The 57,671-nt window shown below is 65.9% G+C and carries 49 protein-coding genes (1 of these 49 running past the window's edge); 46 read left to right on the forward strand and 3 right to left on the reverse strand.

Annotated elements, in window-relative coordinates; all coding sequences use genetic code 11:
* The 23 genes from VGQ44_21200 to VGQ44_21310 all read left to right on the forward strand — a co-directional run.
* The coding region (locus VGQ44_21200) for an orotidine 5'-phosphate decarboxylase / HUMPS family protein (protein HEV8449355.1) at positions 1 to 337 on the forward strand (337 nt) is incomplete at its 5' end.
* Positions 338 to 497: 160 nt separating this feature from the next.
* Positions 498 to 614 (forward strand): 50S ribosomal protein L36, encoded by a 117-nt coding sequence (gene rpmJ, locus VGQ44_21205; GenBank protein ID HEV8449356.1) that lies wholly within the window; start codon positions 498 to 500, stop codon positions 612 to 614.
* A gap of 2 nt (positions 615 to 616) precedes the next feature.
* On the forward strand, positions 617 to 994 hold the full coding sequence (gene rpsM, locus VGQ44_21210; protein HEV8449357.1) for a 30S ribosomal protein S13: 378 nt from the start codon (positions 617 to 619) through the stop codon (positions 992 to 994).
* 27 nt (positions 995 to 1,021) lie between these two features.
* Positions 1,022 to 1,399: a 30S ribosomal protein S11 gene (gene rpsK, locus VGQ44_21215; protein ID HEV8449358.1), complete on the forward strand. Its 378-nt coding sequence runs from the start codon at positions 1,022 to 1,024 to the stop codon at positions 1,397 to 1,399.
* 3 nt (positions 1,400 to 1,402) lie between these two features.
* Positions 1,403 to 2,038, forward strand: coding sequence for a 30S ribosomal protein S4 (rpsD, locus tag VGQ44_21220; GenBank protein ID HEV8449359.1), 636 nt, complete (start codon positions 1,403 to 1,405; stop codon positions 2,036 to 2,038).
* 135 nt (positions 2,039 to 2,173) lie between these two features.
* Positions 2,174 to 3,247 (forward strand): DNA-directed RNA polymerase subunit alpha, encoded by a 1,074-nt coding sequence (locus VGQ44_21225; protein HEV8449360.1) that lies wholly within the window; start codon positions 2,174 to 2,176, stop codon positions 3,245 to 3,247.
* Positions 3,248 to 3,252: 5 nt separating this feature from the next.
* A complete protein-coding gene (gene rplQ / locus VGQ44_21230) occupies positions 3,253 to 3,621 on the forward strand; it encodes a 50S ribosomal protein L17 (protein ID HEV8449361.1) in 369 nt (122 codons plus the stop codon).
* A gap of 4 nt (positions 3,622 to 3,625) precedes the next feature.
* Positions 3,626 to 3,844: a 50S ribosomal protein L28 gene (rpmB, locus tag VGQ44_21235; GenBank protein HEV8449362.1), complete on the forward strand. Its 219-nt coding sequence runs from the start codon at positions 3,626 to 3,628 to the stop codon at positions 3,842 to 3,844.
* Between the two features lie 158 nt (positions 3,845 to 4,002).
* On the forward strand, positions 4,003 to 4,968 hold the full coding sequence (gene gmd, locus VGQ44_21240) for a GDP-mannose 4,6-dehydratase (protein ID HEV8449363.1): 966 nt from the start codon (positions 4,003 to 4,005) through the stop codon (positions 4,966 to 4,968).
* Positions 4,969 to 5,958 carry a GDP-mannose 4,6-dehydratase gene (locus VGQ44_21245; GenBank protein HEV8449364.1) on the forward strand — a complete coding sequence of 330 codons (990 nt, stop codon included), beginning with the start codon at positions 4,969 to 4,971 and terminating at the stop codon, positions 5,956 to 5,958. It begins immediately after the preceding gene.
* Positions 5,942 to 9,211 (forward strand): carbamoyl-phosphate synthase large subunit, encoded by a 3,270-nt coding sequence (gene carB, locus VGQ44_21250; GenBank protein ID HEV8449365.1) that lies wholly within the window; start codon positions 5,942 to 5,944, stop codon positions 9,209 to 9,211. The genes VGQ44_21245 and carB overlap by 17 nt, the downstream gene beginning before the upstream one ends.
* On the forward strand, positions 9,208 to 9,825 hold the full coding sequence (locus VGQ44_21255) for a DapH/DapD/GlmU-related protein (protein HEV8449366.1): 618 nt from the start codon (positions 9,208 to 9,210) through the stop codon (positions 9,823 to 9,825). The genes carB and VGQ44_21255 overlap by 4 nt, the downstream gene beginning before the upstream one ends.
* Complete coding sequence (locus tag VGQ44_21260; protein HEV8449367.1) at positions 9,822 to 10,904, forward strand: Gfo/Idh/MocA family oxidoreductase; 1,083 nt, start codon at positions 9,822 to 9,824, stop codon at positions 10,902 to 10,904. The genes VGQ44_21255 and VGQ44_21260 overlap by 4 nt, the downstream gene beginning before the upstream one ends.
* Before the next feature lie 69 nt (positions 10,905 to 10,973).
* Positions 10,974 to 12,086 (forward strand): DegT/DnrJ/EryC1/StrS family aminotransferase, encoded by a 1,113-nt coding sequence (locus VGQ44_21265; GenBank protein HEV8449368.1) that lies wholly within the window; start codon positions 10,974 to 10,976, stop codon positions 12,084 to 12,086.
* The gene (locus VGQ44_21270) at positions 12,076 to 13,428 is read left to right on the forward strand and encodes a nucleotide sugar dehydrogenase (protein HEV8449369.1); all 1,353 of its coding nucleotides are present in this window, start codon (positions 12,076 to 12,078) and stop codon (positions 13,426 to 13,428) included. Before VGQ44_21265 ends, VGQ44_21270 begins: the two co-directional genes overlap by 11 nt.
* Before the next feature lie 12 nt (positions 13,429 to 13,440).
* Positions 13,441 to 14,751: a UDP-glucose/GDP-mannose dehydrogenase family protein gene (locus VGQ44_21275; protein ID HEV8449370.1), complete on the forward strand. Its 1,311-nt coding sequence runs from the start codon at positions 13,441 to 13,443 to the stop codon at positions 14,749 to 14,751.
* A gap of 25 nt (positions 14,752 to 14,776) precedes the next feature.
* Positions 14,777 to 15,661, forward strand: a complete 885-nt coding sequence (locus VGQ44_21280) for an NAD-dependent epimerase/dehydratase family protein (protein ID HEV8449371.1) — start codon at positions 14,777 to 14,779, stop codon at positions 15,659 to 15,661.
* Between the two features lie 99 nt (positions 15,662 to 15,760).
* Complete coding sequence (bamD, locus tag VGQ44_21285; protein ID HEV8449372.1) at positions 15,761 to 16,585, forward strand: outer membrane protein assembly factor BamD; 825 nt, start codon at positions 15,761 to 15,763, stop codon at positions 16,583 to 16,585.
* A gap of 3 nt (positions 16,586 to 16,588) precedes the next feature.
* The gene (gene nadD / locus VGQ44_21290; GenBank protein HEV8449373.1) at positions 16,589 to 17,167 is read left to right on the forward strand and encodes a nicotinate-nucleotide adenylyltransferase; all 579 of its coding nucleotides are present in this window, start codon (positions 16,589 to 16,591) and stop codon (positions 17,165 to 17,167) included.
* A gap of 6 nt (positions 17,168 to 17,173) precedes the next feature.
* Positions 17,174 to 20,506 carry a preprotein translocase subunit SecA gene (gene secA, locus VGQ44_21295; protein HEV8449374.1) on the forward strand — a complete coding sequence of 1,111 codons (3,333 nt, stop codon included), beginning with the start codon at positions 17,174 to 17,176 and terminating at the stop codon, positions 20,504 to 20,506.
* 143 nt (positions 20,507 to 20,649) lie between these two features.
* Positions 20,650 to 21,312: a DNA repair protein RadC gene (gene radC / locus VGQ44_21300; protein ID HEV8449375.1), complete on the forward strand. Its 663-nt coding sequence runs from the start codon at positions 20,650 to 20,652 to the stop codon at positions 21,310 to 21,312.
* On the forward strand, positions 21,309 to 23,480 hold the full coding sequence (locus VGQ44_21305) for a bifunctional (p)ppGpp synthetase/guanosine-3',5'-bis(diphosphate) 3'-pyrophosphohydrolase (protein HEV8449376.1): 2,172 nt from the start codon (positions 21,309 to 21,311) through the stop codon (positions 23,478 to 23,480). The genes radC and VGQ44_21305 overlap by 4 nt, the downstream gene beginning before the upstream one ends.
* Before the next feature lie 91 nt (positions 23,481 to 23,571).
* Complete coding sequence (locus VGQ44_21310) at positions 23,572 to 24,387, forward strand: methyltransferase domain-containing protein (protein ID HEV8449377.1); 816 nt, start codon at positions 23,572 to 23,574, stop codon at positions 24,385 to 24,387.
* Here VGQ44_21310 and VGQ44_21315 read toward each other — a convergent pair.
* Genes VGQ44_21315 through VGQ44_21325 form a run of 3 tightly spaced genes read right to left on the reverse strand, consistent with a single transcriptional unit; the run spans position 24,316 to position 31,097 of the window.
* Entirely contained in the window at positions 24,316 to 26,121 is a 1,806-nt protein-coding gene (locus VGQ44_21315) for a glycosyltransferase family 39 protein (GenBank protein HEV8449378.1), read from the reverse strand. The two genes, VGQ44_21310 and VGQ44_21315, sit on opposite strands and share 72 nt — an antisense overlap.
* Complete coding sequence (locus tag VGQ44_21320) at positions 26,118 to 29,051, reverse strand: glycosyltransferase family 39 protein (protein ID HEV8449379.1); 2,934 nt, start codon at positions 29,049 to 29,051, stop codon at positions 26,118 to 26,120. Before VGQ44_21320 ends, VGQ44_21315 begins: the two co-directional genes overlap by 4 nt.
* Before the next feature lie 54 nt (positions 29,052 to 29,105).
* The gene (locus VGQ44_21325; protein HEV8449380.1) at positions 29,106 to 31,097 is read right to left on the reverse strand and encodes a hypothetical protein; all 1,992 of its coding nucleotides are present in this window, start codon (positions 31,095 to 31,097) and stop codon (positions 29,106 to 29,108) included.
* A 169-nt stretch (positions 31,098 to 31,266) separates the two neighbouring features.
* Here VGQ44_21325 and uvrB point away from each other — a divergent pair, with 169 nt between their 5' ends.
* The 23 genes from uvrB to VGQ44_21440 form a co-directional block, all read left to right on the forward strand.
* Positions 31,267 to 33,318 (forward strand): excinuclease ABC subunit UvrB, encoded by a 2,052-nt coding sequence (uvrB, locus tag VGQ44_21330; protein HEV8449381.1) that lies wholly within the window; start codon positions 31,267 to 31,269, stop codon positions 33,316 to 33,318.
* Positions 33,319 to 33,786, forward strand: coding sequence for a tRNA (adenosine(37)-N6)-threonylcarbamoyltransferase complex ATPase subunit type 1 TsaE (gene tsaE / locus VGQ44_21335; protein ID HEV8449382.1), 468 nt, complete (start codon positions 33,319 to 33,321; stop codon positions 33,784 to 33,786).
* Positions 33,783 to 34,445, forward strand: a complete 663-nt coding sequence (tsaB, locus tag VGQ44_21340; GenBank protein HEV8449383.1) for a tRNA (adenosine(37)-N6)-threonylcarbamoyltransferase complex dimerization subunit type 1 TsaB — start codon at positions 33,783 to 33,785, stop codon at positions 34,443 to 34,445. Before tsaE ends, tsaB begins: the two co-directional genes overlap by 4 nt.
* On the forward strand, positions 34,445 to 34,915 hold the full coding sequence (gene rimI, locus VGQ44_21345) for a ribosomal protein S18-alanine N-acetyltransferase (protein ID HEV8449384.1): 471 nt from the start codon (positions 34,445 to 34,447) through the stop codon (positions 34,913 to 34,915). Before tsaB ends, rimI begins: the two co-directional genes overlap by 1 nt.
* Before the next feature lie 110 nt (positions 34,916 to 35,025).
* Entirely contained in the window at positions 35,026 to 35,526 is a 501-nt protein-coding gene (locus VGQ44_21350; protein ID HEV8449385.1) for a single-stranded DNA-binding protein, read from the forward strand.
* Positions 35,527 to 35,784: 258 nt separating this feature from the next.
* Positions 35,785 to 36,975 (forward strand): LysM domain-containing protein, encoded by a 1,191-nt coding sequence (locus VGQ44_21355; GenBank protein HEV8449386.1) that lies wholly within the window; start codon positions 35,785 to 35,787, stop codon positions 36,973 to 36,975.
* 75 nt (positions 36,976 to 37,050) lie between these two features.
* On the forward strand, positions 37,051 to 37,857 hold the full coding sequence (gene ccsA, locus VGQ44_21360; protein HEV8449387.1) for a cytochrome c biogenesis protein CcsA: 807 nt from the start codon (positions 37,051 to 37,053) through the stop codon (positions 37,855 to 37,857).
* The gene (locus tag VGQ44_21365; GenBank protein ID HEV8449388.1) at positions 37,854 to 38,465 is read left to right on the forward strand and encodes a bifunctional precorrin-2 dehydrogenase/sirohydrochlorin ferrochelatase; all 612 of its coding nucleotides are present in this window, start codon (positions 37,854 to 37,856) and stop codon (positions 38,463 to 38,465) included. Before ccsA ends, VGQ44_21365 begins: the two co-directional genes overlap by 4 nt.
* On the forward strand, positions 38,456 to 39,760 hold the full coding sequence (hemA, locus tag VGQ44_21370) for a glutamyl-tRNA reductase (GenBank protein ID HEV8449389.1): 1,305 nt from the start codon (positions 38,456 to 38,458) through the stop codon (positions 39,758 to 39,760). Before VGQ44_21365 ends, hemA begins: the two co-directional genes overlap by 10 nt.
* Complete coding sequence (locus tag VGQ44_21375; protein ID HEV8449390.1) at positions 39,757 to 40,722, forward strand: NAD-dependent epimerase/dehydratase family protein; 966 nt, start codon at positions 39,757 to 39,759, stop codon at positions 40,720 to 40,722. The genes hemA and VGQ44_21375 overlap by 4 nt, the downstream gene beginning before the upstream one ends.
* 4 nt (positions 40,723 to 40,726) lie before the next feature.
* The gene (locus tag VGQ44_21380; protein ID HEV8449391.1) at positions 40,727 to 41,485 is read left to right on the forward strand and encodes a MotA/TolQ/ExbB proton channel family protein; all 759 of its coding nucleotides are present in this window, start codon (positions 40,727 to 40,729) and stop codon (positions 41,483 to 41,485) included.
* 2 nt (positions 41,486 to 41,487) lie between these two features.
* Positions 41,488 to 41,901 carry a biopolymer transporter ExbD gene (locus VGQ44_21385; protein ID HEV8449392.1) on the forward strand — a complete coding sequence of 138 codons (414 nt, stop codon included), beginning with the start codon at positions 41,488 to 41,490 and terminating at the stop codon, positions 41,899 to 41,901.
* A 1-nt stretch (position 41,902) separates the two neighbouring features.
* Positions 41,903 to 42,616 (forward strand): hypothetical protein, encoded by a 714-nt coding sequence (locus VGQ44_21390; GenBank protein HEV8449393.1) that lies wholly within the window; start codon positions 41,903 to 41,905, stop codon positions 42,614 to 42,616.
* A complete protein-coding gene (locus VGQ44_21395) occupies positions 42,613 to 43,935 on the forward strand; it encodes a hypothetical protein (GenBank protein HEV8449394.1) in 1,323 nt (440 codons plus the stop codon). Before VGQ44_21390 ends, VGQ44_21395 begins: the two co-directional genes overlap by 4 nt.
* A gap of 91 nt (positions 43,936 to 44,026) precedes the next feature.
* Positions 44,027 to 44,647 (forward strand): peptidoglycan-associated lipoprotein Pal, encoded by a 621-nt coding sequence (pal, locus tag VGQ44_21400; GenBank protein HEV8449395.1) that lies wholly within the window; start codon positions 44,027 to 44,029, stop codon positions 44,645 to 44,647.
* Positions 44,647 to 45,498, forward strand: coding sequence for a tetratricopeptide repeat protein (locus VGQ44_21405; protein HEV8449396.1), 852 nt, complete (start codon positions 44,647 to 44,649; stop codon positions 45,496 to 45,498). Before pal ends, VGQ44_21405 begins: the two co-directional genes overlap by 1 nt.
* Positions 45,499 to 45,523: 25 nt before the next feature.
* Complete coding sequence (gene tatC / locus VGQ44_21410) at positions 45,524 to 46,315, forward strand: twin-arginine translocase subunit TatC (GenBank protein ID HEV8449397.1); 792 nt, start codon at positions 45,524 to 45,526, stop codon at positions 46,313 to 46,315.
* A complete protein-coding gene (locus VGQ44_21415; GenBank protein ID HEV8449398.1) occupies positions 46,315 to 49,302 on the forward strand; it encodes a putative LPS assembly protein LptD in 2,988 nt (995 codons plus the stop codon). The genes tatC and VGQ44_21415 overlap by 1 nt, the downstream gene beginning before the upstream one ends.
* Before the next feature lie 76 nt (positions 49,303 to 49,378).
* Positions 49,379 to 50,959 carry a histidine ammonia-lyase gene (gene hutH / locus VGQ44_21420; GenBank protein HEV8449399.1) on the forward strand — a complete coding sequence of 527 codons (1,581 nt, stop codon included), beginning with the start codon at positions 49,379 to 49,381 and terminating at the stop codon, positions 50,957 to 50,959.
* 1 nt (position 50,960) lies between these two features.
* A complete protein-coding gene (gene hutU / locus VGQ44_21425) occupies positions 50,961 to 52,652 on the forward strand; it encodes a urocanate hydratase (protein ID HEV8449400.1) in 1,692 nt (563 codons plus the stop codon).
* A gap of 22 nt (positions 52,653 to 52,674) precedes the next feature.
* Positions 52,675 to 53,646 (forward strand): radical SAM protein, encoded by a 972-nt coding sequence (locus VGQ44_21430; protein ID HEV8449401.1) that lies wholly within the window; start codon positions 52,675 to 52,677, stop codon positions 53,644 to 53,646.
* Positions 53,643 to 54,926: an imidazolonepropionase gene (gene hutI, locus VGQ44_21435; GenBank protein ID HEV8449402.1), complete on the forward strand. Its 1,284-nt coding sequence runs from the start codon at positions 53,643 to 53,645 to the stop codon at positions 54,924 to 54,926. Before VGQ44_21430 ends, hutI begins: the two co-directional genes overlap by 4 nt.
* 72 nt (positions 54,927 to 54,998) lie before the next feature.
* Positions 54,999 to 57,671 carry the 5' portion of a tetratricopeptide repeat protein gene (locus VGQ44_21440; GenBank protein HEV8449403.1) on the forward strand. It continues 258 nt past the right edge of the window, so the window shows 2,673 of its 2,931 coding nt (coding positions 1-2,673); its start codon is at positions 54,999 to 55,001; its stop codon lies off the right edge, out of view.

The following is a 57,671-nucleotide window of genomic DNA, read 5'->3' on the forward strand; positions in this document are numbered from 1 at the left end:
GGCCGAAGCCTGGGGGCGGGGCGCGAGCCTCGACGTCGAGGCCGAAGTCCTGCGCCTCGCCGAGGGCGCGGCGGAGGCCGGCATCGACGGAGTGGTGTGTGGCGGCAGCGAGGCCGGCGCGGTTTCCCGGCGCTTCGGCGACCGTTTGTCGATCCTCGTACCTGGGGTCCGAGCCGCCGGGGAAGGTTCGCAGGACCAGGCGCGTGTCGTCACGCCGAGAGAGGCCGCGACCGCTGGAGCGCGGTATGTCGTGGTCGGGAGGATGGTGACTGGAGCCCCCGACCGTCGGCAAGCAATGCGGGCCGTCGCCCTCGAGCTGGGCTCAGGCGTCGCCTGAGACACGGCGATCCGGAGCGGCTGGACACGGTGGGGTGCCCCGGTTGCGTCCGGCTCCGCGTTCTTCCCCTTGATCGAAGTTACGGTCCTATTTACTGTTAAGGTCTGTCCCGAAACGTCTATCTCGACGCACAAGGCGTGCGTCGTTTTTTGGAGCGTCCGTGAAAGTTCGCACCAGCGTGAAGCCGATCTGCGAGCACTGCAAAGTCGTCAAGCGAAACGGCGTGACTCGCATCATCTGCAAGCGCAACCCCAAGCATAAGCAGCGTCAGGGCTAATCATGGCTCGTATTGCTGGCGTCGATCTCCCTCGCGACAAAAAGGTCGAGATCGGTCTCACGTACATCTACGGCATCGGCCGCAAGAACGCCGCCGAGATCATCAAGAAGAGCGGCGTCGATGCGGCACTGCGCGTGCGCGATCTCACCGACGCGGACGTGAACAAGATCCGCGGCGCGATCGAACGCGAGTACAAGGTCGAAGGTGCGCTCCGCACCGAAGTCGCGATGAACATCAAGCGGTTGATGGACATTGGTTCGTACCGCGGCATCCGGCACCGCAAGGGTCTGCCGGTCCGCGGTCAGCGCACGCACACGAACGCGCGCACGAAGAAGGGTCCGCGCCGCGCGATCGCCGGCAAAAAGAAAGTCACCAAGTAATCCCGACACACAGAGACATCCTTTCGTATGGCGACAGGGAAGAAGGCAAAGCGGGTGGTGGAGGCTGAAGGCATCGCGCACGTGAGCGCGACCTTCAACAACACCACCATCACGATCACGGATTCGCACGGGAACGCGGTGTCGTGGGGCTCGTCGGGCAAGGCGGGCTTCAAGGGCTCCAAGAAGAGCACACCGTTCGCGGCGACGGTCGCGGCCGAGCAGTGCGCGCGCGAGGCGTTGACCGCCGGCGTGAAGCGTGTGCACGTCCGCGTGCAGGGTCCGGGCTCCGGACGCGAATCGGCGATCCAGGCGCTCGCGACCGCGGGCCTCCAGGTGAAGTCGATCAAGGACGTGACGCCGATCCCGCACAACGGCTGCCGTCCCCCGAAGCGACGGAGAGTCTGAGCCATGGGTCGCTACACGGGGTCCAGCTGCAAGCAGTGCCGCCGGGAAGGCACGAAGCTCTTCCTGAAGGGCAGCAAGTGCTACACGGAGAAGTGCCCGGTCGAGCGTCGTCCGTACGCGCCTGGCCAGCACGGCCAGAGCACGGCGCGCCGCCGCAAATCGTCGGAGTACTCGAAGCAGCTCCGCGAAAAGCAAAAGATCAAGCGAATCTACGGGCTCAGCGAGCAGCAGTTCCGCAACACGTTCGAGAAGGTCACGACGCTGCCCGGGATCACGGGCCACAACCTTCTCGCGGCACTCGAGAGCCGTCTGGATAACATGATCTACCGCATGGGTTTCGCCGCGAGCCGTAAAGGAGCGCGTCAACTCATTCGGCACCGCCATGTCGAAGTCAACGGCAGGACGGTGGACATTCCCAGCTTTGCCGTGGCGCCCGGACAAGAGGTGCGCATTCGGCAGAAGTCGCGCGAGATCGTGCCTGTCCTTCAGTCGATGGAGCAGTCGTCGCGCGCACCGTCGCTGTCGTGGCTCGCCGTCGATCGCGACACGTTCAGTGGCCGGATGTTGGAGCGCCCACAGCGCCCGAGCATCCCCATCGCGGCGCAGGAGCAACTGGTCGTCGAGCTCTACTCGAAGTAGACCGGACGAGCGCCGCAAGCAGTACCGCAGTACCGAAGCACGGTCGGGACCCTTACTCCCCCTCGAGTCTGCCGCGCGTAAGGGGCGGGGCAGAGCGATGCCGGGCAACCGGCAAGACCACAGGAATGTCATCACATGCCTAACACGATTGATCTCCGCGGGCTCGTTCGCCCGCAGCTCGTTGAGTCCACCAAGCGCGACGACAACCCGAACGTCGCTGAATTCCGTCTCCAGCCGCTGGAGCGCGGGTTCGGCCACACGCTCGGCAACTCGATGCGTCGCATGCTTCTCTCATCGCTCCGCGGCTCTGCCGTCTGGGCGTTCCGCATCGACGGCGTCGTGCATGAGCACCAGACCATCCCGGGTGTCGTCGAGGACGTCCACCAGATCATCGCCAACCTCAAGTCGTTGACGCTGATCCTGGCCGACGACGTCGAAGAAGTCGTCCTCCACATCACGCGGACCGAGGCCGGCCCGGTCACCGCGGGCGACATCAGTGCCTCGGGCGGCGCGCGCATCATCGAACCCGGGCACCACCTGTTCACGCTCCAGGACGACCGCGACCTCAACGTCGACCTGTACGTCAACAAAGGACGCGGCTACATCGAGGCCGACCAGCACCCGGTCGACCGCGGCCTTCCCGTCGATCTCGTTCGCATCGACTCGATCTACAATCCGGTCCGCCGCGCCAACTTCACCGTCGCCGAAACGCGCGTCGGGCAGCGCACGGACTACGATCGCCTCGTCCTCACCGTCGAGACCAACGGCACGATCTCGCCGGAAGAGGCGGTCAGCTACGCCGCCGCGCTGGCGCAAACGCACTTCCAGTACTTCGCGGACTTCGGCACGCACGCGCTCGCCCCGATCGGCTTCGACGGCGATTCGGCGTCGGGCGACGGTGCGCGGCTCGGCAGCCTGCTCCGTACCGCGATCGACGACCTCGAGCTGTCGGTCCGCTCGGTGAACTCGCTCAAGAATTCGAACATCCGGACGCTCGGCGACCTGGTTCGCCAGACCGAGAGCCAGATCCTGCAGGTCAAGAATTTTGGAAAGAAGTCGCTCCAGGAGATCGCCGATCTGCTCGAGCGCGAGAGCCTGAATTTCGGGATGCGGTTCGAGGAAGGCGGTGACGGCAGCGTTCGCGTGCTCGATCAGGGCACGCCGCCGAGCCGGGCCGCCGCCGCCGCGCCTGACGACATGGAGGAGTAAGAGCAATGCGGCATCGCAAAGCGGGGCGGCAGCTTCGCCGAACCAGCGAACAGAAGCTCGCGCTTCTGCGAAACCTCGCGTCGTCGCTCATCGAGCACGGCGCCATCGAGACGACCGAGGCGAAGGCCAAAGAGCTCCGCCCGTTCGTCGAGAAGCTCATCACCAAGGCGCGGTCGGGCACCCTGCACGACCGTCGCCTCGCGGTCCGCCACATTCACAAGCGCGAAACCGCCGACAAGCTGTTCCAGGAAGTCGGTCCGGCGTTCGCCAAGCGAAAGGGCGGCTACACCCGAATTCTCAAGACCGGTCACCGGAAGGGCGACGGCGCTGAGATGGCGCGCATCGAGCTCGTCCCCGCCGCGAAGGAGAGCTAACCCAATGGCCATTCAACGCCACAAGTGCTACACCTGCGGCAAGGGCGTCGCGTTCGGGAACAACGTATCCCACGCGAACAACAAGACGCGCCGCACGTGGAAGCCGAACCTGCAGGTCGTCCGTACGATGGTGGACGGGAAGATTCAGAAGGTGAAGGTCTGCACACGTTGCATCGCCGCCGGCAAGATCAAGCGGGCGCCACGCGGGCAGGCGGTCGCCTAACCCGATGCACCGCCGCGACGACACTCGACGCAAGGAAAGGGGAGCTTTCGAAGCTCCCCTTTTTTTCGATATTGATCGCGGCTGGCGGGTGGGTCCCCTCTCGTCGCACCGGTTCCAGTTTTCCGCACACCGCACCTCGCACTCGTCCCATTAGGCCAATGCCTACCGCACTGATTACCGGGGTCACCGGGCAGGACGGCTCGTACCTCGCCGAGTTTCTGCTCGCGAAGGGGTATCGTGTGGTCGGCGTCGTTCGCCGGAGCTCGACGACGCCGTACGAGCGGATCGGACACCTGGTAGACAAGCTCGAGCTAGTGTCGGCTGACCTCCTCGATCAGACGTCGCTCACCGACGTCGTCGCCGAGCACCATCCGGACGAGATCTACAACCTCGCGGCGCAGTCTTTCGTGCAGACGTCGTGGTCGCAGCCTGTGCTGACGGGCGAGTTCACCGCGCTCGGTGTGACGCGAATGCTCGAGGCGATGAAGAAAGCCGCGCCGACCGCGCGCTTCTACCAGGCCAGTTCCAGCGAGATGTTCGGGAAGGTCGTCGAGTCGCCCCAGCGCGAGACGACGCCGTTCTATCCGCGCAGCCCGTACGGCGTCGCCAAGGTGTACGGGCATTGGATCACCGTGAACTACCGCGAGAGCTTCGGTCTCTACGCCGTGTCCGGAATTCTCTTCAACCACGAGAGCCCGCGGCGCGGCCTGGAGTTCGTGACGCGCAAAGTCACCGACGGAGCCGCGCGCATCAAGCTCGGACTCACGAAAGAGCTGCGCCTCGGCAATCTCGATTCGCGGCGCGACTGGGGGTTCGCCGGCGACTACGTGGACGCCATGTGGCGCATGCTGCAGCAGGACGATCCCGACGACTACGTGATCGGCACCGGCCACACGTGCTCCGTGCGCGACCTTTGCGACGCCGCGTTCGGCGCCGTTGGGCTGGACTACAGGAAGTACGTCGTTCAGGATCCGCGATTCATTCGCCCAGCTGAAGTGGACCTGCTGGTCGCCGATGCGTCGAAGGCGGCGCGACAGTTGGATTGGTCGCCCAAGGTGACGTTCAACGAGCTCGTGCGGATGATGGTGGAGGCGGATCTCAAGCGATACGAGGTGCGCCGTTAGATGCGCGCATTGCTGACCGGCGGAGCCGGCTTCGTCGGTCAATGGCTCGCGCGGTCACTCATGCAGCGTGGTGACGACGTCGATCTGGCGGGGATGGGCGCCTCGTTCGAGGGACCGGCGATTCTCACGGCGGAAGAGCGGCGTGCGGCGCGTTGGTTCGCCGCCGACGTTCGAGACGGCGCGGCGCTGGACGCCGCGATCGAGGCAAGCAGGCCCGACGTCGTGTTTCACCTTGCCGGCGTGAGCTTTCCCCCCGACGCCGACCGATCGCCGACGGCCACGCTCGACGTCAACGTGCTCGGCGCGGTGCGCCTGCTCTCGTCCGTCGTTCGCCGTCGCGCAGCCGGCGCTCTGGATCCCCTGATCCTGATCGTCGGCAGCGGTGTTCAGTACGGCCGTCACGACGACTCCGAGATGCCGCTCGACGAGTCGGCCGAACAGCGGCCGGTCAGCACGTACGGCGCATCGAAGGCAGCTCAAGAGACGATCGCTCTCCAGATTTTCCGCGAGACCGGCGTGCGCGTCGTCTGCGTCCGGAGCTTCAATCACTCCGGCATCGGACACGGCGGCCAGTACTTGCTCCCGTCGCTCGTCGCCCGCGCCCGCGGCGTCGGCGCGGGCGCTGCGCCGGCCGTCGCGTTGGGCAACGACGTCGTGCGCGATTACGTGCACGTCGACGACGTCGTGACCGCGTACCTGTTGCTCGCCGAGCGTGGGCGACCGGGCGAGTCGTACAACGTGGCGAGCGGGCGCGGCGTGAGCGCGCGGCAACTCGCGACCGACGTCTTGCACCGAGCGGGCGTGCGCGCCGACATTTCGACGGACGCGGCGCTCGTGCGCCCAACCGACATCCCGACGCTCATCGGATCGCCCGCGAAGCTGTCGCGCGAGACCGGCTGGGCGCCCCGCAAGACGCACCTCGACATCATCGACGACTTGCTTCGCTCCTCCGGCCCAGGCCCGGTTACCGCACATGCCGCGCAGAACTGACCTGCACCGAATTCTCGTGATCGGCTCCGGGCCGATCATCATCGGGCAAGCCGCCGAATTCGACTATTCGGGTACGCAGGCGACCAAGGCGCTCAAGGAAGAGGGCTACGAGGTCATCCTGATCAACTCCAACCCGGCCACGATCATGACCGATCCCGAGTTCGCGGATCGGACGTACATCGAGCCGGTGACGCCGGAGTTCGTCGAGCTGATCATCGAGAGGGAGCGGCCGGACGCGATCCTGCCGACGATGGGCGGGCAGACGGCGCTCAACGTTTCGATGGCGTTGGCGCAATCCGGCGTGCTGGAGAAATACAATGTCGAACTGATTGGCGCGACGGCCGAAGCGATCGCGATCGCCGAAGACCGGAAGCTCTTCTCCGAGGCCATGCACCGCATCGGCCTCGCCGTCGCGGCGGGCGGCATCGCCGAGAGCTACGACGAGGCGGAGAAGATTGTCGAGAAGACCGGCTTCCCGGCCATCATTCGTCCGTCGTTCACGCTCGGCGGGACGGGCGGCGGCATCGCGTACAACTGGGACGAGTTCGAGCAGATCGTGCGCAACGGTCTCGATCTCTCGCCGACGCACCAGGTGCTCGTCGAGCGCAGCGTGATCGGGTGGAAGGAATTCGAGCTCGAGGTGATGCGCGACCACGAGGACAACGTGGTCATCGTCTGCTCGATCGAGAACCTCGATCCGATGGGCGTGCACACGGGCGACTCGATCACGGTCGCGCCGGCGATGACGCTCACGGACCGCGAGTATCAGGTGATGCGCGACGCGGCAGTCGCGATCATTCGTGAGGTCGGGGTCGACGCGGGCGGCTGCAACATTCAGTTCGCCGTGAACCCGCGCGACGGCGAGATGCTCGTCATCGAGATGAATCCGCGGGTCTCTCGCTCCTCGGCGCTGGCGTCGAAGGCGACGGGATTCCCGATCGCCCGCATCGGCGCCAAACTCGCGGTGGGCTACCGTCTCGACGAGATCCCGAACGACATCACGAAGACGACGCCGGCGTCGTTCGAGCCCGTGCTCGACTACGTCGTGGTGAAGATTCCGCGCTTCGCATTCGAGAAATTCCCGTCGGCGAGCCCGTATCTCACGACGCAGATGAAGTCCGTCGGCGAGGCGATGGCGATCGGGCGCACGTTCAAGGAGGCGTTTCAGAAGGGGCTGCGCGCCCTCGAAACGGGACGCCCGGGCTGGGCGACTGCCGCGAGGCCGCAGGACGACCGCTTGCCCGACGACACCGTCGAGGCGCTCCGCGGCGCGCTTCGCCAACCGACGCCGGAACGAATCTTCCAAGTCAAGCGCGCCTTCGAGCGCGGTCTGACCGTCGACGACGTCTACGAGCTCACGGCGATCGATCCGTGGTTCCTGCACCAATTGTCCGAGCTGATCGACGCCGAGCGCGCGTATGCGTCGCTGGTCGAGGTCACCGAAACCGACATGCGACGCATGAAACGCATGGGCTTCTCGGACCGTCAACTCGCGACGCTGCGCGACGAGACCGAGCGCGAAGCGCGAGAGCGTAGATGGGCGCACGGAGTGCGCCCCGCATATAAGATGGTCGACACGTGCGCCGGCGAGTTTCCGTCCGCGACGCCGTATCTCTACAGCTCGTACGACGAGGAGACCGAAGCGCCCCGATCCGGACGACGCTCGGTCGTGATCCTCGGCAGCGGTCCAAATCGGATCGGGCAGGGCGTCGAGTTCGACTACTGCTGCGTGCGAGCGGTGATCGCGCTGCGGCAGCGCGGGTTCGAGACGATCATGATCAACTCGAACCCCGAGACCGTCTCCACCGACTTCGACACCTCGGACAAGCTCTATTTCGAGCCGCTCACGCTCGAGGACGTGCTGGAGATCGTCGCTCGCGAACAGCCCGAGGGTGTCGTCGTACAACTCGGCGGACAGACGCCGCTCAAGCTGACACGCGACCTCGAGGCGGCCGGTGTGCCGATTCTCGGAACGTCGCCCGACGCGATCGACATCGCCGAGGATCGGCGGCGGTTCGAGAAGATCGCGCGCGAGCTGGGACTCGAGCAACCGGCGAACGGCACGGCGACGAGCGTCGAAGAGGCGCTCGCCGCGGCCGAGTCGATCGGGTATCCCGTGTTGGTTCGGCCGTCGTACGTGCTCGGCGGGCGCGCGATGCAGATCGTCTATGACGCGTCGTCGCTCCAGGAGTACTTCGTAAAGGCGGCGCGCGTGTCGGAGGAACGTCCGGTGCTGATCGACCGGTTTCTCGAGGACGCCTTCGAGTGCGACGTCGACGCGATCTCCGACGGCACGCGCGTCGTGATCGGCGGCATCATGCAGCACATCGAAGACGCCGGGATCCACTCCGGCGACTCGGCGTGCGTGCTGCCGCCGTACCTGGTCGGCGAGACCGACCTGCAGGCGATGCGCGAGCAGACGGTCGCGCTGGCTCAAGCGCTCGGCGTCGTTGGCTTGATCAACGTGCAGTACGCGATCAAGAACCGCGTCGTGTACGTGCTCGAGGTGAATCCGCGAGCGAGCCGCACGATTCCGTTCGTGTCGAAGGCGATCGGCGTTCCATTGGCGTCGCTGGCCGCGCGCGTCATGCTGGGCGAGACGCTCGACGACATCGGGTTCACCGAGGAGATCGTGCCGCCCTACGTTTCGGTGAAAGAGGCCGTGTTCCCGTTCAACAAGTTCGCCGGCACGGATCCCATTCTCGGCCCCGAGATGCGATCCACGGGCGAGGTGATGGGCATCTCCGACTCGTTCGGGTCGGCCTTCGCGAAGTCTCAGCTGGCGGCGTCGAACGGGTTGCCGCTCGAGGGCGTGGTCCTGATCACCGTGATCGACTCCGACAAGCCCACCGTCACGCCGATCGCGCGCCGGTTCCACGAGATGGGCTTCGAGATCATGGCCACCGCGGGGACGGCGGCGTACTTGCGTGCCCGGGGAATCCCGGCGCAGCGCGTGTTCAAGGTCCACGAAGGGCGCCCAAACTGTCTGGACATGATTGTGAATCGAGACGTGCAGTTGCTCGTCAATACCCCTATGGGAAAGCACGCGCAGCTGGACGACTATTTGCTGCGGCAGGCGGCGATCGTGAACCGGGTGTCGTACACAACGACGATGTCCGCCGCGAACGCGGCGTCCGATGCGATCCTGTCGCTTCGGTCGCGACGGCCGCGCGTGCAGTCGCTCCAGGAATGGCAGGCGTCGCTGCCTGACGCGCCGACCACGCCGGGCGTCGCGACGGGAGTGAGCGCGTGACCGATGGGCGGGAGGGCGTGTTCATCCACGAGTCGGCGTACGTGGACGAGGGAGCGGTGGTCGGCGCCGGCACCAAGATCTGGCACTTCTGTCACGTCATGCCCGGTGCCGTGATCGGCGAGCGCTGCAGCCTCGGCCAGAACGTCGTCGTGATGAACGGGACGAAGATGGGACGGAACTGCAAGATCCAAAACAACGTGTCGATCTACGAGGGCGTGGAGCTCGAGGACGACGTGTTCTGCGGCCCGTCGATGGTGTTCACGAATGTGATGAATCCGCGGAGTCACGTTCCGCGGCGCAACGAATATCGCCGGACACTCGTGCGACGGGGCGCGTCGATCGGCGCGAACGCCACGATCGTCTGTGGCGTCACGCTGGGCGAATACGCGTTCGTCGGCGCGGGCGCCGTCGTGACGAAAGACGTACAGCCGTACGCGCTCATGGCCGGAGTCCCGGCGCGGCGCATCGGCTGGATGTGTCAATGCGGAGAGCGCTTGTCCGACCGCGGCGAAGGACGCTGCGCGGCGTGCGGCACGACGTACGAGAGGGCCGGCGACGGAATCCGCGAGATAGCCCGAGGAACACCGGTAGGGGCAGGGGAGAACAGACAATGAGCGGAGACGACCTGTCCAACCGATCGTTCCGCGTCGCGCTGGTCGGCTGCGGGCGAATCAGCAAGACGCACTTCGAGGCGCTGAAGAAGGTCGAGGGGCTCCCGGTGACCGCGGTGTGCGACATCGACGCGACTCGCGCGCAAAGCGCCGGCGAGGCGTTGGGGGTGCCGTGGTACCGCACGCTCGACGAGATGCTCAAGACGTCCGGTCCCGAGATCGACATCGTGTCGATCTGCACGCCGTCCGGTTTGCACGCGGCGCAGGGCGCGGTGGTCGCGCGCGCGGGCAAGCACGTCGTGAGCGAGAAGCCAATGGCGTTGTCGCTCGCGCAGGCGGACAGCCTCATGCGCGCGTGCGAGGCGGCGGGCGTGCAGTTGTTCGTCATCAAACAGAATCGCCTCAACCCTCCGGTCCAGCTCCTCAAGCGCGCGATCGACAAGGAGCGGTTCGGACGGATCTATCTCGCGAACGTGACGGTGCGCTGGCAGCGGCCGCAGGAGTACTACGACGCCGAGCCGTGGCGCGGTACCTGGGAATTCGACGGCGGCGCGATCATGAACCAGGCGTCCCACTACGTGGACCTGATTCAGTGGCTCGTCGGCCCGGTCGAGAGCGTGATGGCGAAGACCGCGACGCAGGCGCGGCGCATCGAAGCCGAAGACTCCGGCGTCGCCATCCTCAAGTTCCGCTCGGGAGCGCTGGGCGTCATCGAAGTGAACGTCCTCACCTACCCGAAGAACCTCGAAGGATCGATCACTATCCTCGGGGAGCGAGGGTCGGTGAAGATCGGCGGAACCGCGGTGAACAAGATCGTCCATTGGGACTTCGCCGATGCCGATCCGGACGACGCGTTGGTCGAGTCGGCGAACACGAATCCGCCGAACGTGTACGGATTCGGCCACGAAGGGTACTACCGCAATGTGCTCGCGGTGCTGCGCGGCGAAGCACGGCCGGAGACCGACGGGCGGGCGGGGCGCAAATCGCTCGAGTTGATCCTGGGGATCTACGAATCCGACCGCATGATGCGCGAGGTGCTGATCCCCCGGCGCGACGAGAGCTCGGGGGGGGGCATTCGTTGACTCGCGTCTTCGGCCCCGTGATCCTTCAAGTCTGTCCCTGATACACTCGAACATTTCACGATGGAAGTCATGCCGGTTCCTTTGCTGGATTTGCGGGCGCAGCACGAGACGATTCGCGCGGAGATCGCACAGGCCATCGCGGGCATCGTCGAATCGCAGCTCTTCATTCTGGGTTCGCCCGTCGAGCGGCTGGAGCGCGAGGTCGCCGCACTGTCGCATACGAAGTACGCCGTCGGTTGCGCGAGCGGCACCGACGCGCTTTTGCTGGCCTTGCGCGCGCTGGACGTAGGTCCCGGCGACGAGGTCGTCACGACGCCGTTCACGTTCTTCGCCACCGCGGGCACGATCCACAACGTCGGCGGCCGAGCCGTGTTCGTGGACATCGATCCCGACACCTTCAACATGCTGCCGGAAGCCGCGGCGGCCGCGCGGACCTCGCGCACGAAAGCGGTCGTACCCGTCGACCTGTTCGGTCAGATGGCGCCGATCGAGCGCGTGATGACGGCGATGCGCGGCGTGCCGGTGATCGAGGACGCGGCGCAGACGATCGGCGCCCGCCGCTCGATCGACGGCGAATGGCGCATGGCCGGTGAAGTCGCCACGATCGGCACGTTCAGCTTCTTCCCGTCGAAGAACCTCGGCGCCTTCGGCGACGGCGGGATGATGGTGACGCAGGACGAAGCGATCGCCACGCGCCTCAAGCGTCTGCGCATGCACGGCGGCGCGAAGATGTATTTCCACGACGAGGTCGGTTTCAATAGCCGTCTCGACGCGCTGCAAGCCGCCATTCTGAGCGCCAAGCTGCCGCACCTCGAGGCGTGGAGCGACAAGCGGCGGAGCAACGCCGCGTATTACGATGAAGCGCTCCGAGGCGTCGACGGCGTCGTCACGCCGGTCGTCGATCCGGCCAACGAGTCGATCTTCAACCAGTACACGATTCGCGCCGACCGCCGGGACGCGCTTCAGAGCTTTCTCAAGGACCGCGGCATCGGCAACGCGATCTACTATCCGCTGCCGCTGCACCTGCAGCCGTGCTTCGAGTACCTCGGCTACAAAAAGGGCGCATGCCCTGAATCCGAGCGCGCGGCGAACGAGGTGCTGTCGCTCCCGATCTACCCCGAGCTGACGCGCGCGCAGCTAGACGAGGTCGTCTCCACGATCCGAGCGTTCTATGGCCGCTGAGCGGACCACGAAGGACACGGTGCTCGCCAAGATCCAGGACCGCAGCGCCGTCGTCGGCGTGATCGGCTTGGGATACGTCGGGCTGCCGCTGGCCGTCGAATTCGCCAAGGCCGGCTTCCGCGTGATCGGCTACGACGTCAGCGAACGAGTCGTCGGCCTTCTCACGCGCGGCGAATCGCACATCCAGGACGTCGCCGCCGCGGACGTCGCCGCGCTCGTGAAGAGCGGCAAGTTCCAAGCGACGACCGACGAGGCCCGCCTCGGCGAATCGGACGCGATTTCGATCGCCGTCCCGACGCCGTTGAGCAAGACGCGCGATCCCGACATGAGCTACGTGATTTCGGCCGCCGAAGCGGCCACGCGGCAGGCTCGCAAGGGAACGCTCGTCGTGCTCGAGAGCACGACCTATCCGGGCACGACGCGCGAGATCCTCATGCCGGCGCTCGAGGCCAGAGGGTTCGTCGTCGGCAAGGACGTCTTCGTCGCGTTCAGTCCCGAGCGCGTGGATCCGGGAAATCCCGTCTATCAGACGAAGAATACGCCGAAAGTCGTCGGCGGCATCACGCCGAACTGTACCGAATTGGCGATGGCGCTCTATACGAGCTGCATCGATCGCACGGTGCGCGTGTCGTCGCCGGAGGCCGCGGAGCTTACCAAGCTCCTCGAGAACACGTTCCGCTCGGTGAACATCGGCCTCGTGAACGAGATGGCGATCGTCTGCGACAAGCTGGGCGTGGACGTGTGGGAGGTCATCGAGGCCGCGGCCACGAAGCCTTTCGGGTTCATGAAATTCACGCCGGGGCCGGGGATCGGCGGGCACTGCATTCCGCTCGACCCGCACTACCTCGCCTGGAAGATGCGCACGCTGAACTACAAGACGCGCTTCATCGACCTGGCGAGCGAGATCAACAGCCAGATGCCGGCGTTCGTCGTCGAGAAGGTGTCGCAGGCGCTCAACGTCGACCGCAAGCCGGTCAACGGCAGCCGCGTGCTGGTGCTCGGCGTCGCGTACAAGCGCGACATCGACGACGTTCGCGAGAGTCCGGCGCTCGACGTGATCCGCTTGCTCGAAGAGCACGGTGCCACCGTCGAGTTTCACGACCCGCACATCGACAGCGTCCGCGAGGACGGCCACGTTCGCAAAGGCGTTCCGTTGACGAAGGACCGGCTGGCGGCCGCCGACGCCGTCGTCATCGTGACCGACCACCGGGACGTCGACTACCAGATGGTCATGGACAACGCGTCGCTGATCGTCGATTCGCGCAACGTCACGGCGAATCTCAACTCGTCGAAGGCCCGCGTGGTTTCGCTTTCGGCGCGCTCCAACGGGACCGACCACTGAGGACGGGCTGACATGAATATCGCGGTGGTCGGCACGGGGTACGTCGGTCTCGTCGTCGGCGCTTGCCTCGCCGAAACCGGCAATCAGGTCACGGGTGCCGACGTCGACGAGGCCAAGATCGACGGGCTCCTCAAGAACGTCTTGCCGATCTACGAGCCGGGGCTCGACCACCTCGTCGCGCGCAATCAGTCGGCGCGGCGATTGGCGTTCACGACCGATGTGGCCTCGGCGATCGCCGGCGCCGAAGTCGTGTTCATCGCCGTGGGCACGCCGCCCGACGAGGACGGATCCGCCGACCTGCGATACGTGCTCAACGTCGCCGAGACGATCGGCAGGAGCATGGCGCGCGAAACCGTGGTCGTCACGAAATCCACGGTGCCCGTCGGAACGGCGGCGAAGGTTTCCGACGCCGTCGGCCGACACGCCCGTTTTCCGTTTCACGTCGTCAGCAATCCCGAGTTCCTCAAGGAAGGCGCGGCCGTCGACGACTTCATGAAGCCGGACCGCGTCGTGCTCGGCGCGGAAACGGATCACGCGCGCAGCGTGATGGCCGAATTGTACGCGCCGTTCGTGCGTACCGGGCGGCCGATCATCTTCATGGACCTGCCGTCGGCGGAGATGACGAAGTACGCCGCGAACGCGATGCTCGCAACGCGCATCTCGTTCATGAACGACATCGCCGAGCTCTGCGAGCGCGTCGGGGCAAACGTCGACGTGGTGCGAAAGGGCATCGGCAGCGACGAGCGGATCGGATCGGCCTTCCTGTTCCCGGGTCCGGGGTACGGCGGCTCGTGCTTCCCCAAGGACGTGAAGGCGCTCGTGAAGACCGCCCGCGACCAGGCGACGTGCCTGCGCATTCTCGAGGCGGTCGAGGCCGTGAACCAGGACCAGAAGCACCGCATGTTCGAGAAGCTGACGACGGCGCTCGGCGGCGACGTCTCGGGCGCGCGCATCGCCGTATGGGGACTGGCCTTCAAGCCGAACACCGACGACATGCGCGAGGCGCCGGCACTCACGCTGATCGAAGAGCTTCTCGCCGCCGGAGCGACGGTCGCCGCCCACGACCCCGTCGCGATGGACGAAGCCGCGCGCCGGCTCGGCTCGCGCGTCGAGTTCGCGACGTCGGGCTATCAGGCGGCGACGGGCGCCGACGCGCTCGCCGTCGTGACCGATTGGAACGAGTACCGCCATCCGGATTTCGCCCGCATCAAGCAGGTGCTGAAGCAGCCGATCATCGTCGACGGGCGAAACCTGTATCCGCTCCACCGCATGACGGAACTCGGCTTCAAGTACTACTCGATCGGGCGCCGGGCGATCGCGTGAATCGCCTCGGCGCCGCGCGAACGCCATGACCGCGCGGACGATTCTCGTTACGGGCGGCGCGGGTCACGTGGGCTCGCACGTGGTCGAGTTGCTCGTCGGCGATCCGGAGAATCGGATCATTTCGCTCGACAACTACTCGACGGGCCGCCGGGAGAACCACGTCGTCGGCGCCGAGTATCGCGAGGGGCACACGAAGGAGATCGCGCGTGTGGTGCCCGAGACACCGGACGTCGTCTATCATCTCGGCGAGTACGCGCGCATCGCGCCGAGCTTCGACGACGTCGCGACGGTCTACGACTACAACATCGTCGGCACGTTCGCGGTCGCGGAGTTTTGTCGGCAGCGAGGTGTGGGCAAGCTCGTCTACTCGGCCTCGAGCACCAAGTTCGCCATCGAGGGCGACGGGCGGCATCAGAACCCGTATTCGTTCACGAAGGCCACCAACGTCGACCTCATCAACGACTATGGTCGATGGTTCGACCTCGACTACGCCATTTGCTATTTCTACAACGCGTTCGGCCCGCGTGAAGTCGGCACCGGCCGATACGCGACGCTGATCGCGAAATTCCAGGAGCTTCACCGAGCGGGAAAGCCGCTCGAGGTCGTTGCGCCTGGAACCCAGCGCCGAGCGTTCACCTTCGTGCGCGACCTGGCGCGAGGCATCGTCATGGTCGGCGAGCAGGGACACGGCGACGGTTACGCGCTGAGGGCGGCCAATTCGTACAGTGTCCTCGACATCGCCAAGGCCTTCGGCGGACCGATCACCATGGTCGAGGGGTACCCAGGCCGCCACGACGTCACCGATGACCCGACGCGGGCGCGCGACGAGCTTGGCTGGGAGGCGACCGTGGACGTCATGGAGTGGATCCGGGAGTTCACGGGCGGCCGCCAAGCAGCTCGCAGCGTGTAGGGCCCGGTGCACGCCCGCACGGGGCTTGCCGGTTATCTTTGACGGTTCGCGTAAGTTCGCGTCCGAACCGATGCCACATTCCCGGGGTACGATCCGGATATGCACCGATTCCCTCGCAGACTCGTCGCGGCGCTGGTCGTATTGGGCGGCGTCGTGGCGTGCCGGCCGGAATTTCAACTCAAGAACTTCACGAGCAACGAGGCGCTCTACACCGCCTCGTTGAATGCGTACAATCGGCATCATTGGGACGACGCAGTCGCCGGCTTCGAGAAGCTGACGACGGATCTGCCGCCCCGCGATACGCTGTTGCCCCGGTCGTACTGGTATCTCGCGTCGGCGCACGATCACATGGACGAGCACCTGCTCGCCGCGCAGAGCTACGACCGTCTCGTCCAGACGTTTCCGGAAGACTCGCTGGCCGACGACGCCGCCCTGGAAACCGCGCGCTCGTACCGCCGAATGTGGCGGAAGCCTCAGCTCGACCCGACGTATGGTGAGACGGCGTTGGCGTCATACAACACGCTCATCGGGCTCTACCCGTCCTCTCCGCTCGTGACGGTCGCGCAAAAGGAGATCGCCGAGCTCGAGAATTGGTTCGCGATCAAGGACTATGATGCCGGGATGTACTACATCCGCCGCAAAGACCCGTACTCGGCGATCATCTACCTCAAGGACATCCTCACGAAGTTCGCGAACACGCCGAAGGCCTACGACGCCGCGCTTCGCTTGGTGGAAGTGTACAAGGACGTGAAATACAAGGACGACGCGAGCGACATGTGCACCCAGGTGCGGCAGCGGTATCCGAAAGACCAACGCGCCCTGGACATATGCAAAGGAATTCCGGACACGCCCGCGGCGAGGGCCGATTCGGGGCAGACAGCGGCCGTGAAGCCCCCGCCACCATCGGCGCCAACTGGGCGCTGACCGGTGCGGATCGGACTCCTTGGGGGGAGTTTCGATCCCCCGCACAACGGCCATCTGCTGGCCGCCGGCGATGTCTACGACGCTCTCTCGCTCGACCGCTTGGTGTTCATTCCCGCGGCGTCTCAGCCTCTCAAGGCCGGGCTCACCGAGGCGAGCGCGGCGCAACGTTTGGCCATGACGCGCCGACTCGTTGAGGGGGACCCGCGCTTCGAGGTCGATTCGATCGAGATCGATCGCGGCGGGTTATCTTACACGGTTGACACGCTGGCGGCCCTGGGCGGACGGTGGCCCGGAGCGGAGTTGTTCTGGCTCGTCGGGGCCGACGTCACGCACTCGTTCGCCAAGTGGCGAGCGCCGGAGCGTGTCGCGGCGCTCGCGACGATCGTCGTGATGGTCCGGGCTGGGGACGCGGCCAATCTGACGGCGATCCCGGGGGGGGGCGCGTTGAAGTCGCTGGAAACGCGGCGGATCGACATCTCGTCCACCGAGGTGCGACGTCGCGTGCGGGAAGGAAAGTCGATTCGAGGGTTCGTGCCGGACGCGGTCGCCGCGTACATCGCGGCCGAGCGTCTGTACCAATAGAGGAACATGCTCAAGTCAGTCATCGGCGCCGTCTTCGGAACGCGGCATGAACGCGAACGCAGGAAGATCCAGCCGGTCGTTGACGAGATCAACGCCGAGTACGCTCGGCTGCACGATGTTTCCGAAGACGAACTGCGCGGCCAGACGGAGAAACTGCGCACCATCATCCGCGGCCGGACTCACGAGCTCGAGACCAGGGTCGCCGAGCTGCGCGAGGCAAAACGTGTCGCGGCCGATCCGGTCGAGCGCGAACGCATCGACGCGGAGCTGAGCGGGAGCGACGGACGCGGCGGCGCCGAAGGCAAGCTGCGCGAGGAGATCGCGGAAATTCTCGACGAGATTCTGCCCGAGGCGTTCGCGACCGTTCGCGAGGGCGCGCGCCGCCTCCTCGGCTCGAGCGTCGTCGTCACCGGCCACGAGATGACGTGGGACATGGTGCACTACGACGTGCAGCTCATGGGTGGCATTCAGCTGCACTTCGGGAAGATCGCGGAAATGGCCACCGGCGAAGGCAAGACGCTGGTGGCCACGCTCCCGCTGTATCTCAACGCGCTTCCGGGTAAGGGAGCGCACCTGGTCACGGTCAACTCGTACCTCGCCCGCCGCGACTCGCAGTGGATGGGGCACCTGTACAAGTACCTCGGACTGACCGTCGGCTGCTTGGACGACACCGAACCGGGAACGCCGGACCGCCGCGGCGCGTACGCGGCCGACATCACGTACGGCACGAACAACGAGTTCGGCTTCGACTATCTGCGCGACAACATGGTCGTGTCGCTGGAGCAGCGCGTCCAGCGGGCTCACGTCTACGCGATCGTCGACGAAGTGGACTCGGTGCTGATCGACGAGGCGCGCACGCCGCTCATCATCTCGGGCCCCGTGGGCAACGAGAACGACGCGATGTACTTCCAGCACAACTCGGCCGTCGCGCGGCTTTTCCGCCGACAGACCGAGTTGGTCAACGCGTTGGTCGGCGAAGCGGAGCGCGACATGTCGAAGGGCGACACCGCGTCGGCTGCGCTTCGCCTCTACAAGGCGCAGCTCGGAAGCCCGAAGAACAAGCGGCTGATGAAGCAGATGCAGGAGCCGGGGAACAAGCAGCTCGTGCAGAAGCAGGAGCTGGATCACATCGCGGATCGGCGGTTGCCGTCCTCCAAGCAGCAATACCGCGACATCGAGAACGACCTGCTGTTCGTTCTCGACGAGAAAGGCCAGTCGGTGCACCTCACCGACGAAGGCGTGGCCTTCATGTCGCCGAGCGAGCAGGAGGCGTTTGTCCTTCCAGACCTCGCGCTGGAGATCGGGCGTCTCGACCACGACCACTCGATGTCGCCCGAGGAACGGATCGAGGAGCGTAGCAAGGTTGAGCTGGCGTACGCGCAAACGGCCGAACGGCTGAACATCGTCCACCAGCTGCTGAAGGCGCACGCGTTGTTCGAGCGCGACGTGAACTACGTCGTGCAGGACGGCGAGGTGCTGATCGTCGACGAATTCACCGGCCGCACGATGCCGGGCCGGCGTTGGTCGGAGGGACTCCACCAGGCCGTCGAAGCGAAGGAAGGCGTGACCGTGAAGGGCGAGACGCAGACGCTCGCCACGATCACGATCCAGAACTACTTCCGCATGTACGACAAGCTGGCCGGCATGACCGGCACGGCCGAGACGGAAGAGACGGAGTTCTTCCAGATCTACAAGCTCGAGGTCGCGGTCATCCCGACCAACAAGCCGATGGTCCGCGACGACCGCCACGACCTCGTCTACAAGACGCGCCGCGAGAAGTACAACGCGATCGTCGAGGAGACGCGGCGGCTCTACGATCTCGGATTCCCGGTGTTGATCGGTACGACGAGCGTCGAGGCGTCCGAGACGCTGTCGAAGCTCTTCAGCCGCGCGGGGCTCGTGCACAACGTCCTCAACGCGAAGTACCACCAGCGCGAGGCGGAGATCGTCGCGCTCGCCGGGCAGCCGGCCGCGGTCACGATCGCGACGAACATGGCCGGCCGCGGAACCGACATCAAACTCGGTGCGGGCGTCACTCAGTCGAAGCCGTCGAAGGTCAAGGATCCCGAAGGCAAGGAGATCGACATCGTCGAAGACGGCGGTCTCCACATCATCGGATCGGAGCGACACGAGTCGCGCCGAATCGATCGCCAGCTTCGCGGGCGTTCGGGACGTCAGGGCGATCCCGGCGCGTCGCAGTTCTTCTTGTCGCTCGAAGACGACTTGATGCGTCTCTTCGGGTCCGAGCGCATCGCCGCGCTCATGGACCGCATGGGCGCGCAGGAGGGCGAGGTCCTCACGCACCCGCTCATCACGCGGTCGATCGAAGGCGCGCAGAAACGCGTCGAGCTCCAGCATTTTCAGTCGCGCAAACGACTGCTCGACTACGACGACGTGATGAACCAGCAGCGCGAGGTGATCTACTCGCTGCGCACGTTCGCGTTGGAGGGTGGGGAAGAGCTGAAGGGCGAAGCCCTCAAGATGATCGAGAAGGCGATCACCTTCCGCGTCGAAACGAATCTCGAGGAGTTCCAGGAAGGCGAGCAGTGGGATTTCGACCTGCTCCGCCAGGATCTCCTGATGCACTACCTGTTGCAGGTGCCGGAGTTCGAGAAGCACGATCTCCGCCCGACCGACCAGACGGGCGCGATCAACGCGTCGGTCGAGGCGTCGCGCAAAGCATTCCACGCGAAGCTTGCGAGCCTCGACACGGTCCGCGACGAGTTCGGAACGCCGTACGGCGACCGGCTACTCTCGCTCGTGATGCTCAACGTGCTGGACGAGAAGTGGAAGGACCATCTCTACGATCTCGACCAACTGCGCAACACGATCACGTACCGCAGCTGGGGTCAGAAGGACCCGCTCATCGAGTACAAGCAGGAAGCGTACACGATGTTCGTGGACCTCATGAACGACATTTACAACACGTTCGCCGACCGTTTCCTCAAGGTGCAGATCGTGTTCGAGGCGCCGCCGCCGCCGCCGCCGGCTGCGAGCGGTGGGGGGCCGGGCGGTCCGGCGGGCGGCGGTCCGACGCGCCCGACGAAGCGCTACAACGCGCTCGGCATCCTCGAGGACGTGCCGTTGGACGACGGCACGCAGCCGGCGACCAACGGGACGAACGTGGCGCTGGACAACGGTCCGGCCGAAGAGCCTTCCGAAAAGCCGGTCGCGGCCCGCAAGGATCCGGTCATCGTCGGCGCCGGCAGGACCCGTTCGCTTTCGGGGGCCACGCCACAAGGCGGCGGCAGCGGCGACTGGACGAACGTCGGGCGCAACGATCCGTGTCCCTGCGGCTCCGGCAAGAAATACAAGAAGTGCCATGGAGCGCACGTGTGAGGGGTCGCCGCACCCGGTTGATTCGATTCGAGCCGATTTGGTGAGGCTTTCGCCAGCCTAACCGTACAGTTTGGCGGTTCACAAACTGCGACGGTTTCGGAATGCCTGGCCAGGATCCCGAGAAATCATTAAGTATTCGAGAGTTGCCCCGATCGGAGCGGCCTCGAGAGCGGCTCATCGATCTCGGAGCGCAAGCGCTCAGCAGTGCCGAGTTGCTCGCGATTCTGATGGGGTCGGGCGGCGTAGGCCGGACGGCGGTGCAGTTGGGACACGCCATCCTCGCCGACGCCGGAGGAGCGCTGCGCCGCATTGCTCGCCAGCCGGTTGCCGCGCTCACGACGATTCCAGGGGTGGGAATGGCTCGTGCGGTGACGATCCACGCGTCGTTGGAGCTCGGGCGACGCATGGCTCTCGAAGGTCGGCAGGACGGCGCGCCGGTCCGCTCACCGCGCGATGTCGTGGAGTATTTCGCGCCGCGCATGGAGGATTTGCCCGTGGAGGAGTTCCACGTCGCCGTGTTGGACGCGCAGCATCGCCTCGAGCGTGACATCACCGTCACGCGCGGGCTGCTGTCGTCGTCGCTCGTCCACCCCCGCGAAGTTTTTCGCGAGGCGATCGCCGAGCGCGCCGCGGCCGTGATTCTCGTCCACAACCACCCCAGCGGCGATCCGGTTCCGTCCGCCGACGACCGTTCGATCACCGAGCAGCTCGTCGCCGCGGGGCGCCTCCTCGACATTCCGGTCCACGATCACGTCATCATCGGGCGCGGCCGCTACACGAGCTTCGCCGAGGCGGGTCTCCTGTGACGGCCGCGAGCGCGACGCTCCGAGAGCTGATGCCGGGTTGGCGCGAGGACCAGCTGCCACTCCACGACAAGCTCGATCGCGACCTGCTCGTCCGCGCATACCGATTCAGCGAAGAGGCGCACCGCGGCCAGCGGCGCAACTCGGGCGAGCCGTACATCACGCACTCGGTCGAGGTCGCGAAGATCCTCGCCGAGCTGCAGCTGGATTCGGTGACGGTCGCCGCCGGTTTGCTGCACGACGTCGTCGAAGACACGAAGCTCACGATCGCCGACGTCCAGAAGGAATTCGGCCGGCCGATCGCCGAGATCGTCGACGGTCTCACGAAGATCGCCAAGCTGCCGACGGGCGGATCGACGCAGGAACGTCAGGTCGAGAGCTACCGGAAGCTGCTGCTCTCGATCGCCAAGGACGCGCGCGTCATCATCGTGAAGCTCGCCGACCGGCTGCACAACATGCGGACGCTCGAGTATCTCCCGCCGGAGAAGCGCGTGCGCATCGCGCAGGAGACGCGCGACCTGTACGCGCCGCTCGCCCACCGCTTCGGTATGGCGAAGCTCCGCTGGGAGCTCGAGGATCTCGCCTTCAAGCACATCGAGACCGATGAGTACAAGGCGCTCGCGAAGAAGGTCGCGCAGAAGCGCGGCGAGCGCGAAGCGCTGATCAAGCAGATGGCCGACCCGCTCATCGCCCGCCTCACGCAATCGGGCATCAAGGACGTCGAGGTCACCGGACGGCCGAAGCACCTCTGGTCGATCTACAAAAAGATGAAGCAGCGCGAGAAGCCGTACGAGGAGATCTACGATCTCCTGGCGATCCGCTTGCTGGTGAATTCCGTGCCCGACTGCTACCACGCGCTCGGCGTGATCCACGACGGGTGGACGCCGGTGCAGGAGCGCATCAAGGACTACATCGCGCAGCCGAAGTCGAACGGCTACCAGTCGCTGCACACGACGGTGTTCGGACCCGGAAAGCAGCTTTACGAAGTGCAGATCCGAACGCGCGACATGCACCGCACGGCGGATTACGGCATCGCGGCGCACTGGCGCTACAAGGAGGACGCGAAGAGCGACGAGCTCGATCGGCATCTCTCCTGGTTCCGGCAGGTGCTCGAGCTGCAGATGGACGCCAAGACGCCGGACGAGTTTCTCGAGTTCCTGAAGCTGGACCTTTACCAGGACGAGATTTTCGTCTTCACGCCGACCGGCGACGTCATCCAGCTTCCGAAGGGCGCGACCCCGCTCGACTTCGCGTTCGCCGTGCACACCGAGATCGGTCTCCACTGCGCGGGCGCCAAGGTCAATGGTCGCATCGCGCCGCTGTCCCGGCCGCTCCGCAACTCGGAAACGGTCGAGATCATCACGTCCAACACCGCGCGTCCGACGCGCGACTGGCTCGCGCACGTTCGGACGGGGCGCGCGCGCCACAAGATCCGCCAGGTCCTCAAGCGCGAAGCGCAGTCGTCGGCCGAGAAGCTCGGCCAGGACATGCTCGATCGAGAGATCAAGCGCCGCCGCCTCGCGCGCTTGGACGACGACCAAATGCTCGTCGCCGCCAAGGCGCTCGGCTTGACCGACGCGACGCACTTGCTGGCGTCGATCGGGCAGGGCGACGTCAACGTCACGCTGGCCCTCAAGCATCTGTATCCCGACGCGCACGAGGTCGAGCCGCCCAAGCAGAGCGTCTTCGAGCGGTTCGTGGACCGGGTGCGCGGCTCGAAGGGCGTACGCATTCAGGGCCAGGACGGCCTCATGGTGCGCTACGCACAGTGCTGCCAGCCCGTCCCCGGCGATCTGGTCGTCGGCTACGTGACTCGCGGTCGCGGAGTGAGCATCCATCGGGCGGACTGTCCCAACCTGTTGATCCTCGCCCATGAGCCCGAGCGACGTCTCGAGATCGATTGGCAGGAGGCGCAGGGTGAGCGCTTCGGGATTCGCTTGGCGCTCGAGGGGAACGATCGCCGCGGGCTCTACGCCGACATCGCCGCCGCCGTGAGCTCCACGGGCACCGACATCAAGAGCATGGACCTGCGCAGCACCGACGGCCGCCTGACCGGATCGCTCCTGGTCGAGGTCGAGAACCTCGCCCATCTCGAGAAGATCATCCGTGCGGCGCGCCGGGTGAAAGGCGTCACCGAGGTCGCCCGCCGCGAGCGAGTGGTCGCCGAGTAGCCGTAGAGCGGGGTCTGATACGGGAAACGCCGGATCGTCGTCCTACAGAGAGCACCGGACTTCATCCGCCCTCTCCGACCGCCTGCATCCAGTGACCGCCGCGCCCTTTCTCTGTGAGCACACGCTCGATCGCGCCACGCGCCGGGCGTTTCGTCTCGTCTGTCCCGCATGCCAGTCGTATTGGGATCTCGATTCGCGGGATCAGGTGGTGCCGTACGACGAGAGCTATCCGACGCAGCGAGGCCACTACGATCCTCGCATCGGCGCGCTCAAGGTGCGCACCCTGAGGCATTGGCTGCGCAAGGGCGACGTTGATTTTGCCGGCAAACGGGTGTGCGAGGTCGGGTTCGGCGGCGGCTCCTGCCTGCCGCTGCTCGCCGAAACGGCTCGCGGCGTCGTCGCGCTGGAAGCGAACGATTCGGCGATCGAGCACGCGAAGGCCGCGGGCCACAAGGCGGAGTATCTGCTCGTTCAGCGGCTTCCGCCTCGTCTCTCGGCGCCGGTCGATCTGTGGATCTTCCAGGACAGCTTCGAGCACATTCCGGATCCCGCCGCCTTCGTCGCGTGGATGTGCGAGAACAGTTCGGCGCGAGCGGAAATCCTGCTCGTGGCGCCCCGCGCCGATTCACTCTCCCAGCGGCTGCTCGGACGTCTCTGGCCCCACAAGCTGCCCGATCACCAGTTCCAGTGGTCGCGCGCCGGCGTCGTGCAGTTCATGGAGCGCCGTGGCTTCACGCTGCGGAATGAGTTCTTTCCGCTCAAGTTCGCGTCGCCGCAGATGGTGGTCGCGCACTTCCTGCACAAAGCGGGTGCGCCGCCGAGCGTGAAGAAATGGCTAGGGGGTGCCGCGCTCGCCGTGCCCATCAACTTTGGCGAGATGGGCCTCGTCTTTCGCCGCAGCGCCTGACGGGTTCGCGGATCCGGTCGCGTTGCCCGTGACCGGATCCAGACGCCACAGCGTGTAGAACGGCGTCTCGTACAACTTCCGGCCGCGAGCGGCGACGGCCGCGGTGAGCTGCGCATCCCGCTCGTTGACCAGCGAGTCGATCAACGGCCGATAGGGAGCCGGGTTCGCCCAGAGCTGCCAGAGTCGGTATCGGGCAATCACGTAGTAATAGCCCTTGTCGAACATCTCGTCGGCGAGGTGTTTGTGCTGGACGAATATCGCGCCGCGCGCGGTCGCCGATGGCGCGCGTCCGGGCTCCGCGTAGTACGCCAGGGCGCTCGACATGCGACTCGGCGGCGTGGCGATCAACGCGATCGTGAACCGGTTGAAGTAGTACCGGTACGCTCCGTCGAAGACGTGATTCACCAGGATGTGCTGGCCCGGCGCGCTGACGGAATCCAGTTCGGTTTTCAGTGACGCGATGGCGCTGGGCTCGAAGAACGCTTTCTTGAACGTGACGTCCTCGTCGAGCGAGTTGGCCATGAGTGCCACGAAGAGCCCGACACCGACGATGGCGAGCGCCCGAGCGCGCGCTCCGACCAGCACGACGACCAGCGCTCCGCAGGCGATCGAGTAGAAGGGAATCAGCAGCAGCGTGGGATAGACCTGCTCCACCCACAGCTCGGTGAACAGGCAGAGGAAGGGAAGCGTCGCCGCGAGAATGACGAGCGGATTCGCCGACGGCAGGGCGACCTTCAACGTGTGCTCGACTCGCCGGCGCCAGAGCGCCGCGACGAGCCATGCGGCCGTCACGACGAGAAACAGGATCGAGAAATAGCGCTCGATCCGGCCGAACGCCGTCGGCGCGATGCCGCTCTCGTAGGCCGTCTTGACGGCGTCGTTCGTCGAACGCTCGGTCACCTGATAGCGCAGGTCGGCCAGCCAGCCGTGAATCCCGCCGAGTGCCCACGCGTTGGTGCCCCACTTGAACAGAATTGCCGCGACGGCGCACAACCCGAGCGTCGCCAGCAACCGCAGGCCGGCGAGGTTCACCCCGCGATGGTGCGCGATGGTGACGGCGGCGAGAAGCAACGGCACCAGAAACCAGAAATCGTACGACGACAGAAAGGCGAGAAAGAGAAACACGCCCGCCAACACCGCGTACCGGGTCGGGCGTCCTTTCGCGCGAAGGTGACGCGTCAGGAAATACACGCAGCCGGCGCCGAAGAAGAACGCCAACGGCGCATGGTGCAGGTAGTCGGCGTGCTGGATCCACAGAGGGTTCACCACCCAGAGCGCCAGCGCGCACTCCGCCGTCGGCTTCGACCAGTAGCCTGCGACGAGCGCGTACACGAAGAACAACGCGCCGAATGAGAAGCACAGCGCCACGAGCCGAAACTGCGCCAGCTCCGACATCCCGAAGACGGTTCGCTCGACGCCGTTCACCAGATCGGGGAGCTGGGGGTAGTGCGTGTAGATGAGCACCCGATCCGCCGGCGTCATCGATGCCGCGTCGAGCAGGTGCGGCGTGAGATGCAGTTTCAGAAATCCGTACCGCTGGAAATTCCGCCCGGCCGTCATGACGTTGTAGTCCGATCCGGGGTCCCCCCAATTCAAGCGCGGCGGATCGAACGCGTGAATCGCGCAGTACACGAACACCGCCGCCGCGCAAACCACGCCCAAGTGCTCACGCAGCCAGGCGAAGCTCTGTCGCCGCGGCGAATTCCTGGCCGGCGTTGTCGCCTCGGAAGTCACCGATTGCGGCGCACGTCGCCGTCGGAAGTGGCCTTCGCGCCTGGAGGAGGTACCGGGCCGTCGGCGATGTTCGTCGAAGGCCGCGGCATGATGCGCCAGACGACGTACGAGTCGGTCTCCTGAATCTTCTGCCCGCCCATCGCCGCGACGTCCGCGACCAACTCCGAGTCGCGGGCCGTGATGAAGCGATCGATTTCGGCGTGGTATTGATCGGGATGACCCCACGGAACCCACAGTCCCTCACGGCCGAGCACATAGTACAAGCCCTTGTCGAACAGTTGGTCCGCAAGATGCTTGTGCTGTACGAAGATCGCTCCGCTCGGCGGCGCCACGACCGGGCGCTTCGGATCTGCGTAATAGCGGAGCGCGCCCGCGTAGTGCCAGGGCGGATTCAGAATCAGCGCGACGGTGTTGTGATTGAAGTAGTACCGATAGGCCGCGTCGAAGACGTGGTCGACGAGAATGCGCTGTCCCGGCTCAGTGACCGCGTCGATCTCTTTCTTCAACGCCGCGATCTCGCTGCGAGGCAGAAAGGCCTTCTTGAACTTCGCGTTCTCGACGATCGAGTTCGCGGCTAGGGCGGCCACGAGCACGAACCCAACCGGATGCCAAACCCGTTGGCGTGCGCCGATGAGCATGATCGCAAGTACCGCGCAACCGATCGCATAGAACGGCAGCACGAGCAGCGTTGGGTAGTACTGGCCGACCCACAGCTCGGTGAACAGCGCTAGGAAGGGCAGCGCCGCGAGGAGGATGAACACCGGATTGATCGTCGCGCGTTCGCCGTCGCCTGGCAGAGCGACGCGGCGGCGAACCGCCGGGTATAGCGCCCAGAACGCGGCGACCGGGAAGAGGAGCAACGTGAACGACCGCTCGACACGCCCGACGAGTGTCGTGGCGATGCCTTCGTCGTAAGCGACGCGCACGGCCTGGTTCGTCGCGCGCTCGACCATCTGGAAGCGGAGGTCGCGAACGAACGCCGCGACGCCGCCGAGTGCCCAGGCGTTCGTCGCCCACTTCGCGAGCAGGGCCGCCACCGCGCATCCGGCGAGCGCGCCGAGCACGCGCACCGCCGGCACGCTGACTTTCCGATAATGCCCGAACGTCATCATCGCCAACAACAGCGGCACGAAGATCCAGAAGTCGTACGACGCCATGAACACGAGGAACACGAACGCGCCCGACGCAAAGAGGAAGCCGAGCCGCCGCTCGTTCAGATGGCGGAACAGGAAGTACAGCGCGCCGAAGCCGAAGAAGGCCGCGTATGGCGCGTGGTGCAGGTAGTCGGCGTGCTGGATCCACAGCGGGTTGATGACCCACAGCGCGAGCGACAGCTGTGCGGCCTGTCGCGACCAGTAGAAGCCGACCAGCCGGTAGACGAAGAAGAGCGCGCTGAACGAGAAGATGAGCGCGACGAGTCGGAACTGGACGAGATCCGTGAACCCGAACACCGTGCGTTCCAATCCGTTCATCAAGTCCGGCAACTGCGGATAGTGCGTGTAGACCATCGCTGAATCGGCGTTGGTCATGTACGCGGGATCGAGCACGAACGGCGTGAGTCGAAGGTGCAGGAATCCGTACTTCGCGAAGTTCCGCCCCGACGTCATCACGTTGTAGTCGGACGCCGAGTCGCCCCAGTTGAGCCGCGGCGGATCGAACGCGTGAACGAGGCAGTAAACCAGCACGAAGGCGACGCAGATGAAACCGAGGTTCTGCCACGCCGCGGTCAGGACTTTCTTCGGGAGCGCGGGGTACGTCGTGCGCTGAGGAGGGTACTCCATCGGAGTCCAGTTGGATGGTGAGACGGCGGCATCCTCGAACAGCCCCTTGATGCACCGATTGTCGCCTCGGCACGGCGGCGACTCGCTCGTGTGGACGCAGGGCGAGCACGCGATCTTGCGGTAGTACTGTCGCTCCTCGACATCCGTCCACGCCTCGCGCGTCAGCGTCGACGGGTCGGTCGGTCCCCAGTAGGACACACAGTGCAGTCCGGCCGTGCGCGCCAGATGCAGTAGACTGGAATCGATTCCCCAGAATTCGGCCGATTCGAACAGCGCCTCGACCGATTGTTTGATCGAGAGGTCGCCGCACGCGTTGCGGAACGTCAGCGCCGGATACGCGTCACGCAGCGCATCGATGATCGCGTCGCCCTTCGCGCGATCACTCGGCGCGCCGAGAAAGATGAATGTCTGGTGCTCGGGTCGAAGGTGGTCGCGGAACGCGCGCGACCACTGCTCGGGCGACAGCATGCGTTCGAGCGCGAGGTCCGAGCAGGCGAACCCGACCGCCACTTGTCCCGGCACCTTGGCCGTCGACGCGGATTGGCCGATCGCGCCGCCCAGCGCGCGCTCGCAGTCGGCGCGCGACGCGGGCTTCACGCCGAACAGATCGCCGATGCGGTCATAGAAGTAGAAGGATCCGGACGAGCGGTTGAAGAACACGAGGTGCGACGCCAGCCCGCGTCGCCAGAAGATGTGGTCCAGCCAAAACGCGACGCGGTTTCGCGCCATCGTGAGCGTCGTGAAGACGGTCGTCAGGCGGCTGTGCACCTCGAGGTCGACGATGCAGTCGGCGCGAAACGTCGTGATGAGCGCAACGAGGGCGGTCCAGAGCAGCGCGAACGAGCTGCGCGTGTCGATGATCCGGTACTCGTCAAACACGCCGAGCAGTTCAGCGAACGGCTGTACCGCCGGCGTCGTGACGAGGACCATGCGGACGTTCGGGTGCGCCTTGCGAAACCCCAGCAGCATCGGCATCGCGAGCACGAGGCTGCCGCCGCCCAGCATCTTCACCCAAACCACTTCCTGTCCGACCGTCAGCTCATGGTTGCGGCGAAGGAGGGCGCCGAGAAGCATCGTCGCCGGACGCAGCACGGCGATCGCGGCGCCGCCGGCGTAGTTGTCGATGAGCTTTTGGGTCCGGAGGTGCATACCCCCAGGGACTGCCTCGAGGCATTCAAGGTATCAAACGGGAGGCAGTGCCAATCACTGGCCGGATTGCTGCTTGACCAGGTCCGCGAGCCACTCCTGATTGGCCCTGTTCACGGAGACCTGCCAGACCCGGATGTGTCGCACGTCGATGGACGCCCCCGGAAGCAGCGAAAAGGTCCGAAAGGCGAGTGTCGGCGTGGCTCCCGGCGCGGCGACGAGAGGAAAACGCGCCTTGGTGGCGTACGGATCGAGTGTGACGGGGACGCGAGGCAGCCCACCCGTAATGCCGACGAGGAAACGCGGATTCGATCCGATGAGCGGGATTCGGGCGAGTGGATTTCTCGTCTGGTATTCGACCTCGACGGTCATGAGAGTTACGGGCATGCCGGGCGATGCCGGCACCGGTCCGAGCGCGGCGATTTGCGTCCCCCCGTCCACCGTTGGCTCGCCGAGCAGTTGATTCGACGGAGCTTCTCCCACTTGGCGCTCCCAAAACAGAGACCACGGAGTCCTCTGAACGATCGCGTAGCGCTTGAGCAGCTCCTCGTAAAACTCCCAGCTCGTCTGTTCCAGCCAAGTTTCGTACTGCGTGTACGAAGGGAGCACCGTCTGCACGAGCTGAGGAGACGTCGCCCGAAAGCGCTCGATGTATTGGGCGCGATTCGCCGGGCCGAGCGCGTGAATGATGTAGTCGAACGACGGGTGAAAGAGTCCGTAACGCGCCTCGAGCCACCCGGAGTAGGTGGACCATATCGACGGGAGCTGACCGGTGGGACTCGTTCGCGAGGCGACCACCGCTTCGTCGTCGTGCATCGTCTCGGGCCAGATCCCGGCGACGCCGAACTGCGCGTGCCCCAACAAATGCTCGGTGACGACGTGCGGTGAGGATCGCAAGATTCCCAAGGCACTCGGGGTGGCAATCGCCGCCCAAACGATGGCCGCGAGCGCTGCCGCCGGCATCCAGACCGGCACCGCGGCCGGCGCATTCTCTTCCGAGCGAATCTTGGCGGAGTCTCCGGCACCGGTGAGGCCGATCAAGCCGAGTACGATCAGAACGCGCCAACACGGTTGGACATACGCAGCCGCGAAAATTCCGAGGAGCGATGCGCAGGATACCAGACCGTAGACGGCGAACAACGCGAGCGCGTCGGCTCGCTGCTCCGAGCCCGTTCCTCGCACTCTGGCAACGCGCGTGAGACATACAGCCACGGCGACGAGGATCAGCGCGACCGCCGCTCCCACCGGCCACACGTGAACGAGCATCCCCGGAAGCCGGCCCCACGACGAGATGAACACGTTGGGCGGGGCGCCGAAGTACCAGTACTGGTCCATCGGCACGGCTTCGAGGTTGTAGCTCAAGACTCCGAGCGTTCCTCCACGTGCCACAAGGAGAATCAGGAGGAGAAACGTCGCGACGCCGACGGCGACCGTGCCCACCGCATCCGCGATGCGTTCGCCACGAGTCGACGGCCGCGTCAGCGCGACGCCCGACACGACGCAAAAGGCCAGGACGATCGCGATGCCTTGCTCCGTGCTCAGAAAGAGAGCGAGTCCGAGGCACAGGCCCGTGACCAGCGTTCGCTGCGCTCCCGCGCGTGATAGATAGAACGCGACCGGGACCAGCATCGGCATCGTCGAACGGAGGCCGAGCATTCCGTTCAGCGGATTGGTGAGTGCCGTGAGGTGGAGCGCGATCGAAGCCGCGAGGGCGGCCGTGGTGAGCCACCAGGCGCGTCGCCAGCCGCCCGTGAACGCGCGAAACACCGCGAGGAACACCACGGGGTACGCGAGCGTGCTCAGTAACTGCCGCGCGAGCTCGGACCCTTCGAGCCGTCCCCCGAACAGCAAGTAGAGGGGATAGTGCAGGAAAGGGATTCCGATTCCGTGAAAGAACTGAAAATCGATTCCCGGCCTGAAGCCGGCCTGAATGCGGCGAAGCGCGTTGTAGAGCTGGAAGGGTCCGTCGATCGCCACGCCGCTGAAGTGCCGTGCGGAATCGACGGCGATGGAAAACGGGATCGCGAAGACCAGCGCGGCCAGGACCACGGGAATTGCAGTGCCCGCGATTCGTGCCAGCGCCGGCGGTTCGGCGGCCCGGGTCGGGGATGACGACGGCGACGTGGGGGCGGGGGCAGGGGCGGGGGCGGTCAACGAGGGCGGGTCAGAAGGGCTGAAAACCGAACAAATCCCGAGAATGGCGTTATATTCCCGAACCATGGCGACGGGCACCGCTCAATACGATCTCCAGGCTCCGTTTCAGCCCGCGGGCGACCAGCCAAAAGCGATCGCCGAGCTGACCGCTGGCCTCGAGCGCGGCGACCGCTTTCAGACGCTGCTCGGCGTCACGGGCTCCGGCAAGACGATGACCATTGCCAACGTGATCAAGCAGCACGGAAAACCGGCGTTGGTGCTGTCGCACAACAAGACGCTCGCGGCCCAACTCTACGGAGAGCTCAAGAGCTTCTTCCCGCACAACGCGGTCGAGTACTTCATCTCGTACTACGACTACTACCAACCCGAAGCCTACGTCCCGTCGAGCGACACCTACATCGAGAAAGACGCGTCGATCAACGAAGACATCGATCGACTGCGGCTTCGGGCGACGTCGAGCCTCATGGAACGCGACGACGTGATCATCGTCGCCACGGTTTCGGCAATCTATGGCCTCGGCGATCCGGTGTCATACCGCGAGCAGATGGTCACGCTGCTCCGCGGACAGCGCATCGCGCGCGACGAGATTCTCCGGTCCCTCGTGCGCATTCAGTACAGCCGCAACGACGTCGCGTTCGAGCGCGGCACGTTTCGCGTCCGCGGCGACACGGTCGAAATTTTCCCCGCGTACGAAGAACAGGGCGTCCGCGTCGAGATGTGGGGCGACGAGATCGAGCGGATCTCCAAGATCAACGTGCTCACCGGCGAGACGATCGCGACGCTCGAGCGGGCGGCGATCTACCCGGCCAAGCACTTCGTCACCCAGCGGCCGACTCTCGAACGGGCCGTGAAGGTGATCCGTGCCGAGTTGGCCGAGCGGCTCACGGATTTGCGCGCGGCGGGCAAACTGCTCGAGGCGCAACGCCTGGAATCGCGCACGAACTTCGACATCGAGATGATGCTGGAGATCGGCACCTGCGCCGGCATCGAGAATTATTCGCGCCACCTCGCCGGCCGCGCCGAGGGCGAGCGGCCCGCGGTGCTGTTCGACTACTTCCCCGAGGACTTCCTCGTCGTCGTCGATGAGTCGCACGTCACTCTCCCGCAGGTCGGCGGAATGTTCAACGGCGACCGCGCGCGAAAGCTCACCTTGGTCGAGTACGGCTTTCGGCTCCCGAGCGCGCTCGACAACCGTCCGCTGATGTTCGATGAGTTTCTCGGGCTGACGCCGCGCGCGATTTTTGTGTCGGCCACGCCGGCCGACCTCGAGCTCCGGCTCTCCGAAGGCGTCGTCGTCGAGCAGATCATCCGCCCGACGGGGCTGATCGACCCGGAGATCGAGGTCCGGCCGGTTCGGGGGCAGGTCGACGATCTTCTCAATGAGATTCGCATTCGCGAACGGCGCGGCGAGCGCGTTCTCGTCACGACGCTCACGAAGCGGATGGCGGAAGATCTCAGCGACTATCTCCAACAGGTCGGCGTTCGCGTGCGCTACATGCATTCGGACATCGACGCCATCGAACGGATGGAAATCGTTCGCGGCCTCCGATTGGGCGAGTTCGACGTCCTGGTCGGCATCAACCTCCTGCGCGAGGGCCTCGACCTGCCGGAAGTCTCGCTCGTCGCCATCCTCGACGCCGATCAGGAGGGCTTCCTCCGGAGCGACCGGTCGTTGATTCAGACGGTGGGCCGGGCGGCGAGACATGTGCGTGGTCGCGCGATCTTCTACGCGGACCGCATCACGGGATCGATGCAGCGGTGCCTGGAGGAAACGGCGCGCCGCCGCGAGTTGCAGACCCGGTTCAACGTAGAACACGATATTACTCCGACCTCAGTGTCGAAGAGCGTGGACCAGGTTCGTTTCATTACCCGAGTCGCCGACGCGCGAGCGGAAAAGCAGGAGAAGAAGGTCGCGGAGCCGGCGCGCGGATACTCGGTCATGGAAGTGGAGTCGCTCGAGAAGATGCTCGAGGCGCAGATGCAGGAAGCCGCTGCCGCGATGGACTTCGAGCTCGCGGCGCAACTTCGCGATCAGCTCTTCGACGTCCGCGCACGACGCGATGCGAACGTCAAGCGACCCACCGCGGGGGCGGGACGTTGGGGTGGGGGTCGTTGAGTGTCGGACTCACCTTCGGGCGTCATTCCGCCGCTGGCGGGCCACGGTCATCTCGCGCTCGACGAGGCGGAGCTTGTCGAGTGGGGGGAGCGGTTCGGGCGAGCCGCGTCGCCGCCGCTTGTCGTCGGCCTGACCGGTGAGCTGGGCGCGGGGAAGACGACGCTCGCCCGCGCGATCTGTCGCGGGTTCGGTGTGACCGAGGACGTCACCAGCCCGACCTTTACACTCGTGCATCGCTATTCGTCGCCACGCGCGCCCGTGTACCACGTCGACCTGTATCGTCTGCGCGGCCCGCACGACCTCACGAACATCGGCTGGGACGACATGCTCGCCGAGGACGCGTTGGTGTTGGTGGAGTGGCCGGAGCGGGCGGGGGATCGGCTGCCGTCGTCTCACGTGTCGATCAGCCTTCAGCATCTTCCCGACGATCCGCAGAAGCGGCTTTTGTACGCAGGCGGTCACGCGTGATCACGCTCGCCCTCGACGCCTCGACGTACGAAGGCGACGTCGCCGTTCTTCGCGACGGCCGTGTGCTCGCGGAGCAGGCGGCCGCGATGAAAGGGCGCGAGAGCGAGCAGTTGATGCCGGCCGTCGCCGCCGTTCTGCAACAGGCCGGTCTCGACCTCGGCGCCGTCGAGCGAATCGTTTGCGGGGCGGGGCCGGGGAGCTTCACCAGTCTTCGGATCGCGGGCGGGATCGCCAAGGGTATCGCGAGTGGTCTGTGCCTTCCGCTGTTCGCCGCGCCGTCGCTTTCGCTCGTTGTGGCGGGCGCTGACCTGAGCGCCGGTCGGTATCTCGGCGCGCTCGACGCGCTGCGCGGAGAGTTCTACGTGGCGCTGTACGACGTCGACGAGAAAGGCTGCGTCGCCGAATTGGAGCCCGCGCGGATCGTCGCAGCCGCGGAGGTCGCGGTCGTCGCCGGCGAGTATCGCGCGCGGATCGTCAGTCCGACGCAATTCGATGGCGGAGCGCGGTCGCGGCCGCGCGCGAGCGGTGTGGCACGTATCGAGGCGCTCCTCGTCGCTCGCGGTGAGGTCGACGTGCGAAGCTGGGAGCCGGCCTACGGCAGACTCGCCGAAGCGCAGGTGAAATGGGAGTCGGCGCACGGGCGGCCGCTGCCGCGCTGATGCCGCTCTCCATCGAGCCGGCCAAGCTCGCGGACGTCGCCGCGATCGTGGCCATTGAGCGCGCCGTGTTCAGCGATCCGTGGTCGGCGCGCTCGTTCCGCGAGGCGTTGTCGAATCCATCGGTGTATTGCGCGTGCGCGCGTCGTGACGGACGCACGCTCCAGGGTTATGTTGTCGCGTGGTTCGTCGCTGACGAGGGCGAAATCGCGAATCTCGCCGTGGCGCCGGGCGCGTGGGGAAATGGAATCGGCCACGCACTGCTCGACGCGTCGCTGCAGGAAGCGGCGGTGCGCAAGCTCAAGGCGGTGTACCTCGAGGTGCGGGATTCGAACGCGCGGGCGCGACATCTCTATGGATCGCGCGGCTTTGTCGAGGTCGGACGACGGCGTTCGTATTACAGGCGGCCTGTGGAGGATGCCATCGTGCTCCGCCGGTCGATCGATGGCGATGGCGCGTGCGATGGGACGTGAGGTCGGCAACACAAAACGTTGATGTGCGATGATTTGGTTGCGCATCAACACGGACTGGATCATACCGTGAGCGGCGAGAGGCCGAACACACTTTCTCGCCAGGAGGAGCCGTGAGCAGGAGCCTGAACAAAGTCACGCTGATTGGAAATCTCGGGAACGATCCCGAGGTTCGCTCGACCACCGGAGGCAGCCGGGTCGCCACCTTTTCGCTTGCCACGAGCCGTCAGTGGAATGACGCCGCCGGTGCGAAACAGGAGAAAACGGAGTGGCATCGCTGTGTCGTCTGGAACACGAAGGGTTCGCAGCTCGCCGACATCGTCGAGCGCTACGTGAAGAAAGGCGACAAGCTCTACGTCGAAGGACGCATCGAGTATCGCCAGTGGCAGGACAAGGATGGTCAGACGCGCTACAGCACCGAGATCAACGTGCGCGAGCTGATCATGCTGAGCCCGCGTAGCGGCGGCGGGGGAGACTTCGACAGCGAAGCGAGCTCGCGTCGCACGCCCGCGGCCTCGAAGGCGAAAGCCGCTAGTGGCGGGGGCGGCGGTGGAGACGACTTCGAGGATTTCCCGAACGCGTTGAACGACGGGGACGACGACCTGCCGTTCTAGGCGGCTCGAATCCCTCCGAACTCGTCGAAACGGAGCCCGGCGTTGTCGCGTCGGGCTCCGTTCGACGCGGGCCGCGAGAGACCTAAAGTTTAGAAATCGGCCGCACCTGCTAAAAGCTGTATCGCTCGCCACTTGCGGCCGACGCCCTCATTGGGGCGCCCGTTCCCCTTTCGTCGCCGAATCGTCCAAACCGCAGAGGCTGGCGAGGTTCGCCGCCCTGTGAGTTTTGTCCTTACACGATTCGCCCGGAGTAACGCCATGCTCGTGCGGCCTACCAGTCGGCAGCGCGGGACGTTCGCCCGTTCCGTTGCCGCGGCGTCGATCGCGATCGCCGCGACGATTCCGCAAATCCTGAACGCGCAGCAGCCGACAACTCCCGCTCCCGCTCCCGCGCCGGCGGCGGATTCCGCGAAGACGCACACCGTCAAGCGCGGAGACACGCTCTGGGACATCGCGAAAGCATACCTCGGCGACGCGTTTCTGTGGCCCGAGGTCTATCGCCTCAACACCGGCACGATCGAAGATCCGCATTGGATCTTCCCCGGCGAGCAGTTGAAGCTGCCGGGTGATCACGCGAAGGTCGTCGCGGTAGCCGCGCCCGAGGCGCCGGCGGATTCCGCGGCGCTTCCGGCCGTCACGGACGCGATCCCGGCGAAGCCCGCGCTCGACTCGGCGGGGCCGGTGCCAATCGCGCTCATGCCGGAAACGGCGCACGACACCGCGACCCCGATGCTCGCGCCGCGCACCACGGCCGTGCGACCCGGCGAGTACATCGCCGCTCCGTGGGTCGATCGCGACGGCGGCCCGCGCAACCCCGGCGCGTTGATCGAAAGTGCCGACATTCCGGGAATCGCCTCGCATGAGAAGGGGCGTCTGCAGCTCAACGATCGCGTGTTCATCGCGCCGCCGCAGGGCGCGGCGCCCGCACAGCACGCACTCTATCTCACCTATCGTCTCGGGCCGATGATCGAAGACTTCGGCCAGATCGTTATCCCGACCGGTGTTCTCGAGGTCACGCAGCCGGGCAATGCCGGCGAAGCGTCGGTCGCCCACGTCGTGAAGATGTTCGGCGAGGTCAGGCAGGGGCAGAAGCTGGTCATGCTCGACAGCGGCGCCGCCAACGTCGTCGGCCAGCCGGCGGCGGTCACCAACGGTCGCACCGGGAAAGTGCGTTGGATTCTCGAGTCGCCCGTGCTTCCCAGCCTCCAGAGCTACGTCGTCATCGACATCTCCGGCCGCGACGGTCTCACGACCGGCGACCAGATCGAGATCTTCAAGCCGCGGCAGAAGCCGAACGACGCGCACGACCTGACGTTGCCCGAGATTTCGATCGCGCACGCGCAGGTTCTCCGCGTCACGCCCTTCGGGGCCACCGCGGTCGTCACCGCGCAGGAGCAGCCACACATCGTGGAGGGCATCAAGGCGCGCGTCGCCGCAAAGATGCCGTAGTGCGCGAGAGCGCGAGGGCCTGCCGGACTAAGATGCCGTAGGCTCTCGCGTTGCACTAAATTTTGGCGACCGCTCATGATTGCGATCGCCCACTTCATCGCCATTTCGTGCTACCTGGGAGCCGCGGCCTTGGCCGCGGTTCCGTTCGCGCGTCCGGTGAAGGCCTCCGTCCGCGGGGTTGCGGCCCTACTCGCGGCCGGTGTCGTGGCGCACGTCGTCGCGCTGCTGGCGTTCGCGCTGCGGTCGAGCGCTGTCCCGCTCACCGGGCTGGGGCCGGCGCTGTCGTTTGCCGGCGTCGTCCTCGCTTTCACCCTGCTCGTGGTCGAGTTGTTAGCGCGCGACGTGAGTCTCGCCCTCGTCGCCGCGCCGCTGGCGGCCGTTCCGACGATTTGTGCGAACGTGATCGGGCTCACGCCCGGCCGAGCCGCAGAGGGGGCGCGCGGTGTTTGGCTCTTTGCGCACATCGCGTTGAGCTTCGTCGGGATGGCGGCGTTCGCGACGGCCGCCGCGGCGGGCGCGATGTACTTGATGCAGCGGCGAGAGCTCAAATCGCGTCGCTTCGATACGATCTTTCGTTTCTTCCCGCCGCTCGCGACCCTCGATCGGGTGAACCACGTGGCGGCGATCGCGGGGTGGCTGGGACTCACGCTCGGTGTGGTGCTCGCGTCCACGTACTCCGTGGAATACCACGAAATGAATCTCCCCCAACTCCTCTGGGGTGGGGGAGCGTGGCTTGCGGTGACCCTAGTCGCCCTCGGCCGCGTGACGCGCCACTGGCAGGCCCAGCGCGCCGCGAAGTACTCAGGGCTGGCGTTCGTGGCGGTCCTCCTTCTGTACGTGGCGTTCCGGGTCGCGGGGCCGGCGACAGGTCAGTTCCTATGAGTGCATACCCGCTGACACTCGAGGGTACGTCCATCTCCGCGCTCGTCGTCGGAGCGGGCCGCGTCGCGACTCGAAAGGCCCTCGCGCTACTCGATGCGGGCGCGCGTGTGCGAGTCGTCGCGCTGGCGGGAACGACCGAACTCGAACACACCGCGGCGGACGACGATCGCCTCACGGTGACGCGTGCGCCCTATTCGCCGACGCAGATCGGCGACGCGACGCTGGTGGTCGCGGCGACCGACGATCCGGCGCTCAATGCGTCGATCGCGCGCGACGCTCGCGAGAAAGGTCGTCTGGTGAACGTGGTCGACGCGCCGGATGTGGGAAACTGCACCACGCCGGCGGTGCTGCGCTCGGGCAGCTTGGTCGTGTCGGTGACGGCGGGCGGCGTGCCGGCGGCGGCGAAGCGGATTCGCGACGCGCTCGCGACGAAACTCGACGGTCGCTACGCGTCGGCGGTCGCCCATCTCGCCGCGCTGCGCCGCACGATGATCGACGACGGCCGCCGTGAACGGTGGAGCGAAGCGTCCGCCGCTCTCGTCGGCGACGACTTCTGCGAGTCGGTCGAGTCAGGGCGATTCGACGAACGGGTGGCCCGATGGCGCTGACCGTCGTCGGCGTGAACCACCGCGGCGCGTCGCTCGACATTCGCGAGCGACTCGCGTATCGCGCGAGCGAAGCGCTTCCGGCGCTCGAGGCGCTGCGCGAGGCGTCCGCGGCGCGCGAAGCGGTGCTGCTCTCGACGTGCAATCGCACCGAGGTCTACGTCGTCGAAGAGGAGCGAGACGCCGCGTCCGACGTGTGGTCGGCGTTTTCCGAGAGGCTCGGCCGCGACGCGTCGGAGTTCGGCTACGTGCGCCGCGACCGCGAGGCGGTCACGCATCTCTTCCGTGTGGCGAGCGGGCTCGATTCGATGGTGCTGGGCGAAGCCCAGATCCATGGACAAGTGAAGGACGCATGGGAGGTGTGCCGCTCGCAATCGGGGCCGGTGCTCAATCGCCTCTTTCAAACCTCGCTCCTCGTCGCGGGCCGCGTGCGCAACGAAACGTCGATCGCGCGCGGTGCGGCGTCGGTGAGCTCGGCGGCGGTGCAGATCGCCAGACAGATCTTCGGTTCGCTCCAAGGCAAGCGCGCGATGGTTCTCGGCGCCGGCGAGATGGCGGAGTTGGCGCTCGAATGCCTGGTCGACCAGGGTGTGCGCGCGGCGATCGTCGCGAACCGTACCTTCGACCGCGCGAAGGAGCTCGCCGATCGTTACGGTGCCGCCGCGATGCACTTCGACGAGTGTTGGCCGGCGCTGGCCGACGTCGACGTGATGGTATGTTCCACGGCGGCGCCGCGTGCGGTGGTGTTCACCGAGCACATTCGTCCGGCGCTCGCCGTGCGGGGCGACCGGCCGCTGTGCATTCTCGACATCGCGCTGCCGCGCGACGTGGACCTCGCGGTGCGTCGCCTCGACAACGTGTTCCTGTACGATCTCGACGATCTTCAGGCGGTCGTCGCGGCGAACGTCGAACGCCGCCGCGGCGAGATGCCGAGCGCCGAGCAGCTGATCAGCAGGGAAGTGGATCGCTACTGGGATTGGCTCGCGGGGCTCGCCGCCGTGCCGACGCTGACCCAGATGCGCTCGCGTATGGAGGCGGTGCGCGAGCGGGAGTTGTCGGAGGCGTTGCGACGGCTGGACCATCTGGCGCCGGCCGAACGAGCCGTCGTCGAAGAACTTTCCAGGAGCCTCATGAACAAGTTTCTGCACGAACCAACGGTCCGCCTGCGGGCCGCCGCGGCGAACGGGCGCGGGCTCGGCGTCGTCGATGCTGTGAGATATCTGTTCGGCCTGGAGCGCTCCGGCGATTCGCGACACGAAGGCGCGAACGCGGAACCAGCTTCGGAGCCGCGCGAGTGACGCGGCGGGCACTGGTCACTGGCGGCGCCGGCTTCATCGGCTCCCACGTCGCGGATCTCTTTCTCTCCAATGACTGGTCGGTCGACATCCTCGACAACCTGTCGAGCGGCCGGCGTGAAAACGTTTCCCAGGCTGCGAAGCTCCACGTAATGGACATCCGCTCACCCGAAGCGGCGGCACTGGTGAGCGACGGTTCCTTCGACGTGATCGCGCATTTGGCGGCGCAGATCGACGTCCGAAAAAGCGTGAACGATCCGGCGTTCGACGCCAGCGTCAACGTGCTTGGCGCACTGAATGTCGTCGAAGCGCTGCGGCGGTCCGACAAAGGCCAGCACACTCGCCTCGTCTTTGCGTCGACCGGCGGCGCGTTGTACGGCGACCACGCCACGCCACCGAACGTCGAGACAATCGCGAAGGAGCCGGACTCACCGTACGGCATCGCCAAACTCTCGACGGAGCTGTACCTCTCGTATTACGCGAGAGTGCAGGGGATGAACATGGCGGCCGTCCGTTTCAGCAACGTGTACGGACCGAGGCAGGATCCGCACGGCGAGGCCGGTGTCGTCGCGATCTTCTGCCAGCGCATTCTCGCCGGGCGGCCCCTCACCGTGTTCGGCGACGGCACCCAGACCCGCGACTATGTGCACGTGAGCGACGTCGCAGCGGCGACGTACGCCGCGGCGACAAAAGCACTGTCGCACCCGCGCCGCCTCGACGACCGCGCGTTCAACGTGGGCACCGGAATCCCCACGTCGGTCATCGAGCTCGCCGAGGTGCTGCGAAAGGCCGCGGGATCGACCACGCCGATCGAGTTCGCGCCCAAGCGTCCCGGCGAACAGCAGCAGTCGTTTCTGACGGTGGGGAAGGCGAAGGCCGACCTGGGATGGAGCGCGAAGATTTCGCTCGAAGAAGGACTTGCCGACACGTTCCGCTGGTTCAGCGCCAATCCCCGCACCCAATGAGACCGTGACGCTCGCTCTCCTGCAGTTGCAGATGTCTCACGGGGCCGTTCCCTCGAGCCCGGTCGATCTCATTTTGAACGCGACGCCCGTCACGCAGGCGGTGCTGCTGATTCTCGCGTTCCTCTCGCTGCTCAGTTGGTCGATCATGTTCGGCGTTTGGCGATCGATGAAGAAGGCGGCGAACTCGGCGGACAAATTCTGGTCCGAGTTCGAGCACATCTCGCGGCTCGAGGACGCGGCCACGCTCGCCAAGAAATCGAAACCGAGCGCGCTGCCGCGCCTCTTCATGCGCGCGATACGGTTCGTTGCCGATGCGCGCGTGGCGAATCAGCAAGTCCTCGAGCGCGTGACCACTCCAGTGGGCGGCGATGCGCCGGTGGCGGCGACGCTGAGCGGCTCGCAGATCGAAACGCTGCACCTCCTGCTCGACACCGAAGCGTCGGATGAGCGCGATCGCTTGGGGCGCTTCCTTCCGTGGCTCGCGACCATCGGCTCGGTCAGCCCGCTCATCGGTCTTCTCGGCACCGTGCTCGGCGTGATCGAGGCCTTTCTCGGGATCGCGACGAAAGGATCAGGCAATCTTGCGGCGGTCGCGCCCGGCGTCGGCGAGGCACTCACGGCAACCGCGGCCGCGCTGGCCGTCGCGATTCCAGCCACGTTCGGCTACAACATCTTTGCCGCCCGGCTCAATCGGTTCGCCGGCCGCATGGAACGCTTCAGCACGGCCGTCATCGCGCTCCTCGTGCGCGAAGGGCGCATCTGACGATGAGGCGCGGGGGCCGGGGACACCGTTACGAGCTGAACGCCGACGTGAACGTCGTCAGTCTGATCGACGTCATGCTCCTCTTGCTCGTGATCTTCATGATCACCGCGCCGATGATGCAGGGCGGCGTCGACATCACACTGCCGCAGGCGCAGTCGAAGCCGCTGGAGGCAAAAGACGGGCTCGCTGTGACCGTGAATAGCAAAGGGGAGATCTTCATTGGGAACGAGAAGTTCACCCTGGGCGACTTCCGGGTGTCCTTCAAGACGGTGGCGCAGAACCGGACGCGAAACGGCGTGTATCTCCGGGCGGACAAAGACGTCCCATATGGGATCGTGGTTCAAATCCTGGCCATCATGCGCGCCAACGGTGTGTCCGACGCCGGGCTCGTCACTGAGCCCGAGGTAATTCGATAGCGTGAGCGCGATCGCCGAGCCGCGGTTGCGCGGCGGATTCGCGATATCCGTGATTCTTCACGGCGGGCTGGTGGCCGCGTTCTTTCTTCTTCGTCCTGGCCCGCCGCCGCCGATGCCGCCGTTGTACAAGGTGCAGCTCTTCGCGGCGCCGGCGGGAGAACGCGCGATCGGCGCGGTTCAGGAAACTCCCACGGCAAAGCCGCCGGAGCCCAAACCGGAGAAGATCAAGCCGCCGCCGAAACCGGTGGTCACGAAGCCGGTGCCCAAGCCGACCGCCAAGACGGTGCCCGCCGTAAAGCAGGTGACGCCGACGCCGCCCGAGAAGACCGCGCCTCCGAAGGAGGAAGCGCCTGCGCCAACCGCCGGCGGTGGTCCGACGGGCGGCAAGGGTGCCGACGTCTCGAACGTCGATACGGGCGGCCTCGAGTTCAATTACCCGTATTACATCAACAACATCATGCGTCAGTTGATTCTCGCGTGGGGACAGGGCGCCCCGCGGAAGGACGCTGTCGTGCGCTTCACCATCAAACGCGATGGTAGTGTCGATCCGGCGAGCATTCAGCTCGTGATGCACAATGACTACCGCAACGATCAACGGGCGATCGGCGCGGTCGAGCAAGTCGCTGACGCAAAGTTGTTCGGCGCCCTTCCGCCGGGTTTTCGCGAAGACATTCTTCCGGTGACGGTTCGGTTTACTCCAGCAATGTTCAAATGACTCGCGCCGTACGTGTCGCTTCGATCATCTGTGGTTCGCTCGCCCTCGCCGGACGCGCCTTGCCCGCGCAGGGCGACACCACGTTCAAGGGCGGCATATCGCTCGTCGTGAACTTCGACCCGCTGCGCAGCAAGATTCCGGTCGTCGTGCTGCCGGTGTCCGGCGCGTTCGGCGATTCGGTCCGCGCGATCGTGCAGCGCGATCTCGACTACAGCGATCGCTTCGTCGTCATTGCCATCGACAGCGCGGATCCTGCCACGCTTCGCGCTCAAGGAGCCGGCGCGGGACTCAACTACGACGTCTTCCGCCATCTCAACGCCGCCGCCGTCGTGCAGATGACCATGGCCGGCACCGGCGTTCACGTCGCGCTCCACGACGTCGGTCACACGCAGGTCATGAACGCCGGCGACTTCGAGCTCCCCGGCTCGGGTCTCGGCCGCGATTGGCGCCTCGGCGTCCATCGCGCGTCGGACGAAATCGAGCGATGGATGACGGGGCAGCGCGGAATCGCGGCGACGCGGATCGCGTACATGCGAGGCAGGAACATTCGCGTCGTCGACAGCGACGGCGCCGACGAGATCACCGTACCCACCGACTCGAACGGCACCAGCCCCGCGTGGAATCCGGCGGGGACGATGCTCGCGTACTCGACCTACGGCGACGGTTCTCGGCTGGTCGTGATCGACCTGGCGACGGGACGTTCGCGGGCGATCGCGGGACCGACGCGTAACGTGATCTACACGACTCCCGTCTTCTCCCCGGATGGCAACTCGGTCGCATTCGCGAGGACCGGAGAATCGCAGGGCGACATCTACGTCGTCGCGGCGGATGGATCCTCAGCGCCGAACCGACTCACTGTCGCACACGGGGCGCAGAACTCGAACCCAGTCTATAGTCCGAAAGGACAAAGGATCGTTTACGTCAGCAACAGCCAAGGTCCGCCGGAGTTATATATTATGGACTCCGATGGAACTGGCGCCGACCAACTCACCAGATACGACTTTGACCCCAACAACTACCGGTCGGACCCGGACTGGTCGCCAGACGGGCGGTTGATAGCGTACCAGGAGATGCTGAACGGACGCTTCCAGATTCGCAGCATTCCAGCCGGCGGGGGCACGCCGAAATCGCTCACGGATGTCGGTCGCAACGAGCAGCCGTCCTGGGCGCCGGATTCTCGCCACCTTGTCTTCACGTCGGACCGGACGGGGGTTCGGCAGCTGTGGGTGTTGGATACGGAATCGTTTCGTCTGCGTCAGCTGACGAAAGCGGAAGGCTCGCGACTCGCGGCCTGGTCGGCGCGTCTATCGGGACAGTGAGACAAGAACCTGAACGAGCGGACCACCAGCTCCATCCCACCTCTCCCTCCTCTTCCTCCCCTCAAGTCTCTCTCGCAGGAGATCCCCGAACATGACGAGTTCTCTCCGAATCGCGGGTGTGGCGACGGCGGTGCTGTCGATCGCCGCGCTCAATGCGTGTCACCACAACCCTCCGGCGTCAGTGCCGGCGCCGGTGACTCAGGCCTCAGGACCCAACGCCGACAGCATTCGTAGAGCACAGGAGGACGCCGCGCGTCGCGCCGCCGAGGATGCCGCGCGCCGCCGCGCCGCCGATAGTGCCGCGGCCGCGGAAGCCGCTCGGCGGGCAGCCGCGGCTCGCGGCTCCTTGGCCGCGGCCCTGACCGCAATGGTTCACTTCGACTACGATCAGGCCGAGCTTCGCGCCGAGGACCGATCGATTTTGGATGCGAAGGTGCCGATCCTGCAGGCGAATTCCGGCGTGACGATCCAGGTTGCGGGCCACACGGATGAGCGGGGTTCCGATGAGTACAACCTCGCGCTCGGGCAGCGTCGCGCCGCCGCCGTGAAGGCGTACCTCGTTCAACACGGGGTCGCCGACTCGCGCATTTCCACGGTGAGCTACGGCGAGGAGCATCCAATCGCGCAGGGAGCCGACGAATCGGCCTGGGCACAGAATCGTCGCGCGGAGTTCGCGATCACGGCCGGCGCCAACAATCTGCGTTCCCCCTGATGCGCCTACATCCGTCGCTTCGAATAATCGCTCCCGTCGCCGCGTTTGCGGCGACGGGCTGTCTCGCCACGCAAGGCAGCATTCAGACGCTCCAGGAAGAGATTCGTGCGTCGCGCTCCACGCTCAGTCAAAGCGATAGCGCGATCCTGCGCGCCGAAGACGCGCGCCGTCGTGAGATCGCCGCGCTCGCCGCGACCGTCGAGCGACTGAATGATTCCGTGAAGGTGCTGTCGACCAAGCTCGCGCAGTTCCAAGCGAACGCGGCCGGACAGTTCGATGCGATGGGCCAGCAGGTCATCAAGATCCAGGCGATCCTGGGTCAGAACACACGCGATCTCCAGGAGGCGCGGACGCAGCTCCGCGCAGTCGCCGAGCAAGGCGGCACGGGCGGAGGCGGCGGCGGGGCCAGTGCGCCGGCGCCGGCACCGACTCCCGGTTCGAACCCCGATACGACGCAGCGTGCTCCGAACGGCATGCCTGGTCCCGCGACGATGTTCACATCCGCGATCGAGGAATACCGCAAGGGCAACTATCGAACGGCGCGCTCGGGCTTCGAGGACCTGATTAAGAATTACCCCGATTTTGACCAGAACGCGCACGCGCAGCTCTACATTGGAGATGCGTTCAAGGCCGAGGGGAACACGGCGGCCGCGGATTCAGTATACCAGCTCGTCGAGACGAGATACGCGAACAGCCCGGACGTAGCCGGCGCACTATGGCGACGCGGTAAGATGCTATGGGACGCCAACAAGAAGGGTGAAGCGCGGATCGTTCTCAACCGGCTGATCACCAAGTATCCTCAATCAGACGAAGCCGCCCTCGCCAAGGATCTCCTGAGCCCGAGCGAGTAGGCTAGACGCCAAGCCTCGAGCCGGGATGCCGATTCCGAAGTCCAACAATGGTGAGATGCCGTTCCTCGACCACCTCGAGGAACTGCGGTGGCGAATCATCTATTCGCTGCTGGCGCTCGCCGTCTCCGCCGGGCTCGGGTTCTGGCTGGCGTATCAGTACGACGCGATCGGATTGCTCGCTCGTCCGATCCTGCCGCTGATTCCCGAGCACAAGCTCGCAATGCTCCATCCGAGCGACGGCTTCACGATCATCCTCGACACGGCGATGACGTTCGGCTTCGTGCTCGCGTCGCCGGTCATTCTGTATCAGGTCTGGGCCTTCCTCGCGCCCGCCCTCAAGCCGCACGAAAAGCGCGTCGGACTCGGCGTGTTGTTCAGCGGCTTGGTGCTGTTCGCCTCGGGCGCGGCGCTGGCGTATTTCGTCGTCGTCCCGCTCGCGCTGCCCTGGCTTTTCAGCTTCGCCGGGCCGTCGCTGGTGCCGCTGATCACGGCGGAAGATTATTTCAGCTTCATCTTTGCGATGGTGCTGACCTTTGGCGTGAGCTTCGAGCTGCCGATTGTCATCCTGGCGCTCGCCGCGCTCGGGATCGTCACGCCCGCCTTCCTCACGAAGTACCGGCGACACGCGATCGTCCTCATCGTCATCGTCGGCGCATTCCTCACGCCAGGCGACATGGTTTGGACGACGATCGCGCTCTCGGTGCCGCTGTACGGCCTCTATGAACTGAGTGTGCTCGCGGCGTACATGATCCATCGCCGCAAGATGCGCCGCCGCGAAATGATGGACGCTCCTCCGCAAGGCGGATTGCCCGCGTGATGCGGGAGGCGCTTGCCGGCGCGATTCTCATCGCGTCGGCCGCCGGCTCGCTTCATGCCCAGATCATCCCGCGGCTCCCAGGCGGCCGCGGTGCGCAGCCCGCGCCGCGCGACACGATCAAGGACACCACTCGAATCAGGTTTGCGACGCCCGACAGCGTCGGCCAGCGCTTGCTGCAGATGCCGGGCTTCACCGTCACGCGATATCAGGGCGACACGGCGGTGTTCAACGCGCAAAACCACGCGCTCGACCTGCTCGCCGGCCCACCGATCAAGCAGCTGGGCGATACGAGCAAGAAACCCGGCAAGAGACGGCTCGCGGCCGTCGATCGCGACCAGCAGATCATCCAGAGCGACAGCGGCATCTACTACACCGAGTCGAACCACAGAGTGGTGTCGGGCGGCGCGTACATCGTCGTGCCGCCGCCCAAGAGCAACCAGGCGGACATCGTCGGCCATGGTCGGCTCGACTACAACCTGACGCAGCGCACGGCGCGCATCACCAACGCGCGTCTGCCGGTGAACAACGGCGAGATGTGGTACATGGACATCGCGCTCGCCGAGGTGATGCAGGATACGTCGGGGAAGGGAGTGACGGTGTGGGGAAAGGGCGCCATCGCCACCAGCTGCCCGGACTCGATTCCCGATTACCACTTCGAGCTCGGCGAGACAAAACGGACGTCGGACAATACGATCGCGGGCCGTCCGGCGGTGCTCTACATCAAGGACGTGCCCGTTCTCTGGCTGCCGTTTTTCTTCAGCGACACGAAGGGCGGGCGACACAGCGGCATCATCACGCCGCAGTTCGGGCTCGGCGACATCGTGCGAAACAGCTCGACGTACCGGCGGCACGTGGACCACGCGGGATACTACTGGGCGGCGAGCGACTACATGGATTTCGCGACGTGGCTCGACTGGCGGAGCTCCGCCGGCTCGACCCAAGGCGATCCCGGGTGGCTCAGGCTCAACACCGACATGAACTACCGCTGGCTCGACCGATTCCTCAACGGTCGCGTCGGCGTCGCGTACACGACGCAGCGCGACGGTTCGACGAACACGGCGGTCAGCTGGAATCACCAACAAGAGTTCTCGAAAGACAGCCACGTCCAGGCCAACCTGAACTTCGTCACGAGCACGGCACTCCAGCGGCAGAACACCTTCAACCCGTACACCGCGCTCGCCACGATCGCTTCCGCGCTCGCCTACCAGACGAAGTTTGGTCCCGCATCGGTCACCGTCGGCGGAACGCGCACGCAGTATCCCGGCCGCCAGCAGATCGATCAAACCGTTCCGACGGTCACCCTCACGTCGACGCCGATCACGCTCGGCGATTTCTTCAGCTGGACCCCGGGGTTCAGCTACTCGCAGCACGACGTGTTGAAGATCGACCAACCGGGCATCGGAGCGTTCGTCTTCACGACGAACCCCGTGACGGGCCTGCGCGACAGCTCACTCTCGAAGGATCGCAGCTCGCGCGACGAGACCATGACCATCGGGGCGCCGATTCAGATCTTCGGCTGGTCGCTCAACAATTCGGTCAACATCCACTACACGCGCCAGAATTTCCCGCAGCTGTTCTCGATCTACGACGTCGAAACGGGGCAAGTCACCGCGACGCGCATCTTCGCCAACACGTACCAGAGCCAGGTGGACTGGAATCCGGATTTCAGACTGCCGTCGATCTGGCAGAACAAGCTCAACATCACGCCGTCGATCAGCCTGCAGAACGCCGATCCCGGGCCGTACTGGGTCGCGTCCGAACGGACGAACGGCGTCTACGTGAGTCAGACGAAACGAATCACGGCCGGTCTGAGCGCGGCACCCACGCTCTTCGGATTGTTCCGCGGCTTCGGGCCGTTCCAGCGAATCCGCCATTCGATCACTCCGACCATCGGCTGGACGTACGGCCCGAAGGCCGACGTGAGCGACGAATACCTCGCCGCGCTCGGACGAACGCGGGCGAACTCGTTCGTCAACCTGCCGTTGAACAACGTGAACTTCGGCCTCACGCAGCTCTTCCAGGCCAAGCTGCGTTCACGGAACGATTCCAACCCCGACGGCGGGACGAAGATCGACTTGCTGGCCATCTCCATGACGCCCCTCAGCTACGATTTTTCGCGCGCGCAAGAAGCGGATCATCGCGGTCTGAAGAACTGGAGAACGTCGGGATTCACGACGGACACCTGGGGCTACTCGCTCCGCTCCGACCTGCTCCCCGGCTTCGACTTCTCCAGCCAATACTCGCTCTTCCTCGGCAGCACGCTGAGTGACACGGCGGAGTTCAAGCCGTACCTCACGTCGATCTCGGCATCGTTCACGTTGAGCCGCGACCAGAACCCGCTGCAGACGTTCCGCAAGTTGTTCGGCGCGCCGCCGCCGACGGATTCGGCGAAAAAAGCCGCCGCGCTCGACGATGCCTCCAGAATACGGGCGGAAAACGCCGCGGCGCAGCCGGTCGCCGGCACGGTGCGCGGGCCGGAGCGCTTTCTCAACCAGACATCCGGTTGGCGCGCGCGATTCGACCTCACGCGTTCGAGCCCACGTCCGCCGAAGCCCGGCTCGACCAACGTCATCAACTTCGATCCGCAGGCGCAGTGCGCGCAGATCGCGGGTTCGAATCCTCTGTTGTTCGATGCGTGCGTCAACGCGAAACGCTTGCAGCCGACGACCGAGCAGCCGGTGACGTCGCTGACGGCGGGCGGCCCCGCGTACATCATCCCGCCGACGACCAACATCACGTCCGACATCGGGTTCAACCTGACGCCGCATTGGGGCGCGCACTGGACGACCAGCTACGATCTCGAGCACCACGCGTTCGCCAGCCAGAACGTGCAATTGCAGCGCGACCTGCACGACTGGGAAGCCCTCTTCGGCTACACGCAGTCGCCGAACGGCAACTTCGCCTTCACGTTCACCATCCGGCTGAAGGCGGACCCCGACATCAAGGTCGACTACAACCGCGCGACGGTGCGGTCAGGCGTGTTCTGATCGACGCGCGCGAATCGAGGCGCGCGCAATCCGCAATCCCTTGAATTGTCCCTAGGGGGCTTCGACCTTTCGCGCCATGACGCACGAGGTCGTCATCGACGGGAATTCCCTCACGGTCGAACAGGTGTCGGCCGTCGCGAGCGATCGCGCGCGCGTGACGATCGCACCCCGCGCCCGCCAGCGCGCGGCGACGACTCGCGGCGTGGTGGATCGCCTCGTCGCGAGCGGTGCGGTGGCGTACGGCGTGACAACGGGATTCGGCAAGCTGTCCGAGGTCGCGATCCCGGCGGATCGACTCGCCGAGCTCCAGGTGAATCTCGTACGCAGCCACGCGGCGGGCGTCGGCGATCTGCTCCCCGAGCGCGAAGTGCGGGCGATGATGCTCCTCCGCGCGAACGTGATCGCCAAGGGCTATTCTGGCGCGCGCATCGAGCTGGCGGAGCTGCTCGCCGGTATGCTGAACGCGGGGCTGTATCCGCCGGTGCCGGAGCAGGGCAGCGTGGGCGCGAGCGGTGACCTCGCTCCGCTCGCCCATCTGGCCCTGTCGCTGATCGGCGAAGGCCAACTGCGCCGCTCGACCGGAACGGGGGCGAGGGCGGGGGCGGGCGGTTTGCTCGATTCCGTGGGCGGCCCCGCCGACGGGATGCTCCGCTCGTCAGGGCTGGCGCCGATCACCCTCGCCAGCAAAGAAGGGCTCACGCTGATCAACGGCACGCAGGCGCATACGTCCATCGGCGCGCTGGCGCTCGTCGACGCGAGGCGCTTGTGGCGCGTCGCGCACATCGCGGGGGCGATGTCGCTCGAGGCGCTGCTCGGAACACCCGTCGCGTTCGACGAGCGGATTCAGACGGCGCGCGGCCAGGTGGGCCAGTCGGTCTCGGCGGCGTACCTTCGCGTGTTGCTCGCCGAGAGCGAGATTCGCGAGTCGCACCGCTACAACGACCCGCGCGTGCAGGACGCCTACGCGCTGCGCTGTATGCCGCAGGTTCACGGGCCCGTGCTCGACGCGATCGAGTTCGCGGCCGGCGTCATCGGCCGGGAGTTGAACGCGGCGACGGACAATCCGCTCGTGTTCGACACCGGCGATCTGCTCAGCGGCGGCAATTTTCACGGGCAGTCCGTCGCAATGGCGCTCGACTTTTTGGCGATCGCCTTGACCAACCTGGCGACGATCGCCGAGCGCCGCATCGACCGCCTCGTGAATCCCGACCTGAACCAGGGGCTGCCGCCGTTTCTCACGCCCGACGCCGGCGTCAATTCCGGTTTCATGATGGCGCAGGTCACCGCGGCGGCGATCGCGAGCGAATGCAAGGTGCTGTCGCACCCGGCGAGCGTCGATACCATCCCGACCGACGGCAACAAGGAGGACGTCGTGCCGATGGCGATGGCGGCGGCGTGGAAACTGCGGCGTGTCGTGCGGAACGTACGCTACGTGCTGGCGGTCGAGCTCATGTGCGCGGCGCAGGGGATCGATTGTCGAAAACCATTAAAACCGGGGCGCGGCGTGGTGCGCGCGCATGAGGCGGTAAGACAGCTCGTCGCGCCGCTCGAGCGAGACCGTCCGCTTTCCGCGGACATCGAACGGTTGGCGCTGGCGATCGCCAACGACGAAATCCCCGGGCCTCCGCCTCCTTCTCCATCGAACGTTCGGACGTGACATGACGGCCACAATTCACGAAACGCAGGCGGAGAAGGGGCACACGGCGCGCGAGGTCCACGCGCCGCGCGGTTCCACGCTCTCGTGCAAGGGATGGCAGCAGGAGGCGGCGCTCCGCATGCTGATGAACAACCTCGACCCCGAGGTGGCTGAGCGGCCGGACGATCTCGTCGTGTACGGCGGCACGGGCAGAGCGGCTCGCAGTTGGGAAGCGTTCGACGCGATCGTCGCCGCGCTGCGAAAACTCGAGAGCGACGAGACGCTGCTCGTGCAGAGCGGCAAACCCGTCGGTGTGTTTCGCACGCACACGACCGCGCCCCGCGTTCTCATCGCCAACTCGAACCTCGTCGGCCGCTGGGCGAATTGGGAATACTTCCGCGAGCTCGAGCGCGCCGGGCTGATCATGTACGGCCAGATGACGGCCGGTTCGTGGATCTACATCGGATCGCAGGGGATCCTGCAGGGGACGTTCGAGACGTTCGGCGCCGTGGCGCGAACACATTTTGGCGGCTCGCTCGCCGGGCGCTTCGTGCTCACGGCGGGACTCGGCGGCATGGGCGGCGCGCAGCCGCTCGCCGCGACGATGAACGGCGCGGCGATCCTGGGCATCGACGTCGACGAGTCGCGTATCGACAAGCGTCTCGAAACCGGATACTGCGACCGCAAGACCGCCGACCTCGACGAGGCCCTGAAGTGGATTGGCGAGGCGGCCGACGAGAAGCGCGGCCTGTCGGTTGGTCTCGTCGGCAACGCGGCGGAGATCTTGCCCGAGCTGGTGCGGCGCGGCGTGACGCCCGACGTCCTCACCGACCAGACGAGCGCGCACGACACGCTCAACGGCTACGTCCCATCGGGACTCTCGCTCGCCGCGGCGGCGGAGCTGCGCCGTTCGGATCGGGCGGGATACGTTGCGCGCGCGAACGCATCGATCGTCGAGCACGTGCGCGCGATGTTGGCGATGAAGAAACGCGGCGCCATCGCGTTCGACTACGGCAACAACATCCGCACGGTGGCGCTCGACAACGGCGTCGCGGACGCGTTCGACATTCCGGGATTCGTGCCGGAATACGTGCGACCGCTGTTCTGCGAAGGGAAAGGGCCATTCCGCTGGGTAGCGCTGTCGGGAGATCCGCGCGACCTCGCGAGAACGGACGAGCTGGTGCTGGAGCTGTTCCCGCGCGACGAGCACTTGAAGCGCTGGATCACGCTGGCGCGTGAGCGCGTCCACTTTCAGGGGCTGCCGGCGCGCATCTGCTGGCTCGGTCAGGGAGAGCGGGCGCGGTTCGGCGTGGCGCTCAACGACCTCGTCGCCAAGGGCGAGATTTCGGCGCCGATCGTGATCGGCCGCGACCATCTCGACACCGGCAGCGTCGCGTCGCCGTTCCGCGAGACGGAGGCGATGCGCGACGGCAGTGACGCGATCGCGGATTGGCCGATCTTGAATGCGTTGCTCAACACGGCCAGCGGCGCGTCGTGGGTCTCGTTCCATCACGGCGGCGGCGTTGGAATCGGCAACTCGCTCCACGCCGGCCAGGTGATCGTCGCCGACGGAACGCCCGAGATGCGTGTTCGCCTCGAGCGCGTGCTCACCAACGATCCCGGCATCGGCGTGGCACGCCACGCGGACGCCGGCTACGAGATCGCGGTGCGCACCGCCGCGGAGCAGGGGATTCGTTTGCCGATGCGCGGCTGAGCGCGTTCTCGAGAACGCACGGGTGCTGTCCGCGCGCTTTCGGCCCTGGCACGTCGCGCTCTTCCTCGGGAAGTACGCGTGGCTCACCGCGCGCCGGCGCCCCATTCTCGTGCATTTCGAGGTCACGCTGCGGTGCAACGCGCGGTGCTCGTTCTGCGACTACTGGACGACCGACCCCTCGGCGCGTGCGTCGGAGTTGAAGAGCTACGCCGACGCGGCGCGGTTCTTCAATCCGATGCTCGTCACGTTCACGGGCGGCGAGCCCACGCTTCGGCGCGACCTCGAGGATTTGGTCGCCGGCGTCGCCGGCGCGATCTCGCTCAAATACATCACGCTCATCACGCACGGCGCGATGCTCACGATCGACCGCGCCCAATCGCTCTGGGACGCGGGAGTGAACCAATTCAACATTTCGCTCGACTACCTCGACGAGCGGCACGACCAAGCCCGCGGCATTCCCGGACTCACCGCGCGCATTCTGTCCACCGTCCCGGCGATGCGAGAGCGTGGGATCGACGGTATCCGGTTCAACACGGTCATCAAGAAGGACAATCTCGATCAGATCCTGCCGATCGTCGCTCGCGCGCAGGAGCTCGGCGCCGGTGTGAACTTCAGCGTCTACACCGACGCGAAGAACGGAAACACCCAATATCTCATCGGCGATCAGGAAATGGCGCAGGCCGACGAGGTCGTGCGCGAGTTGCTGGCGTTCAAGCGCCGCCGGCGCGGCGTCATTACGAACTCCGACTACTACCTCGAGCAGATTCCTCGCTACTTGCGCGGCGAGATGCGCGAGCCGTGTCGATCTGGGATACGAACGATTCACATCGATCCGGCCGGCCAGGTGAAACGCTGCCCGGATTTTCCGACCGACTTTCACTGGCGCGATTTCCGGAACTACAAGCCGGTCGACTGCAACGCGTGTTATTACGCGTGCCGCGGTGAAGCGCAGGCCCCGCTCCGCCTGTCCCGCATTCGAGACGTGATGGCATGAACGAGACGTCCGCCGCCGCCCGCGAAACGCTGATCTTCGCGAACGCCGCGCAGGTCGTCACCTGCCGCGGCCCTGCTCGCGCGCGGCGCGGCCCCGAGATGTCCGACGCCGCGATTCGCACCGAGGTCGCCGTCGCCGTCGAGGGAGACCGCATCGCCGCGGTCGAGCGGCTCGCCGACCTCCGGGCGCGGTTCCCACGCGCTCGAGAGATCGATTGCCGCGGAGGCGTTCTGATGCCGGGTCTGGTCGATTCACACACACACGGCGTGTTCGGCAGGCCGCGCTACGACGAGCCCGAGATGCGCGCCGCAGGACTGGACTACATGGAGATCGCGCGGCGGGGTGGGGGGATCCATTCGTCGGTGCGCGACCTTCGGGCGCGCTCGGAGGACGAGCTCTTCGACCTCGCCAACAAGCGCCTGCGTCGTCTCATGGCGCACGGCACGACGACGATCGAAGTGAAGTCGGGCTACGGGCTCACGCTCGAGGACGAGCTCAAAACGCTGCGCGTGATCGGGCGGCTTCGGAGCGAACTGCCCGCCCGCATCGTGCCGACGTTCCTCGGCGCGCACGAGATCCCGCTCGATCATCGCGGGTCGGCCGCGGACCGGCGGCGCTATGTGGATATTCTCATTCGTGAAATGATACCCGTTGTGTCGCGCGAAGGCCTCGCGCGATTTGCCGACGTCTTTTGCGAAACGGGGGTCTACACCGTCGACGAGAGCCGCGAAATCCTGTTGGCGGCGCGGAACGCGGGCCTTTTGGTGAAGCTGCACGCTGACGAGCTGACGTCGTCCGGCGGAGCGGAGCTGGCGGCGGAGCTTGGGGCGGTCTCCGCCGACCATCTGGCGGCCATCTCGGACGCCGGGATCGACGCCCTGTCGCGGGGGCCAACCGTCGCTACTCTGTTGCCGGGGACGATGCTGTTCTTGGGCAAAACCAAACACGCCCCAGCGCGCCGGCTCATGGAAAAGGGAATCCCTATTGCGCTCGCAACTGATTATAACCCAGGCACTTCGCCCACTTCGAACCTACCGCTCGTGCTGACCCTCGGGGTCAGCCAGCTCAAGATGAGCGTGGCCGAGGTGACCCTGGCGGCGACGATAAATGGGGCCGCGGCTCTGTCCATGGCGGACCAAATCGGACAGGTCGAGCCGGGCTATCTCGCTGACCTGGCATTGTTTGACGTTCCTGACCTTCGAGCCGTCCCATATTGGTATGGCGACAACTTTTGCTCCGCCACCTTCGTGGGGGGCAAACCTTGTCATTCAAGCACTTAGCCCGCTCTACCCGGCAAATCAGGGGTTGGGCGGTGACCCCCAACAACGCCCTCGTCTGAACCCCACTGGCTGATGTCCCAAGTCGCAAAGCTGAAGAAACAAGCCGCGGAGTTCGAGGCCAAGAAGCAGTTCGACAAGGCCATCGGCGTCTACATCAAGCTTCTCGAAGGCTACGACTCGTATCCCGCCGAGCTGGACATCGGCCTCTTCAATCGGGTCGGCGATCTACTGATTCGGCAGGGCAACGTCGCTGACGCCGTCGACTGGTACGAGCGGGGCATCGACAAGTACGCGGACACCGGCTTCTTCAACAACGCGATTGCGCTCTGCAACAAAGTCCTTCGCCACTCGCCCGGGCGCGCGTCGATCTACTACAAGCTCGGCCGCATCAGTGCCAAAAAGGGCTTCACCAACGAAGCCCGCACGAACTTCCTCGAATACGCCGACCGGATGCAGAAATCCGGAAAGGTCGACGAGGCGTTTCGCGCGCTCGGTGAGTTCGCCGATCTCTGTCCCGACCAAGACGAAATTCGATTGACGCTCGCCGAGCAGCTCATGCGGGCGGGACGCAAGGACGACGCGATCGAGCAGTTGCAGGTGCTGCACGAACGCCTCGACAGTGAAGGACGCGGCCACGACGCGCGCGCCGTCGTCGATCGCATGCGCGCCATCGATCCGACGGTCGAACCCCGGAAGAGCCAATCGCACGGCAATCACAAGAGCTCGGAGTTGATCTACATCGACGTCGACGAGCCGACGTTCAGTCCGTCGATGCCGGGCGGTCTTCCGCTCGTGCCGCCTCCGCAGCCGCCGCTGGCGCCACCGCCGTCGAGCGCTCCGACGCCGGCGCGTCCCACCTCGGCCGAGCTGTCCGGTTTTCGAAGAACCCCGTCGATTCCCGACGAGAGCGCGTCGTCGATCGACCGATTCGCGCCGCCGCCCGAAATCGCGTCGCCTGTGATCGGCACGCCATCGGTCGCGCCGTCCGACAAGCCGCCTCTCACGCTGTCGAGCGCGATCGATCCGGACATCTACAGCGTCGAGGAAGCGTCGGCGATCTTCGGCGGAACGGTCGAGGGCTTCACCAGCACGCAGTTGGACGCGCCGGTCCCGGGGCCGTTGGACGGGTTGGGCACCGCTCGCGTGATTCCACAAGAGGCGCTTCCCGGCGCGCAGGGGGAACAAGTTCAAGCGGAGGAGCCACGCGAAGCAGTCGCCGAGGCCGGTCACGCAACTGGCGACGAGCTTCCCGAGGCGCTTCGCGACGACGCGAGCGACGAGATTGACACTGGGACCGAGCGGGCTGCGCGCGCGAGTGGCGCTCGCGCCGTTCATGACGTGGATCCCGAAGCGGAGCTGAGAGCTCTCATCGAAGAAGAACGGCGAGAGCGGGCCTCGACCCCCGTCGCGGCGATCGACATCATCGAAGGTCCGCCGCCGGAGCCGCTCGACGGCTCGATGGACGACCTCCTTGGCGACGTCGTCATGCCCGCGAGTCCCGCGCCGGCGAGAGCGTCGACCGGAACGTCGATTCCATCGCCGGTGTTGTCGCCGGCTCTGTCGGTCCCCGTCGAACCGTCGTCCGTCGCCGAGCCGTCGCTCGAGCAAGGCGAGCTGCCGACCGCCGACGCCGCCGCCGAGAAATTCCCGAGTGATCTCGCACGGGCGTCGCGCCCGGCGAAGTCGATCGAAGAGCCAGCCGCGGCTCGCGCGTCCGGGACGAAGGCTCGGACACCCATCGACGCAGCCGGAAGTCTCGAGCGAAACCCGGCTCCTCCGCGCAATGCGCCGCCGGCGATTCCGGGAATCCTGCTCGCCGACGCCCTCGAGGCGAGCTCGCTCCCCGACGAGGCTCGCGACGGACAGCGGGCGCCGATCGACGAGGGAATCGACGAGCCGATCGCGTTCGCCACGCCGTCGCAGGCGCGCCGCTCGACAGCCGTCGCCGCCAAGTCCGTCGAATCGCTCAGCGCCGCGGTCCAGGCGGCGCCCGACGATTGGGTGCTGCAGAGGGACTTGGGCGAGGCCATGCTCGACGCAGGCGATCGAGAAGGTGGCATTCGACAACTCGAATACGCGATGGGGGGCGCCGAACACGCGGGCAAGCTGGACCTCGCGTCGTCGGTCGCCGAAGAGATCGCGCGCATCGACCCCGAGGCCGTGAAGCACCAGCAGAAGCGCGTCGAATATGCGTTCCGCACGAACGACCGGGCGCGACTCGTCGAGGCGTACCTCGGACTCGCCAACGTCTTGTTGCGCTCGGAGCAGGTCGAGAAGGCCCGCACGATTTACCAGCGAGTGCTCGACCTCGCGCCCGACGAGCCGCGCGCGCGGCTCGCGATCGGCTCGATCACGCCGTCGACCCCGCGCGTGGCCACGAGCGGCTACACGCCGATCGCGGCGGCGGCGGTGCGCCGAAGCGGCGCGATTCCAATGCCGAGGCGTTCGGGCGGGGCGGCGGTGCGTCCTCCCTCCGGTTCGTACATCAACCTCGGCGACGAGTTGCGAGTCGACGACGTTCCCCGCGACACACGGATGGTCGTTCCGGAGGAGGAGCCCACCGGCGACGAGCAGGCGGACTTCGCCGACATGCTGCGCAAGTTCAAGGCGGGGATCGCCCGAAACGTCGCGCCCGAGGATCATCAGAGCCACTACGACCTCGCCATTGCGTACAAGGAGATGGGATTGGTCGACGAGGCAATCGCCGAATTTCAAAAGGCGCTCGCCGGGCCCACGAACCGGCTA

This window comes from Gemmatimonadaceae bacterium, assembly GCA_036003045.1.
Taxonomy (GTDB): Bacteria; Gemmatimonadota; Gemmatimonadetes; order Gemmatimonadales; family Gemmatimonadaceae; genus JAQBQB01.

Excerpts from the sequence above, each read along its gene's own strand:
- rpsM (HEV8449357.1), top strand. The coding sequence starts at position 617 with ATGGCTCGTATTGCTGGCGTCGATCTCCCTCGCGACAAAAAGGTCGAG.
- rpsK (HEV8449358.1), top strand. The coding sequence starts at position 1,022 with ATGGCGACAGGGAAGAAGGCAAAGCGGGTGGTGGAGGCTGAAGGCATC.
- rpsD (HEV8449359.1), top strand. The coding sequence starts at position 1,403 with ATGGGTCGCTACACGGGGTCCAGCTGCAAGCAGTGCCGCCGGGAAGGC.
- VGQ44_21225 (HEV8449360.1), top strand. The coding sequence starts at position 2,174 with ATGCCTAACACGATTGATCTCCGCGGGCTCGTTCGCCCGCAGCTCGTT.
- rplQ (HEV8449361.1), top strand. The coding sequence starts at position 3,253 with ATGCGGCATCGCAAAGCGGGGCGGCAGCTTCGCCGAACCAGCGAACAG.
- rpmB (HEV8449362.1), top strand. The coding sequence starts at position 3,626 with ATGGCCATTCAACGCCACAAGTGCTACACCTGCGGCAAGGGCGTCGCG.
- gmd (HEV8449363.1), top strand. The coding sequence starts at position 4,003 with ATGCCTACCGCACTGATTACCGGGGTCACCGGGCAGGACGGCTCGTAC.
- VGQ44_21245 (HEV8449364.1), top strand. The coding sequence starts at position 4,969 with ATGCGCGCATTGCTGACCGGCGGAGCCGGCTTCGTCGGTCAATGGCTC.
- carB (HEV8449365.1), top strand. The coding sequence starts at position 5,942 with ATGCCGCGCAGAACTGACCTGCACCGAATTCTCGTGATCGGCTCCGGG.
- VGQ44_21260 (HEV8449367.1), top strand. The coding sequence starts at position 9,822 with ATGAGCGGAGACGACCTGTCCAACCGATCGTTCCGCGTCGCGCTGGTC.
- VGQ44_21265 (HEV8449368.1), top strand. The coding sequence starts at position 10,974 with ATGCCGGTTCCTTTGCTGGATTTGCGGGCGCAGCACGAGACGATTCGC.
- VGQ44_21270 (HEV8449369.1), top strand. The coding sequence starts at position 12,076 with ATGGCCGCTGAGCGGACCACGAAGGACACGGTGCTCGCCAAGATCCAG.
- VGQ44_21275 (HEV8449370.1), top strand. The coding sequence starts at position 13,441 with ATGAATATCGCGGTGGTCGGCACGGGGTACGTCGGTCTCGTCGTCGGC.
- VGQ44_21280 (HEV8449371.1), top strand. The coding sequence starts at position 14,777 with ATGACCGCGCGGACGATTCTCGTTACGGGCGGCGCGGGTCACGTGGGC.
- bamD (HEV8449372.1), top strand. The coding sequence starts at position 15,761 with ATGCACCGATTCCCTCGCAGACTCGTCGCGGCGCTGGTCGTATTGGGC.
- secA (HEV8449374.1), top strand. The coding sequence starts at position 17,174 with ATGCTCAAGTCAGTCATCGGCGCCGTCTTCGGAACGCGGCATGAACGC.
- VGQ44_21320 (HEV8449379.1), bottom strand. The coding sequence starts at position 29,051 with ATGCACCTCCGGACCCAAAAGCTCATCGACAACTACGCCGGCGGCGCC.
- uvrB (HEV8449381.1), top strand. The coding sequence starts at position 31,267 with ATGGCGACGGGCACCGCTCAATACGATCTCCAGGCTCCGTTTCAGCCC.
- rimI (HEV8449384.1), top strand. The coding sequence starts at position 34,445 with ATGCCGCTCTCCATCGAGCCGGCCAAGCTCGCGGACGTCGCCGCGATC.
- VGQ44_21355 (HEV8449386.1), top strand. The coding sequence starts at position 35,785 with ATGCTCGTGCGGCCTACCAGTCGGCAGCGCGGGACGTTCGCCCGTTCC.
- ccsA (HEV8449387.1), top strand. The coding sequence starts at position 37,051 with ATGATTGCGATCGCCCACTTCATCGCCATTTCGTGCTACCTGGGAGCC.
- VGQ44_21365 (HEV8449388.1), top strand. The coding sequence starts at position 37,854 with ATGAGTGCATACCCGCTGACACTCGAGGGTACGTCCATCTCCGCGCTC.
- hemA (HEV8449389.1), top strand. The coding sequence starts at position 38,456 with ATGGCGCTGACCGTCGTCGGCGTGAACCACCGCGGCGCGTCGCTCGAC.
- VGQ44_21385 (HEV8449392.1), top strand. The coding sequence starts at position 41,488 with ATGAGGCGCGGGGGCCGGGGACACCGTTACGAGCTGAACGCCGACGTG.
- VGQ44_21395 (HEV8449394.1), top strand. The coding sequence starts at position 42,613 with ATGACTCGCGCCGTACGTGTCGCTTCGATCATCTGTGGTTCGCTCGCC.
- pal (HEV8449395.1), top strand. The coding sequence starts at position 44,027 with ATGACGAGTTCTCTCCGAATCGCGGGTGTGGCGACGGCGGTGCTGTCG.
- VGQ44_21405 (HEV8449396.1), top strand. The coding sequence starts at position 44,647 with ATGCGCCTACATCCGTCGCTTCGAATAATCGCTCCCGTCGCCGCGTTT.
- tatC (HEV8449397.1), top strand. The coding sequence starts at position 45,524 with ATGCCGATTCCGAAGTCCAACAATGGTGAGATGCCGTTCCTCGACCAC.
- VGQ44_21415 (HEV8449398.1), top strand. The coding sequence starts at position 46,315 with ATGCGGGAGGCGCTTGCCGGCGCGATTCTCATCGCGTCGGCCGCCGGC.
- hutH (HEV8449399.1), top strand. The coding sequence starts at position 49,379 with ATGACGCACGAGGTCGTCATCGACGGGAATTCCCTCACGGTCGAACAG.
- hutU (HEV8449400.1), top strand. The coding sequence starts at position 50,961 with ATGACGGCCACAATTCACGAAACGCAGGCGGAGAAGGGGCACACGGCG.
- hutI (HEV8449402.1), top strand. The coding sequence starts at position 53,643 with ATGAACGAGACGTCCGCCGCCGCCCGCGAAACGCTGATCTTCGCGAAC.